Source organism: Streptomyces sp. NRRL F-5122 (assembly GCF_001507435.1).
In the GTDB taxonomy this organism is placed as follows: domain Bacteria; phylum Actinomycetota; class Actinomycetes; order Streptomycetales; family Streptomycetaceae; genus Streptomyces; species Streptomyces lannensis.
This window is the reverse complement of sequence record NZ_LMWH01000234.1, coordinates 1-56,286: the sequence shown is the minus strand read 5'-3', so window position 1 is coordinate 56,286 and position 56,286 is coordinate 1. Positions and strand designations below refer to the sequence as shown.

The 56,286-nt window shown below is 68.4% G+C and carries 53 protein-coding genes and 4 pseudogenes (1 of these 57 only partly in view); 26 read left to right on the top strand and 31 right to left on the bottom strand.

Going from position 1 to position 56,286, the window contains the following annotated elements; translation table 11 throughout:
- Window positions 1–1,559: the 5' portion of a GH92 family glycosyl hydrolase gene (locus ADL25_RS23990; protein ID WP_079050547.1), read on the bottom strand. It extends 802 nt beyond the left edge of the window; 1,559 of the gene's 2,361 nt are visible here — the first part of the coding sequence; the start codon lies at window positions 1,557–1,559; its stop codon lies beyond the left edge, outside the window.
- Window positions 1,560–2,018: 459 nt separating this feature from the next.
- On the opposite strand from ADL25_RS23990, the gene ADL25_RS23985 reads away from it, so the two are divergent.
- Entirely contained in the window at window positions 2,019–2,231 is a 213-nt protein-coding gene (locus tag ADL25_RS23985; protein WP_059129871.1) for a hypothetical protein, read from the top strand.
- 336 nt (window positions 2,232–2,567) lie between these two features.
- A complete protein-coding gene (locus ADL25_RS23980; RefSeq protein ID WP_107116690.1) occupies window positions 2,568–3,035 on the top strand; it encodes an SRPBCC family protein in 468 nt (155 codons plus the stop codon).
- Between the two features lie 441 nt (window positions 3,036–3,476).
- Here ADL25_RS23980 and ADL25_RS23975 read toward each other — a convergent pair whose 3' ends face one another.
- The 5 genes from ADL25_RS23975 to ADL25_RS23955 all read right to left on the bottom strand — a co-directional run bounded on the left by ADL25_RS23975 (window position 3,477) and on the right by ADL25_RS23955 (window position 8,863).
- The gene (locus ADL25_RS23975) at window positions 3,477–3,668 is read right to left on the bottom strand and encodes an antitoxin (protein WP_059129870.1); all 192 of its coding nucleotides are present in this window, start codon (window positions 3,666–3,668) and stop codon (window positions 3,477–3,479) included.
- 805 nt (window positions 3,669–4,473) lie between these two features.
- Entirely contained in the window at window positions 4,474–5,058 is a 585-nt protein-coding gene (locus ADL25_RS23970; RefSeq protein ID WP_059129869.1) for a hypothetical protein, read from the bottom strand.
- Window positions 5,059–5,062: 4 nt separating this feature from the next.
- Complete coding sequence (locus tag ADL25_RS23965; RefSeq protein ID WP_059129868.1) at window positions 5,063–6,601, bottom strand: substrate-binding and vWA domain-containing protein; 1,539 nt, start codon at window positions 6,599–6,601, stop codon at window positions 5,063–5,065.
- Entirely contained in the window at window positions 6,598–7,776 is a 1,179-nt protein-coding gene (locus ADL25_RS23960) for a toxic anion resistance protein (protein ID WP_059129867.1), read from the bottom strand. Before ADL25_RS23960 ends, ADL25_RS23965 begins: the two co-directional genes overlap by 4 nt.
- Before the next feature lie 13 nt (window positions 7,777–7,789).
- Complete coding sequence (locus tag ADL25_RS23955) at window positions 7,790–8,863, bottom strand: hypothetical protein (RefSeq protein WP_059129866.1); 1,074 nt, start codon at window positions 8,861–8,863, stop codon at window positions 7,790–7,792.
- Between the two features lie 286 nt (window positions 8,864–9,149).
- On the opposite strand from ADL25_RS23955, the gene ADL25_RS23950 reads away from it, so the two are divergent.
- The 3 genes from ADL25_RS23950 to ADL25_RS23940 all read left to right on the top strand — a co-directional run bounded on the left by ADL25_RS23950 (window position 9,150) and on the right by ADL25_RS23940 (window position 11,599).
- Window positions 9,150–9,752 carry a helix-turn-helix domain-containing protein gene (locus tag ADL25_RS23950; RefSeq protein ID WP_059129865.1) on the top strand — a complete coding sequence of 201 codons (603 nt, stop codon included), beginning with the start codon at window positions 9,150–9,152 and terminating at the stop codon, window positions 9,750–9,752.
- Window positions 9,749–11,077: an MFS transporter gene (locus ADL25_RS23945; RefSeq protein ID WP_059129864.1), complete on the top strand. Its 1,329-nt coding sequence runs from the start codon at window positions 9,749–9,751 to the stop codon at window positions 11,075–11,077. Before ADL25_RS23950 ends, ADL25_RS23945 begins: the two co-directional genes overlap by 4 nt.
- A 147-nt stretch (window positions 11,078–11,224) precedes the next feature.
- On the top strand, window positions 11,225–11,599 hold the full coding sequence (locus ADL25_RS23940) for a hypothetical protein (RefSeq protein WP_159044984.1): 375 nt from the start codon (window positions 11,225–11,227) through the stop codon (window positions 11,597–11,599).
- 124 nt (window positions 11,600–11,723) lie between these two features.
- On the opposite strand, the gene ADL25_RS23935 is transcribed toward ADL25_RS23940, so the two are convergent.
- Window positions 11,724–12,053 carry a hypothetical protein gene (locus ADL25_RS23935; protein WP_416070632.1) on the bottom strand — a complete coding sequence of 110 codons (330 nt, stop codon included), beginning with the start codon at window positions 12,051–12,053 and terminating at the stop codon, window positions 11,724–11,726.
- Window positions 12,054–12,163: 110 nt separating this feature from the next.
- A complete protein-coding gene (locus tag ADL25_RS23930) occupies window positions 12,164–12,718 on the bottom strand; it encodes a YbhB/YbcL family Raf kinase inhibitor-like protein (protein WP_059129862.1) in 555 nt (184 codons plus the stop codon).
- A 533-nt stretch (window positions 12,719–13,251) separates the two neighbouring features.
- Here ADL25_RS23930 and ADL25_RS23925 point away from each other — a divergent pair.
- A complete protein-coding gene (locus ADL25_RS23925) occupies window positions 13,252–14,262 on the top strand; it encodes an NAD(P)-dependent alcohol dehydrogenase (protein ID WP_199839202.1) in 1,011 nt (336 codons plus the stop codon).
- Window positions 14,263–14,309: 47 nt separating this feature from the next.
- Here ADL25_RS23925 and ADL25_RS23920 read toward each other — a convergent pair whose 3' ends face one another.
- On the bottom strand, window positions 14,310–15,470 hold the full coding sequence (locus tag ADL25_RS23920; protein WP_059129860.1) for a PP2C family protein-serine/threonine phosphatase: 1,161 nt from the start codon (window positions 15,468–15,470) through the stop codon (window positions 14,310–14,312).
- 402 nt (window positions 15,471–15,872) lie between these two features.
- On the bottom strand, window positions 15,873–16,688 hold the full coding sequence (locus ADL25_RS23915; RefSeq protein WP_059129859.1) for a helix-turn-helix transcriptional regulator: 816 nt from the start codon (window positions 16,686–16,688) through the stop codon (window positions 15,873–15,875).
- Between the two features lie 71 nt (window positions 16,689–16,759).
- On the opposite strand from ADL25_RS23915, the gene ADL25_RS23910 reads away from it, so the two are divergent.
- On the top strand, window positions 16,760–17,476 hold the full coding sequence (locus ADL25_RS23910) for an SDR family oxidoreductase (RefSeq protein ID WP_059129858.1): 717 nt from the start codon (window positions 16,760–16,762) through the stop codon (window positions 17,474–17,476).
- Window positions 17,477–17,556: 80 nt separating this feature from the next.
- Here the strand turns inward: ADL25_RS23910 and ADL25_RS23905 are convergent, their stop codons facing one another.
- Window positions 17,557–19,725: an FUSC family protein gene (locus ADL25_RS23905; RefSeq protein WP_059129857.1), complete on the bottom strand. Its 2,169-nt coding sequence runs from the start codon at window positions 19,723–19,725 to the stop codon at window positions 17,557–17,559.
- Between the two features lie 958 nt (window positions 19,726–20,683).
- Between ADL25_RS23905 and ADL25_RS23900 the strand changes: the two genes are divergently transcribed.
- Entirely contained in the window at window positions 20,684–22,573 is a 1,890-nt protein-coding gene (locus ADL25_RS23900; RefSeq protein ID WP_059129856.1) for a glycoside hydrolase family 15 protein, read from the top strand.
- Between the two features lie 207 nt (window positions 22,574–22,780).
- On the opposite strand, the gene ADL25_RS23895 is transcribed toward ADL25_RS23900, so the two are convergent.
- From ADL25_RS23895 to ADL25_RS23885, 3 genes are all read right to left on the bottom strand, one after another.
- Complete coding sequence (locus ADL25_RS23895; protein WP_059129855.1) at window positions 22,781–23,323, bottom strand: GNAT family N-acetyltransferase; 543 nt, start codon at window positions 23,321–23,323, stop codon at window positions 22,781–22,783.
- 202 nt (window positions 23,324–23,525) lie between these two features.
- A complete protein-coding gene (locus ADL25_RS23890; RefSeq protein WP_059129854.1) occupies window positions 23,526–23,879 on the bottom strand; it encodes a nuclear transport factor 2 family protein in 354 nt (117 codons plus the stop codon).
- 16 nt (window positions 23,880–23,895) lie between these two features.
- Window positions 23,896–24,891: a hypothetical protein gene (locus ADL25_RS23885; protein WP_059129853.1), complete on the bottom strand. Its 996-nt coding sequence runs from the start codon at window positions 24,889–24,891 to the stop codon at window positions 23,896–23,898.
- A gap of 427 nt (window positions 24,892–25,318) precedes the next feature.
- On the opposite strand from ADL25_RS23885, the gene ADL25_RS23880 reads away from it, so the two are divergent.
- From ADL25_RS23880 to ADL25_RS23860, 5 genes are all read left to right on the top strand, one after another.
- Complete coding sequence (locus ADL25_RS23880; RefSeq protein ID WP_059129852.1) at window positions 25,319–26,635, top strand: ThuA domain-containing protein; 1,317 nt, start codon at window positions 25,319–25,321, stop codon at window positions 26,633–26,635.
- Window positions 26,636–26,672: 37 nt separating this feature from the next.
- Window positions 26,673–27,449, top strand: a complete 777-nt coding sequence (locus ADL25_RS23875) for a polysaccharide lyase family 7 protein (protein ID WP_059129851.1) — start codon at window positions 26,673–26,675, stop codon at window positions 27,447–27,449.
- Window positions 27,450–27,611: 162 nt separating this feature from the next.
- Window positions 27,612–27,929 (top strand): hypothetical protein, encoded by a 318-nt coding sequence (locus tag ADL25_RS23870; protein ID WP_059129850.1) that lies wholly within the window; start codon window positions 27,612–27,614, stop codon window positions 27,927–27,929.
- A 177-nt stretch (window positions 27,930–28,106) separates the two neighbouring features.
- Window positions 28,107–28,871, top strand: a complete 765-nt coding sequence (locus tag ADL25_RS23865; protein ID WP_199839201.1) for a YoaK family protein — start codon at window positions 28,107–28,109, stop codon at window positions 28,869–28,871.
- A gap of 114 nt (window positions 28,872–28,985) precedes the next feature.
- On the top strand, window positions 28,986–30,500 hold the full coding sequence (locus ADL25_RS23860; RefSeq protein ID WP_079050546.1) for a glycoside hydrolase family 47 protein: 1,515 nt from the start codon (window positions 28,986–28,988) through the stop codon (window positions 30,498–30,500).
- A 28-nt stretch (window positions 30,501–30,528) separates the two neighbouring features.
- Here ADL25_RS23860 and ADL25_RS23855 read toward each other — a convergent pair whose 3' ends face one another.
- On the bottom strand, window positions 30,529–32,874 hold the full coding sequence (locus ADL25_RS23855) for a glycoside hydrolase family 65 protein (RefSeq protein ID WP_059129849.1): 2,346 nt from the start codon (window positions 32,872–32,874) through the stop codon (window positions 30,529–30,531).
- Window positions 32,871–33,614 (bottom strand): beta-phosphoglucomutase family hydrolase, encoded by a 744-nt coding sequence (locus tag ADL25_RS23850; protein ID WP_059129848.1) that lies wholly within the window; start codon window positions 33,612–33,614, stop codon window positions 32,871–32,873. Before ADL25_RS23850 ends, ADL25_RS23855 begins: the two co-directional genes overlap by 4 nt.
- A gap of 383 nt (window positions 33,615–33,997) precedes the next feature.
- On the opposite strand from ADL25_RS23850, the gene ADL25_RS23845 reads away from it, so the two are divergent.
- Both ADL25_RS23845 and ADL25_RS23840 read left to right on the top strand, forming a co-directional pair.
- Window positions 33,998–34,984, top strand: a complete 987-nt coding sequence (locus ADL25_RS23845; RefSeq protein WP_059129847.1) for an ATP-binding cassette domain-containing protein — start codon at window positions 33,998–34,000, stop codon at window positions 34,982–34,984.
- Window positions 34,981–35,832, top strand: coding sequence for an ABC transporter permease (locus ADL25_RS23840; protein WP_059129846.1), 852 nt, complete (start codon window positions 34,981–34,983; stop codon window positions 35,830–35,832). Before ADL25_RS23845 ends, ADL25_RS23840 begins: the two co-directional genes overlap by 4 nt.
- Window positions 35,833–35,947: 115 nt before the next feature.
- Here the strand turns inward: ADL25_RS23840 and ADL25_RS23835 are convergent, their stop codons facing one another.
- The 9 genes from ADL25_RS23835 to ADL25_RS49095 form a co-directional block, all read right to left on the bottom strand.
- Window positions 35,948–37,150 carry an MFS transporter gene (locus ADL25_RS23835; protein WP_420711359.1) on the bottom strand — a complete coding sequence of 401 codons (1,203 nt, stop codon included), beginning with the start codon at window positions 37,148–37,150 and terminating at the stop codon, window positions 35,948–35,950.
- A gap of 181 nt (window positions 37,151–37,331) precedes the next feature.
- The gene (locus ADL25_RS23830) at window positions 37,332–38,375 is read right to left on the bottom strand and encodes an alpha/beta fold hydrolase (protein WP_059129845.1); all 1,044 of its coding nucleotides are present in this window, start codon (window positions 38,373–38,375) and stop codon (window positions 37,332–37,334) included.
- 13 nt (window positions 38,376–38,388) lie between these two features.
- Window positions 38,389–39,645 (bottom strand): esterase/lipase family protein, encoded by a 1,257-nt coding sequence (locus tag ADL25_RS23825; protein WP_063805728.1) that lies wholly within the window; start codon window positions 39,643–39,645, stop codon window positions 38,389–38,391.
- 16 nt (window positions 39,646–39,661) lie between these two features.
- Window positions 39,662–40,504 (bottom strand): alpha/beta fold hydrolase, encoded by an 843-nt coding sequence (locus ADL25_RS23820; RefSeq protein ID WP_059129843.1) that lies wholly within the window; start codon window positions 40,502–40,504, stop codon window positions 39,662–39,664.
- Window positions 40,501–40,635, bottom strand: a complete 135-nt coding sequence (locus ADL25_RS51610; RefSeq protein WP_267889274.1) for a hypothetical protein — start codon at window positions 40,633–40,635, stop codon at window positions 40,501–40,503. The genes ADL25_RS23820 and ADL25_RS51610 overlap by 4 nt, the downstream gene beginning before the upstream one ends.
- A 139-nt stretch (window positions 40,636–40,774) precedes the next feature.
- Window positions 40,775–41,383, bottom strand: coding sequence for a TetR/AcrR family transcriptional regulator (locus tag ADL25_RS23815; protein ID WP_059129842.1), 609 nt, complete (start codon window positions 41,381–41,383; stop codon window positions 40,775–40,777).
- Entirely contained in the window at window positions 41,380–42,819 is a 1,440-nt protein-coding gene (locus ADL25_RS23810; protein ID WP_059129841.1) for a class I adenylate-forming enzyme family protein, read from the bottom strand. The genes ADL25_RS23815 and ADL25_RS23810 overlap by 4 nt, the downstream gene beginning before the upstream one ends.
- A gap of 434 nt (window positions 42,820–43,253) precedes the next feature.
- Window positions 43,254–43,565: a hypothetical protein gene (locus ADL25_RS50720; protein WP_234381016.1), complete on the bottom strand. Its 312-nt coding sequence runs from the start codon at window positions 43,563–43,565 to the stop codon at window positions 43,254–43,256.
- Window positions 43,566–43,595: 30 nt separating this feature from the next.
- Complete coding sequence (locus ADL25_RS49095) at window positions 43,596–43,751, bottom strand: hypothetical protein (protein WP_159044983.1); 156 nt, start codon at window positions 43,749–43,751, stop codon at window positions 43,596–43,598.
- Between the two features lie 110 nt (window positions 43,752–43,861).
- On the opposite strand from ADL25_RS49095, the gene ADL25_RS23800 reads away from it, so the two are divergent.
- From ADL25_RS23800 to ADL25_RS23785, 3 genes are all read left to right on the top strand, one after another.
- Window positions 43,862–44,248 carry a hypothetical protein gene (locus tag ADL25_RS23800; RefSeq protein ID WP_059129840.1) on the top strand — a complete coding sequence of 129 codons (387 nt, stop codon included), beginning with the start codon at window positions 43,862–43,864 and terminating at the stop codon, window positions 44,246–44,248.
- A gap of 221 nt (window positions 44,249–44,469) precedes the next feature.
- Window positions 44,470–44,652 carry a hypothetical protein gene (locus tag ADL25_RS23795; protein ID WP_181922946.1) on the top strand — a complete coding sequence of 61 codons (183 nt, stop codon included), beginning with the start codon at window positions 44,470–44,472 and terminating at the stop codon, window positions 44,650–44,652.
- Between the two features lie 540 nt (window positions 44,653–45,192).
- Complete coding sequence (locus ADL25_RS23785) at window positions 45,193–45,546, top strand: DUF6233 domain-containing protein (protein ID WP_059129838.1); 354 nt, start codon at window positions 45,193–45,195, stop codon at window positions 45,544–45,546.
- 254 nt (window positions 45,547–45,800) lie between these two features.
- Here the strand turns inward: ADL25_RS23785 and ADL25_RS50715 are convergent, their stop codons facing one another.
- The 4 genes and pseudogenes from ADL25_RS50715 to ADL25_RS23770 all read right to left on the bottom strand — a co-directional run bounded on the left by ADL25_RS50715 (window position 45,801) and on the right by ADL25_RS23770 (window position 49,154).
- Entirely contained in the window at window positions 45,801–46,016 is a 216-nt protein-coding gene (locus ADL25_RS50715; RefSeq protein ID WP_234381018.1) for a hypothetical protein, read from the bottom strand.
- Between the two features lie 146 nt (window positions 46,017–46,162).
- Window positions 46,163–46,618: pseudogene (locus tag ADL25_RS50710) on the bottom strand (ATP-dependent DNA ligase); the annotation flags it as partial.
- Between the two features lie 464 nt (window positions 46,619–47,082).
- Entirely contained in the window at window positions 47,083–47,979 is an 897-nt protein-coding gene (locus ADL25_RS23775; RefSeq protein WP_059129899.1) for an alpha/beta fold hydrolase, read from the bottom strand.
- A gap of 272 nt (window positions 47,980–48,251) precedes the next feature.
- Complete coding sequence (locus ADL25_RS23770) at window positions 48,252–49,154, bottom strand: LysR family transcriptional regulator (protein ID WP_063805726.1); 903 nt, start codon at window positions 49,152–49,154, stop codon at window positions 48,252–48,254.
- 167 nt (window positions 49,155–49,321) lie between these two features.
- Between ADL25_RS23770 and ADL25_RS23765 the strand changes: the two genes are divergently transcribed.
- The gene (locus ADL25_RS23765; protein ID WP_059129836.1) at window positions 49,322–50,809 is read left to right on the top strand and encodes an MFS transporter; all 1,488 of its coding nucleotides are present in this window, start codon (window positions 49,322–49,324) and stop codon (window positions 50,807–50,809) included.
- Window positions 50,810–51,116: 307 nt separating this feature from the next.
- Here the strand turns inward: ADL25_RS23765 and ADL25_RS46425 are convergent.
- Window positions 51,117–51,425, bottom strand: a pseudogene (locus tag ADL25_RS46425) (transposase); the annotation flags it as partial.
- Between the two features lie 238 nt (window positions 51,426–51,663).
- On the opposite strand from ADL25_RS46425, the gene ADL25_RS23760 reads away from it, so the two are divergent.
- Window positions 51,664–52,047 (top strand): hypothetical protein, encoded by a 384-nt coding sequence (locus tag ADL25_RS23760; RefSeq protein WP_234381015.1) that lies wholly within the window; start codon window positions 51,664–51,666, stop codon window positions 52,045–52,047.
- An 850-nt stretch (window positions 52,048–52,897) separates the two neighbouring features.
- Entirely contained in the window at window positions 52,898–53,197 is a 300-nt protein-coding gene (locus ADL25_RS23755) for a hypothetical protein (RefSeq protein ID WP_234381014.1), read from the top strand.
- Between the two features lie 72 nt (window positions 53,198–53,269).
- On the opposite strand, the pseudogene ADL25_RS23750 reads toward ADL25_RS23755, so the two are convergent.
- Window positions 53,270–53,374, bottom strand: a pseudogene (locus tag ADL25_RS23750) (AAA family ATPase); the annotation flags it as partial.
- A 107-nt stretch (window positions 53,375–53,481) separates the two neighbouring features.
- Between ADL25_RS23750 and ADL25_RS23745 the strand changes: the two are divergent.
- The 5 genes and pseudogenes from ADL25_RS23745 to ADL25_RS46415 form a co-directional block, all read left to right on the top strand.
- Entirely contained in the window at window positions 53,482–54,075 is a 594-nt protein-coding gene (locus tag ADL25_RS23745) for a hypothetical protein (protein WP_234381013.1), read from the top strand.
- A complete protein-coding gene (locus ADL25_RS52245; RefSeq protein WP_402523807.1) occupies window positions 54,018–54,176 on the top strand; it encodes a hypothetical protein in 159 nt (52 codons plus the stop codon). Before ADL25_RS23745 ends, ADL25_RS52245 begins: the two co-directional genes overlap by 58 nt.
- On the top strand, window positions 54,173–54,487 hold the full coding sequence (locus ADL25_RS23740) for a helix-turn-helix domain-containing protein (protein WP_059129834.1): 315 nt from the start codon (window positions 54,173–54,175) through the stop codon (window positions 54,485–54,487). Before ADL25_RS52245 ends, ADL25_RS23740 begins: the two co-directional genes overlap by 4 nt.
- A gap of 891 nt (window positions 54,488–55,378) precedes the next feature.
- Window positions 55,379–56,110 (top strand): hypothetical protein, encoded by a 732-nt coding sequence (locus ADL25_RS50705; protein WP_234381012.1) that lies wholly within the window; start codon window positions 55,379–55,381, stop codon window positions 56,108–56,110.
- Between the two features lie 72 nt (window positions 56,111–56,182).
- A pseudogene (locus tag ADL25_RS46415) lies at window positions 56,183–56,286 on the top strand (MerR family transcriptional regulator); the annotation flags it as partial.

Here is a 56,286-nt window from a genome sequence, read left to right as displayed (position 1 = left end):
GCGAGCGTAGCGGCCTTGTCCTGGTAGCCGAGCCCGTCGGCCATCGTGGACAGGGCGCAGTCGGCGAGTGCGTACTCGAGTGTCGCCGAACCCGCCTGGCGGCTGTCCCCGTACTTGTACCCGGGCAGGTTCTGGTACGCGACCCAGCCGTTCTGGACATACGTCGGGTTGCCGTCACGGCCGCGGAATATGGACTGGTCCGAGGGGACGTCGTTGACGTTCTTCCAGAGCGCGTCGAACAACTGCCGTGCGGTGACCTTGTCGAGCAGTCCCCGGTTGTAGATGTCGACGATCCACGGGGTGATCGGGTCGCCGCTCATCACGTTGGTCTCGCTGTTGCCCAGCGCCCAGCGCGGTAGCCAGCCACCGTCCTGATATATGTGCAGCACGGACTTGGCCATGTCGGCGGCCTTGTCCGGGTTCAGCAGGGCCACCAACTGGTTCTGCGAACGGTAGGTGTCCCAGAGCGAGAACATCTGGTAGTAGGTGGAGTCCGCGCGGTGCACCTGGTCGTCGAAGCCGCGGTAGCGCTTGTCGACGTCGGACCCGATCGACGGGTGCAGCAGCGAGTGGTAGAGCGCGCTGTAGTACGTGCGTTGATCGGCGGTGCTGCCGCCGGCCACACGCATGCGGTTCAGCTCGTCCTTCCAGGTGGCGTGCGCCGCGGTGCGGGCCTTGTCGAACGACTTCGGCTGCTCCGCCTTGCGGTTGAGGCGCGCGCCGTCGATCGAGGTGTAGGACAGACCCACCGAAGCACCGACCTGGTCGCCCTTGGCCGGGTCGAACGTCACCCAGGCACCCGCGCGCCTGGTGCCGCGTGAGGCGTCACGCTGGTTCGGGGTCAGCGTGCCGTCGCTCCATGTGCCGAAACTCGAGAACGTACGGTCGAACGTGGCACTGAAGAAGATCCGGTAGCGCTCCTTGCCGGTCTCACCGCAGAAGTTGCCGCCCTGGAGCCAGCCCTCGACGGTGTTGTCGCCGACGACGTGGACGTCACCGGCGTAGGTGCTGCCGTTGCTCTGCCCGACCTCGATGAGCACGTTCTCGCCGCCCGATCCGGCGGGGTAGGTGTAGCGGTGCTGGCCGGTCCGCTGCGTCGCGGTGAGCTCGGCCTGGATCCCGTTGTCGAGCTTCACACCGTAATAGCCCGGTGCGCGAGTCTCGTTGCCGTGGCTGAACTTCGCACCGTACTGAGCCGGGTCGGACGACGTGACCGCGCCCGTGGTCGGCATGAACCGGAAGTTGCCCATCGTCTGGCAGCCGACACCGGACAGGTGCGTGTGACTGAAGCCGAGGATGGTGTCCTGCTTGTAGTCGTACGACGCGTACTGGTTCAACTGTGTGTCGGGACTCAGCTGCACCATGCCGAACGGCACTGCGGCGCCCGGGAAGGTGGTTCCGTCACCGTTGTTGCCGATGGACGTGTCGACCAGCGTGGTGGGATCGTCGGCGAACCTCGGGCCCTGTGCCCTGGCGTTCGCGACGCCGGAGGTGGCGGAGGCGGCGACCACGGTGGTGGCGAGCAACAAGGCGGTGAACACGCGTTGCAACGCTCTCATCGCGTTCCTTTCTTGCGACAACGTTGTCAATCTCGCGCCCTCGATCTTTGTCCTTCGAGTGGTGTCCCGTCAATGCATCCTAGGTTGCGGCTGGTTCGCCCCAGTGCGATGCCAACTGCCGGGAATATGGGGTGACATGCGAGGCGCCAAATCGGTCGGAATGAGACGGTCGAGATGTGCGAGTGGGGCGTGCCGGGCTGGGGGAGGAGTGCCGGTCGAAGGCAGATCCTGTTGCAGCGGCGCCGATCGGATGCACTCGGGCGGAGGCGCGACTCCATGATCCAGTGCGGTGGCGGAGCCTGACCGGGGTGGTGCCAGCCCATTCCTGCGTGATGTGGCGGACGCGGCGCATCAGGGAGTTTCTCGGGCGTGCCCCTGCCCGGAGTCCGTCGGTCATGTCGCGGAGCGGAGGGGCGTCGTCGGTGTGCGTGAATCGAGCGCGAGCGCGAGGCTGGATGTGTGGCTGAACGTCGTGTGATCGTGTATCCACCCTCGGAGACGGGCGGCCGACGGGTGCGTGCGGACGGGGCCATCCTCGGCACCGCTTATTCGCTCCAGGAGCTGACGTTCTTCTTGCAGAACCAGGGCATCATGGATCAGGATGAGCAGTCCGTCAGGACATGTGACCTGATCGAGTGGCGCGGTGGTGGGCCGGACGTGTGGGAGCACTGAGCGCACCCGGGGGTCGGCGACGGGGGCTCCTCACCTCCCACGCCGAGGTGGTCGAGGCGGGGTCTCCTGGCCGGTCCCTCCTTCGATGAGGAGGAGCTCGAGCGGGCGTTCCGCGAAGCGTCGGCACATGGGTCTACTACTGGGCACTGCCCGCCTGCCGGTTGACGCCTCGGGCATCGGACAGCAGCCCGTTTTCAAGGTGCTCGACATGATGTGCGCGGCTAGGGTCGAAAGGCAGCTCAAACAGCCGTGCAGGCCATTCGTACCAGACGCTGCGGCCGTTCCACTCCGGCCCCGCACCGATGGGTGGCCTCTTCCTGAAGGAGCGTGGTCGGCGTGGCCCGGAATCGCCGTCTGATCCTGAGCTCGCCGTCCGAGGTCTGGAGCCTGCTCTCCGACGGTCATCGGTACAGCGAATGGGTAACGGGAAACCAGCAGGTTCTCGCGGCTGACCCGCACTGGCCGGACGTGGGCGCACACCTGCAACTCCGGGTCGGTGCCGGCCCCCTGGCTCTTGAGGACACCTGTGTCGTCCGGGTCTCCGTACCGGAACAACGTTTGGAGCTGGAAGCCAAGGCGGGCCCCTTCGGCGCGGCCCGCATCGCCATGAACCTGATCCCCTGGGGCGAGAACACCCTCTTGATCCTTGACTGGCACCCCCTGCGGGGACCGGGCACCAGGATGCACGGGGTCCCCGTGGACTACATCATGGCAATCCGCAACGGCATGATGCTGACGAAGCTCGCTCGGATCGCGGTGCGCGAGCATGGCAAGACGGACAGCGGTACCCCGGTGAAGCTGTGACGGGCATTCGAGCCGACAGCCCGGCGTACTCTGCCGTCCTCCACGTGCTTGCAGCCCCCCAGTGCGAGCAAGCAACGCCGCAGTGCGAGCAAGCAACGCCGCCCAGCGCAAGCAGCCGGTAGCGCGAGTAGGGCGTCCGCTGGAGCGGACGCCCTACTCGCTACAGCCCGATCACGTGACACCCGGCGGAGAACGTCCGCCCCACATACCACGGGCAATGCGGTACCGCACTCTGGGACGCAGTGGGTCCGCCGGGAGCGGCGACGGCATCGAGGTCGTCGGCGCATGATCCAGGGTCGTGCCGACCCGGCGCCGACCCGGGCTGCGATGAAGCCGGCAGTAGCTGTCACTGCAAGGATCTCGGAAGCCCAAGGGCATCGAAGCCGTAAGCCACGAGCGCGCTCTTCCGCTGCGACGGGCACCTGGTGACGACGTCCTGCGCTACCGCTGTGGCGGGTTGTCCCGACCTCGTTCGCCGAACTGGTCCCTCATCTTGTCCTGGGCCGTGTCGACCTGGCTCTGGTACTTGTTCTGGGTCCTTTCATCGACGTAGTCCCCCGCCTTGTCGATGGCCTGATCCGATTGAGCCTCGTGGCCCCGCAGCATCTGCTTGAGCTTGTCCATCACGGACATCGTGGTCCTCCTCGAAGCAGTGGTTCCGCGACCACTCCAGGATCACCCTCCATGGCGTGAGCTGCATCTGCTGCGTTCGTACCCCTGTGCCTTTCAAGGCCGGGATGCGGATCAGATCGGCATGAGGCCCCCGGAACGCCTCACGGTGTCGTAGCCGACTGCGGCCGCCCCGGACTCCTCTCCGCGGTTCGCTGCAGGCGATTCCGCTGAAGACTGCGTATGAGGGCGTACGAGACCTCCGGGCGAGCACGATCCGAGTCCGACAGACGGCCCGACGTCCTGCGGAGTTCCCTGACGGCGGCCTTGCCGGCAGATCAACGCTGCTGTGTTGCCACCCCGGCGAACAGAACGGTCGCCGCACCGAGGAGGAGCAGGTGAACGGACTCGGCGACCCAGAGCCGCAGGGCCATCAACCCGCCGCCCGCCACCATCGCGGCACTCGCGCTGATCCATGCCGCTCGGCGCGCGGCGACCGCCGTGCGTCTACCGACGTTTCCGAAATCCTCACCCGAGAACAGGACGGAGCCCCGTGCCAGAGGATGAACAGCCGTGACGCCGGAATGAGGACAATCGCGACCAAGAGATCCAACCACCACGTCGGCTGCCGCATGTCCCCACCATGCCGCTGCCGGGGCGGATGCAACTGAGTAGGCGTACTCATGTTGCGCCCCGACTCCGACTGACGTGCGGTACACGGATTTCCACCGCCGGGGTGCCGGCGGAGCCCACATCGGTGATGTCGCTCTTCAGCGGTCCACGAGAACAGCCGAGCGCGGCAGTGATGGGCGGAGCCCTCGGCGGCCTTCTAGTTGGAGCGGTCCTCCAGATAACGGGTGTGGATCTCCTGGCGCCGTGCCTCGGTTTCACGCAGGGCTGTGGCGAGTCGGCCCGCCTCGTCCTGGAGCAGGCCGAGCTGCCGGTCGAGATGGCGTTCCGGTGGTTCCTGCCCGGGTGCGAGACGGTTCCACCAGCGGGTGCGTACATAGGTGTCGACAGCTTCCGGTACGTCCTGCCGCACGACGCGGGAGAGCATGTGGACGCCCTCGGGGTCCTGCGCGAGGACCTCGGCGACCCAGCCCGGGTCGAGCAACGCGGCAATCAGCTCCGTCAGTTCTGTGAGCCTGCCCGAGGCGGCGGGCGGTAGCTCGACGTCGGAGAGGTACACACGCAGCTTCTCGAAGTCGGCGCGCAGTTCGTCCAGTTGAGCCGACGGATCGGGGAAGTCGGGTGGCGCCGGACGCTCCGGCGGCGCGATCAGGGCACCCGCACCGTAGAGGCCGGCGACCACGACGGGCCAGTACGCGCCCGCGACGCCGGTGAAGGTGAGCCCGAGGCCCACGATCCCACCGGCGCTCCCGAGGAGGTTCTTCCGGGATTCGACGTAGCGCATGAAACTATTGGTAGCCACGGATCTCCTCGAAGGCCCCGTCGAGCGAGCCCTTTTGGGCGTCGAAGAGACGGCCGCCGGTGAGTTCGGCGATGTGCTCCAGCTCCGTCTTGTCGGAGTCGCCGAACAGGATGGGGAAGACGGGGATGTCGCGCTGGTGGCCGCTGAGACCGCGATGGAAGCCGTCGAACTCGCCGGCCTTTGCCCCGCTGGTGTTCTCACCGTCGGTCATCAGCACGATCGACGTGAAGGTGTCACGGTCGTCACCGAGGTGCTCGTAGGCCTTCTCCAGCGATGTGTAGATCGCGGTGTTGCCACCGGCTTCGAGGGCTCGGGTGTCCGCGCGGATCGCGTCGAGGCCACGTTGAGGATCGGTGGGCTCGACGATATGGGTGCGCACACTCTTCACCTCCGAGCCGAACGGCATCAACGTGACCTCTTCACGGTCGCGGAAATCTCCCGTGAGGTCCAGAAGAGCCGTCTTGAGTCGTTCGAGGCGCTTGCCCTCCATCGAACCCGAGGTGTCCAGCACGTACACCGTGCGGGAGGGCCGGCGGAGCTTGTTCTCGTACGAGTCGAGGAGGCGGTCGGCGACGGAACGGGTGCCTGGGAAGGGGAGTTCGCGGCGCCGGCTCGTGTCGAGACCCGGGCCAGGCGCTACTGAGGCGACCACCGGGCGGCGGTGGGTGCGCTCGGTGATCAGCCGCTGCACGGCCGGGGTGCGCAGCGCCTCGGCGAGCCGGCGGACCTCGTCGCGTGTGTCGGGATCGGACGACGCCAGGGAGGAGAGCGGATAGTCGGCGGTGACGACGCCGTCGCGGGGGCGGATCACGGTCAGGCCCGGCATGCCCCTGAGGACGGACTCGTAGTTGAGCAGGGCGTCGACGTTGCCGCGGTGGGCATAGGCGGAGGCCAGCCAGCCGGACGACCCCGACGTCAGCTTCTGTCCCTTGAAGAACTCCTTCAGCTTCGGGGTGGCCTTCTCGACGTCCGCGTCGGTGAGGGCGGACTGGGCGCCGGACAGACCGGACGCCACGGAGATCAGAGTCGAGAAGCCCGAGTTGGAGCGGGCGGGATCGGTCATGCCGTACGTCAGCCTGCCGTCCTGCACGGCCTTCTCGATCTGCGACCATGTGACCTGATCGGGCTTCCAGTTGAGGGAGCGCACGGTCTGGGCACGGACACCGATGGCCACCGGGCTGAACATGACCGGTGTCTCGGAGACGACCTTCTTGGCGGCGTCGGGGCGCAGACGGAGATAGTCGTTGGAGGACAGCCAGAGGGCGTCGTATGCGCCGTCCGCCTTGCCCTTGGCGAGCAGGTCCACGGCATCGAGGGTGCCGATGTAGGTGGGGCGGACCGTGATACCGGTGCTCTTGCGGACCTGGTCGAGGACCGGGGCCATGTCGCTCAGTTCACTGGACGCGAGAACGCGGAGGGTGCCGGGCCGGGGCTGCGACCCGTCTTCCTCGGACTGCTGGTGTTGTGTGGTGCAGGCCGTCAGCAGGAGGGCGAGGCCGGCGATCAGGGCGAGGCGTCGTCTCACGCGAGGCCTCCCTCCAGGGCACCCTGCGACCGGCTCCGCTGCAGGTACGCACTCGCCTGCTGCAGTTCGGACGTCAGTGACTCCACGGTGACCGCCATCGTCTCGGTCGCCTGTGCCTTGTACGTGTCGATGGCGTCCAGGGTGCGATAGATCTGCTGGAAGGCCGAGCGGAGGGTCTCCGCGCCGACGGCCGGGTCCGCGGCGATGCGCTGGATCTCACCGCTCTGCGTGGCGAGCATCTCGGCGTTGCCGCGGATCAGATCCTCGGTCGTGCCGCGCAGGGCGTTGACCTGGTCGACGACCTTGCGTTGGTTGTCGAGGGCCGAGGCCAGCATCACGGAGATACGCAGGGCCGAGACGGTGGTGGTGGCCGCCCGGTCCACGCCCTTGATGAGCTCGTCGTTGTTGCGCCGTACGACGTCCATCGCGAGGTATCCCTGCGCGCACACGGCGAGCTGGGTCAGCAGGTCCTGGTGCTTCTGCCGGACGGGGAAGAGCACGTCCGCGCGGAGCGTGTCGGCCTGGGCCGGGTCGCTCGCCTCGACGCCGGAGATGTGCTGCTCGACCGCCGTGTCCAGGGCTTCGGTGAGCACGACGTACTCCTGGAGCTTGCCCATGGTCTCCCACAGGCGGACCCGCTCGGTCTGCAGGGCGGCGTTGTCGCGGCGCAGCTCGTCCTGACCGCCGCGCAGGGATCCCACGATCTTGTTCAGGGTTCCTTGCGCGGAGGCGTACTTGGCGACATGGTCGCGCAGCTTGTTGCCGCCGGGGAGCCGGGAGAGGAACTTGCGCCCCTTGCTCGCCGGCATGTCGCGCGGGTCCAGGTCCTCCACCACGCGGCGCAGCTCGACGAGCGAGCCGCCGACCCGGGACTGGGCGTCCTCCCCCTTTCCGGGCAGGCTGCGGACGGTACGCTCCAGCATGCGGTTGGACTGGGCCGAGGCTGCACGCATGTCGCTTGCGCCCAGGGTCGTGATCTCCCCGATCTTCCCCGCGAATTCGGGCGAGCGGGCGTCGAGCGAGGCGAGCCCCTCGACGTAGCCGGCGGCCTTCCTGGCCATGTCGTCGCGGACGGAGTCGTCCAGCGGTACGAGCCCGGCGGCCTTCTCCCGGGGCACGGGTGCCACCGGCTCGGGCGGGGTGAGGGTCAATGCCTCGTTGTCGGTGTTCGTCATATGTGGTTCCCCCCTAGTTCCGGGCCCGGCGCGCCATCTCGTGCAACACCGCGGAGGTGGGCACGGGCACCTGCCGGATGCCGGTCAGTTTCTGGTTGATGTACGAGGCGAACGGGGCCGTGGCCGCCGTGAATTCGGCGCTGTCGCCCTGCGGCCGGAACCCGTGCCGCACGGCGAGCTTGCGCAACGCGGGGTCGGTGCTGAGCAGTTCACCGAGGTCGCGGCCGGCCTGCGTGAGCGGTACGACCGTGTGGTCGCTGTTGGCCGTCGTGTCCGGGTAGAGGACGGTGAGGTCGTCCACGCCACGGCCGTCGTGGAGGAGGGCGGCCACCTGGGACTCGTACACGAGGACGAGCGGATTGCCGACACCGCTGACGAAGTCGCGGAACGCCGCGTCCGAGCTGGGCTGTTGAGCGCCTTGGACGCTGATCAGCTTGTGCATGAGGGGCGCCGTGCGGTCCACGTCGACCTTGCCGGCCGCCACGCGACCACCACCGGCCACGTAGCTCGCCGCGGCGAGATACAGAGCGCCCGAGTTGGAGGTCTCCGGGTCCGTGGTCGCGATGTACAGGGTCCCCGTCAACTCCGCGTGCGAGCGGGCGCCCTTGAGCTGCTGCCAGGTGCGGTCGTGGCGCGCCGCGTCGAGGTAGGCGGCCATGTGAAGGGTGCCGCGGTCATGGTCCAGGGTCGCGAGCCCGTTCGCGGCGAGCACCTGGGCGGAGCTGCGGTGCGCCACGACGACCAGCGGTGAGTAGAAGGGCCGCGGCAGGGGCTGCCGTGCGTGGTACTTGTCGGCCAGTGCGTCGGCCGGTGCCTGGCTGGAGGGGAAGGCGAAGTCGTACCCGTCCAGTTTGAGATCCTCCATGGCCCAGGAGCCGGAGGTCTCCGTCTTGACGGTGTAGCCCTTGGCGGCGAGGGCTTTCACCACGGCGGGATCGGCGAAGAAGTCGGCCTTCTCCGAACCGATCACCCCTCGCACGGTCTTCGTTGCCGTGCCCGTGTCCTTACCTTCACGGCCTGCTACGACGGCTGCCACCACACCGCCGATCAGCAGTACCGCGAGGACGATTCCTGCGATACGTCTCACGCCGGGGAGCGTGCTCTCGGAACCCAACGTTCCCCCCGTCAAAGGATGAACGCCGGGTGACAGACACATCCCGGTATGCAACGGGAACAGACGGTTCCGCCGGGGGGAGGGAACGGCGGGGCATCGGGATGCCCTCAGGGGCACTGCAGCGGCGCCCTGTTGGTCTTCTCAAGAGGGATCGGCGCAGCAACTGCCGTGGCTCGTGCACAAGTTCCTAGGACGTCATAAAGGTCGTCCGATGCACAGGAGTTGACTTCCCGATATTGTGAGAGAACACTCTCACATCATGGTGCAGGGAAATCGTCTGGGTGACATTGAGATCACCGATCCGAAAGCCATGCGGGCGCTGGCGCATCCGGTGCGGCTTGCGCTCCTCGAACGTCTGCAGCGGTACGGGCCCGCCACGGCCACGCAGTTGTCTCCGCACGTAGGTGCCACCCCGTCCGTGACGAGCTGGCACCTGCGCCATCTCGCGGGCTTCGGACTGGTCCGCGACGCCGAGGTGGGCGGGGACCGGCGGAAGCGGAGGTGGGAGGCCGTCGCACGGGGCTTTCGGGTCGAAGTGCCGGAAGGCGGCGAGGGGCAGTCGGCCGCGCATGCGCTCTCCCGGCAGATGTTCGCCGGTGCCGCCGGCCTCCCTCACCGGTGGCTGTCCGAAACCGAACCGGAACTCGAGCCGCAGTGGCGGAGGATCGCGGGCCTGGCCAACACCCGCGTGGTCGTGACCGCCGAGGAACTCGCGGCCATCGAGGACGCCATGGAAGCCGTCCTCGCCCCGTACGTCATGCGCGACCCGGCACAGCGACCGGACGGCAGCCGTGATGTGCGGCTGTTGCGGTATTTCCTGCCGGAGGCAGCAGCAGAGGAGCGGAGGGGAGACGCGGAGTGACCTCCACACCGGACACGGCACCCAAGGCATCCACGGCGCCCAGGGCATCCCTGTGGAGGGACCGGCGGTTCCTTCGCTTCTGGGCCGGACAGACGGTTTCGCAGTTCGGCGACCGAATCACCGAGCTCGCGCTGCCTCTGATCGCCGTGGCGGCGCTCAACGCCTCGGCCGGCCAGGTCGCATGGTTGACCGCGCTGATCTGGGCCCCGAATCTCCTTGCCATCGTGCTGGGCGCCTGGGTGGACCAGCGGCTCCACAAGCGACGCCTGCTGATTCTCGCCGATCTGGTGCGGGCGTGCGTGCTGCTCACGCTACCGGCCGCGTACCTCCTGGACGCGGTGACGCTCGGCCAGTTGTATGCGGTGGCAGTACTGACGGGCCTCGCCGGGGTGGTGTTCAACACCGCCTATCCCCCCTTCTTCGCCCACCTGGTGCCGCCGTCCTCCTACGTCGACGCCAACAGCAAGCTCAGCGCCGGCCGTTCGGCTTCCTTCGTCGGGGGACCCGCGCTCGGCGGTGCCCTCGTCCAGGCCTTCACCGCGCCCGTCGCCGTGATCGCGGACGCACTGTCCTTCCTGGCATCCGCGGCGCTGATCGGCACGGTACGGGTCGACGAACCGGTCCAAGGGAACCTCGGGCCGACGGCGGACTCACTGCTGCACCGCGCCCGAGACGGGCTGGTCTTCGTGGTCCGCCACCCGATACTCCGGGCAAGCCTGGGCTGTGCGACGACCGTCAACTTCTTCACCTTCCTCACGGGCACCGGTCTTGTCGTGCTGTTCGCCGACCGGGTGCTGGAGCTGTCCGCGGGGACCATCGGGCTGGCATTCGGCGTCGGGTCCATCGGGGCGCTGCTGGGCGCCGTGACCGCCCCGAGGATCTCGCTCCGGATCGGCGTGGGACGGAGCATCGCTGTCGGCGCGGTCCTGTTCCCCGCCCCCATCGCCATCATCGCCGCCGCCGGCGGTCCGACATGGGCAGCGGCAGGGACGCTGGCCGGAGCCGAGTTTCTCGTGGGGTTCGGCGTCATGCTCTTCGACGTCAACCTCAACTCCCTCCAGACCGCGGTGACCCCGGACGGGATGCGGAGCCGCGTGGCGGGTGCGTACAGCACCGTCAACTACGGCATACGCCCCCTCGGTGCCGTGGTCGGAGGCGTGCTCGCGAGCTTCTTCGGGTTGAGGGCGACGCTGGTCACGGCCGCCGTCGGAGGAGCACTGTCGGTGCTCTGGCTGCTGAACTCCCCGATACCGCGTATTCGGTCACTGGAACCCGGCGAACAACTCACCCTCCACGGCGGCGCCGAGAGGGCCGGTCGGTCATAATGCACGTGACGAGATGGTGCTCGTGACCAGAAACTTTCCCGGCTGGACGTAACGTCAGGGCGCAATGTGCCGTTGTTCGCAATGTTCGGCCCGATCGTGATCACGCTCCTCCTCATCGTTCTCGGGGCAGTTCCGTATGCCTTGTGGGTGACCTGGAGGAAGCCCTCCAGGCCGGCCCGCTGGGCTGTGATCGGGATCGCAGCAACGCTCGCCGCCTACGGCGCCGGAACCGTCTACGGGCTCGCCTTCACGAACCCGCTCGACATATGCGGGGACAAGACCGGCGACGGCGTGTACATGGATGCCCTCCGGGACTACAGCCTGACATCGGTGGACGTGCACAGCTTCCCCCCGTCCGTCACCTGCCACTGGACCGGCGACCACAGCACCGAAGTGGTGTGGCCGTGGGCGCCGCCCCTGCTGTACGCAGGGCTGGCCTGCTTCGTCGTCTGCTTCTCCCTCCTGCTCATCAACCGCCACAAGCGCCGCAGGACCCCCCACGACCAAGGGCTCGAGGCATAGACGGCTTCTCTCCATCGCAGCCGGGTCCGAGGCCGCCCTGAGACTGCCGAAGGGCTGGAGCCAGGTGTTGCCGTCTTCGGCACGTGGCGTCCACCTGGGGCGCGGCCGGCCAAGCGCCGACGGCTCAGATCGAGATGGCCATGAGCGTGGCGGTGGGGACCAATGCGCCGAGGACGCTGAGCAGCCAATAGTGGTGCGCCGCGAGCCGGGTCCGGCGTGCAAGGGGCCGGTTGGCCAGCCACCACAGAAGTGCACCCGCTCCGCCGACGGGTCCGAAGGCCACCAGACCCGCACCCAGGCCGTCGTTCTCGGTCGGCTCCCGCACCGTCACTCCAAGGCCCGCGAGCGGCCAGTTCGCCGCGATGTACCACGACATCCAGATCGGAATCACGCCGGGGATCCCAAGCAGCACGTTCAGGCCCAGGGCCGTGTGCCATCGTCCGGCCAACTCCACCCCTCCTCGTGATCACCCGTGGCAGACCGTACACCGCAGGTCGGCGTCACGACTTCGGACGGGTATTCACAGTGGCCCGGGAGCCGTCATCCTGCGGGCACCGGCGCAGCTCATGGCGCCGGGCCCACGTACCGTTCGTTCTGGGACCGTTCAAAGGTGCCGTACATGGTTGCTCTCGCAAGTGCATGGCTGAACAGGAGGAATTCGAGGTAAGCGGGGGTCGTTTCCCCGGACACCTCCAGTGCCTCCACGTCGAGGGCATGCACCACGAGGAAGTAACGGTCAGGGCCGTTGCCCGGCGGTGTCGCCGGACCGAGGTACCTTCTGCGGCCCGCGTCGTTGGCCCGCGTGACCGCGCCGCCGGGCAGATCCTTCCCGTCGCCCGCGCCGGCCGGAAGGTCGGTCACCGACGCGGGCAGGTTGGCCACCGCCCAATGCCAGAACCCGGAAGCAGTTGGGACGTCCGGGTCGAACATCGACACCGTGAAGCTCCGCGTCTCCTCCGGAAAGCCTGCCCAACTCAGTTGTGGCGAGATATCCGATCCCCCCGCCCCCAAGATGCCGCTCACCTGCTCTAGTTGCTCGCCGTTGGCCAGGGACGCCGATGTCACCGAGAAGGTCCTGATCGGCGGCATGAAGTCGTAGGGGGCATAGGGCTTGATCATGGCAGTCCTCGGGGAAGCGCCGGACCGGGTCGCTCTGTGTCAGGTTGCAGTTCGCTCCTGGGTGGCGTAGTCGAGATGCGTTGCGAGCCGTCCTGAACCCGCTCAGGCGCTGGAGGTCCTGCGCCGACCGGTCGGTCCGGCTCAATCCACCGTATGACCACTTGACAAAACCGGCAATTCACCCATCCTTCACGCTCACGCTCGACCCTCGGAGTGCAATGCCTCAACGGCGCTGGCATGCCATTCACGGCGGTTCGCGAGCTCGCCGCCCGATCGCTACCATCCGCCAAGGGCCACCGAAGCCGCTGCCGATCACCGGCACACCACCGGATGCGCTGCCGGTGGGGTCACGCGAACATGGTCATATCCGAAGCGGGCGAACTCGGTGACCGACACCGAACCCCGAGTCCTGCCCGCGCTGCACGGCCCTGGCCGCATTTCCGCTTACCGGCGAAAGCGAGGCACACGTCATGCAGATGAGAGCAGCCCGGATGCACGGATACCAGGAACCCCTTCGGATCGAAGAGGTCCCGGTGCCTGAGATCGGGCCGGACGAGATCCTCCTGAAGGTTGCCGCAGTGGGCATGTGCCGCAGCGACTACCAGCTCCTCGACGGCTACTTCAAGGGACCGTTCCCGGTGGATCTCCCCTATATCCCCGGTCATGAGGTCACAGGCCGAGTGGCGGACCTGGGCAGCGCCGTGCCGTCGGCAGTGGGCTACTCGGAGGGTGACATGGTCGTCGTCAACCCCAGCTGGGGAGACGGTACGTGCCGGCAGTGCCGCGAAGGGAACGAGCAACTGTGCAGTGGTAACGGCAGGTGGGTGGGCTTCGGCCCTCCAGGAGGTTTCGCCGAGTACATGGCCGTGGAGCACCGGCATGCGATCCGGGTCTCCGAGGAAGCGGCGAAGACTCCCGAGCTCCTTGCTCCGATGACAGACGCCGGCATGACCCCGTACCGAGGCATGAGGAAGCTGCGGGACGCAGGCAAGCTCGGACCCGACCGCACTGTGGCAGTCACGGGCATAGGCGGATTGGGAAGCTACGGGATCCAGTACGCGAAGCTGCTCGGAGGCGGTGCGACGGTGGTGGCGTTCGCGCGCACGGACAGCAAACTCGACGTAGCCACGGAGAACGGCGCGGACCACGGGATCAACGTCAGAGACAAGTCCATCGAGGTCATTCAGGACGAACTGGAACGCCTCATCGGCCGGCGGACGGTCGACGCCATCCTGGACTGCGTCGGCAGCGAGGCGTCCGTCTCCATGGGATTCGATCTGCTGGGTCCCGAGGGGGCACTTGCGGCGGTCGGCCTCATGAGCCACCGCGTCGAGCACCGGCAGTTCCCCTTCGTAGGCACGGAGTTGTCCTACCTCGGGTCCTTCTGGGGCAACCACCTGGACCTCGTCGAGGTGCTCTCACTGGCCGAGGCCGGACTCGTCAAACACAACGTCACCAAGGTCCGGCTCGAGGACATCAACGAAAATCTGGAAGCCCTGGGCCGCGGCGATGTCGTCGGTCGTCAGGTCATCGTCTTCGAGTGAGGGGGCGCGGCAGGGGCGGCGTATCGTCGCGGACGTCTCAGGCCCGTTCACAGGTGCACGATGACGAGGGCGGTGTCGTCGGTCACGCCTTCGGGCGGGAGCAGGTCGCTCAGCAGGGCGTCGGCGAGAGCCTCGGCGTCGGCGGCTCGCCGGTGGTGGGTCAGGCAGTCGGCGAGCCGTGCGACGCCGGTGTCGATGTCCTCGCGTCGGCGCTCGACCAAGCCGTCGGTGTACAGCGCGAGGAACGCGTCCTCGGTGAAGTTGATGGTGGCCTGTGGCCAGGCATCGTGTTCCAGGCGAGCACCGAGCGGAGGGTGGGTGGCCCGGTCGAGGAATTCCACGCTGCCGTCGCCGTGCAGGAGGGCCGGCGGCAGGTGCCCGGCACTGCTGTAGGTGATGTCGTGGGCGTCCCAGTCGACGAACGTGCAGGCCGCTGTGGCGTTCTCCGCACCGGCGACGGAGCGCGCGTACAGGTCGAGTACCTCCAAGGCCCGGGCGGGACCGGGGGCGACGCGGGAGGACGCGCTCAGTGCGCTGCGCAGTTGCCCCATGACACCGGCCGCGGACAGACCGTGTCCGACGACGTCGCCCACGGCGATGCCCAGGCGATCGCCGGGCAGGTCGACCAAGTCGTACCAGTCACCGCCCACGTCCAGTGCGCTGCCTGCGGGCCTGTAGCGCACGGCCACCGGATGGGGTCCAGTCGGCCGATGAGTGGGCAGCATGGCCTCCTGCAAACTCAGAGCGACCGCGCGGGCCTGGATCAACTCCGTGACTTCCTCGGCCCGGTGCAGCAGGAGCACCAACTGCCCATTGGAATCGAAGACGGGAATGTTGGTCATGCTCCAGTAGCGGGCGGCCAGTGTCTCCGGCCGGCCGCGAGCCTCCGACTGGCCCTCGTCCCTCACCGCGGGTCGGTACAGCCCCTCCGGCTCGAAGCGCTGCACCTCCATGGCGTCGCACTCGCCCGTGTCGGCGACCCGGCGCAGTGACGCCTGGAGGTTGCGTACCACCGTCGCGCCCGCGCTGTTCGGGCTGGAGGCGAAATCGTCGGGCAGGTAGCGGCCGATTTCCTGGTCACGAGCGCGGCCGAGTATCCGCAGCCATTCCCCGTTGACGTCCGCATAGATCAACTGCGGGGTGAGGAGGGCCACTGCCCCTGGCAGGGCCTGGAACACCGCCTTGTAGTCGATCTCCGGTTCCGCCATGTCTGTCTCGCCTCGACGAACGGACCTTTTTCTCATGCTAGGCGCGCCGAGCCGAAGCGGCAGCACTTCCCTTGCGGCCGGGCCTTCCGGGCCCCACTCATGCTCCGAGTGCCTGCGAGCTGGACCGGGGTCAGCCGCAATGTGCATCCCGCTCACTCGCTGGACTGTCACCTCAGCCGCAGCGCTGAGCGGACCGCTCCTGCTGGTGGATCGACATGACCCGCGCGTGACCGGGATCCGCACCTGCCGCAACGAACGGATCCGGCGGTGCCTCTCCCCGGCACGGCTGGATCCACTTGCCTCCCGCGACGTCAACTCCGCTACCGGGCGCGGCCGCGCGCCCGCTCTGCGCCCGGACGGGCGACGGCTGCGGAGACCGGGAGGTCCAGCCTCCCTGCTGTTTCAGGCCGCCTGCACGGCCAGACTCTGCAGGGTCCGCGCGGTCGGTGATCCGGGGTCGGCCGTGATCAGGACGACCTCCTGATCATCCTCGGGTACGAGCAGGACGTCGCAGTTCAACCGAAGGATGCCGGCCTTCGGGTGGTCCAGTGTCTTGGTGCGGTGCCCGGGTGCATGGACCGGTCGCGTCTCCCAGATCTCTCGGAACTCCTCGCTTCCCGCGTGCAGTTCGGCGAGCAGGGCGGTCAACTGCACGTCATGCGGGTAGCGGTCGGCGGCCCGTCGCAGCCGGGCCACCACGATGTGCCCGAACTCCTCGGCGCTGGAGCTCTCGTGCATCCGCCCTTGACCCAGGAATCGGCGCCGGGCCAGGTTTGTCGTCCCGCCTTTGAAGTCGCCGCCGAGCAGCGCCTGGGCCAAGGGGTTCCAGGCAACGACGTCGTACGCCGCGTCGGTGACGATGGCACCGGTGTCCGGCAGTCGCTCCAGCATCCGGATCACGTGTGGACGCACACCGCGTACGGCGCTGGGGCCGGGCGGCACGCTCGATCCCGCCAGACGGAACAGGTGGCTGCGCTCGGCCGGTGTCAGCCGCAGCGCCTGGGCGAGCGCGTCCAGGATCCGGGCCGACGGCCGCGGTCCGCGGGCCTGCTCCAGCCTCGTGTAGTAGTCGACCGACATATGGGCGAGTTCCGCCACCTCCTCACGGCGCAGGCCCGGAGTACGGCGGATGGTGCCGGTCGCCCGGAGGCCGAACTCGTGCGGTCGCAGTTCCGCACGGCGATCGCGCAGGAAGCGGGCCAGCTCCTGACGTGCCATGCCGTCTCCTCCCACTGCCTGGTACAGGCTGTCCCTGGCAGGGCGGCCAGAGCCAGGGAACCGTAGTCCCCATGAACGATCGCACAGCACTGGTCACAGGTGCCAACAAGGGCATCGGCAAGCAGATCGCCCGGCTGCTCGCCGCAGAGGGCCTCACGGTGTACGTGGGCTCCCGAGACGCCGGGCGCGGGCAGCAGGCCGTCGAGGAGATCGGCGCCGGCGCCCGCCCGCTGGTCCTCGACGTGCGGGACCCCGACGGCATCGTGAGGGCGGTGGCTCAGGTGGAGCGCCTGGACGTCCTGGTCAACAACGCCGGAGTCTCGGAGTCACTCGCCCTGCCTGCCGAAACCGACATCGAGGAGTTCCGGCGTACGTACGAGACCAACGTATTCGGGGTGGTGGCGGTGACCAACGCCTTCCTGCCCGCCCTGCGCCGGTCCCCGCGCCCGCGCATCGTCAACATCTCCAGCGGCACCGCATCCCTGACCTGGAGTACGAACCCCAACCCCCAGTTCACCCCTGGAAGCGGTGGCGCCGCCGCCTACCGGTCGTCCAAGGCCGCCCTCAACGCCCTGACCGTGCTCTACGCCCAGACGCTGGCCGAGGACGGCTTCAAGGTCAACGCACTCGCTCCCGGCCTGCGGGCCACCGACCTCAACCCTCGCGCCGCCGCTGCCGGCGGCGACCCGGCCGAGGCCGCGCAGGGGGCCGTCCGCCTGGCCCTGCTGCCGGACGACGGCCCCACCGGTGGCTTTTTCTCCTGGGACGGAACGCCCGTGCCCTGGTGAGCGGGCTGACACCCGGAAAGCGCCTCGCCGGGCAGGTCGACCGGCGCACGCGTTCCCGACCGCCAAAGGCACCTTCCGGATCATCCCCGCGGGCGCCTCGCGAGCTTCGGGGCCGCCGCGTGGTGGCCGTGGCGGTGGCCGGAGGCGACGGTTGCGGTGAGGGCCTCGAGGGCGTCGACGGTTGCGGAGCTCAGGGCGACGGCGCGGCTGGTCGAAGTGCTGATGGAGCCGTCGGCCGCCGTGGCCGGCGCGCCGGTGCCGACGTACGCCGTCGACAGACCGGAACGGGCGGTGCACGAGTCGAACACCGAGCGCAGCGCCCCCGGGGCCACCGTCTCGGCCCCGGCGGCGGCGCGAGCCAGGGCAGCGAGGTGTTCGTGCAGCGGGTCGGCCAGCTCGGTCAGCTCCGGCACCGTGTCCTGCGCAGTACACGGCAGATGTTCGCGCAACAGCGTGGCACACCCGGCGACCCTGGACACCTCCGTGGTGATCTGATCCATCTGGGCGGTCGACCAGGGGCCTCGGTGCTCGGCCGGCTCGGCGTGCGACTGCTTGGCCGCGGCATTGAGGTGCTCCCTGACCTGGCGTGATCGTGCCCGTAGCGTGTCGAGGGCCGCCGGATCGGCCGCTCCGACGTCTGCGTAGCCGGTCAGCAGCTGGGGGAGCAGTCGGTCCTGGACCCGCAGCCATTCCGCGAGCAGGCCCGGCAGCGTCCGGGTGGACCAGGTCGGCCACAGCAGGAAGATCAGTACGGCGAGTGCGGCGCCGACCACCGTGTCGGCGGCGCGCGCCCATGCCGTGGGCCCGGGCAGCCCGCCGACATGGTGGATCAGAAAGACGATCCAGCTGGTCAGCCACAGGTTGAGCATCAGCTGGCCGGTCCGCAGGGTCAGGAACGCGGCTGCGGCGAGCACCACCGCCACGACCGCGAGGCCGGTGGGGGACCAGTGCGGCAGGGACAGCACCCAGGCGAGGAGGCCGCCCAGCACCGCCCCGCTCGCCCGTCCCCAGCCGCGGGCGATGGTGTGCCCGTACTCGGGGAACAGCACCAGCATGGTGGTCAGCGCCACCCAGAAGCCGTGGGCGGAGATGCCCAGGCCGTGCCACCCGCCGATCGACCTGCCGATGATTTCCGCGACCACCACACCCACGGCCAGTCGCACCGCATGTCGGAAGATCGGCGACTGGGGATGCAACTGGGTTCGGATCCGTCGGGCGGTGTGTGCCACGGAGGGAGTTCCGGCGTACAGACCCGGCACTTCGGTGTGGGGTTCCAGGGCATCGCCGAGCCGGTCGTCGGCCGAGCGCCGTGCCAGCTGCACGGCCGACCGCAGCCGCGCGGTCAGATCACGGGGGCTGGGCGCGGTGGAGGCCTCCGCCCACGCGTCCAGCAGGGTCCAGACGTCCCCGGGTGAGCGATGCTCGCGGCCGGTGGCCACGGTACGGGAGATGTCGCCCAGTATCCGCGCGGCTGAGGCCCGCGCCTCCTGGTATCCGGCCTCCTCCGCGGGCACCCTCGGTCGTACGGTCTGGAGGGCGCGGCGGATACGTTCGGCCTCTCCCAGCAGCCCGAACATGGCTGCCGCCGCCGGTCGGCTGAACTGTGGCAGCAGGTCCAGGGACTGCCGGGCCGGGGTGAACGGAGCGTACGGAACCGGGGCGGCTGAGTCGGCCGCGCCCGAGGCGTCGGCGAGTGACGTGTACAGGGCCGCCAGGGTGCGGCGCTGGCCGGCGAACCGAGGACCGTACGGTGGGAGCAGCTGCGTCACCACGATGAATCCGGTCCCGGTCGCGATCCACCCGGCCATCAACAGACCGCCGCGCACGTCGGGGGCGAGATCAGCCGTGATCATCAACCCGATGACGGTGAGGCAGCCCCGGATGCCGGGCGCGATGCCCAACGTGCGCCAGAGGCCGGCTGCGAACGCCGCGACCGCGAGCAGCAGCAGGAACAGCCAGACGGTTCCGTGCACCAGGGCTCCCAGCACCGACATGGCGCTGAAGGACGCGGCCATTCCGAGCGCGTTCACCACACGGTGCCGCAGCGGGTTCAGCAGCGTGCCGATGCCGCAGATGAACGCACCGACGCTCGCCATCGCCCCGGCGACCGGGTCGTCCAACAGCAGGCCGAGGGCGGTGGCGAGCAGCACGCCGAGAACGGCCCGTGCGATCGCCACCGGAGCGGCAAACGCCCGCTGAACTCGCAGCCCCTCCCGGCCGGTCGTGATCAGCGACGACCACCAGTGCATGTCCGGGGCTCCTTACTTCATCGTGCGGCCGAAGGCGCGGGAGAGACCGAGCCGGCCGCAACGGCGCCGCCTCATGTCTCAGCCGGTAGCGACCGTCACCCGTGGTGCGATGGAGTCGGCACGGTCCCTCCTCCAGGCTGAGCGTTCGCGATCCTCCGATCGGCTCGCCCCGGCCGAGCGGTCCGTATGGATTGCCAAGGCGGACTGTGACCACTGTGATGTCGTCGGGGGCGGCGATGGGGCGTTCGGCGAGGGGTGCCGCCGCAGAGATGACTGAGGACACCGGCCGCTGGGTCAACCCGCCGGTGTCTTGGACCACCGTGACGGTCTAGCCGGGCCTCGTCAGGACGGCCTACGCGCCGTGCCCCACATGCGGGTCCGACGCCGTGTGTCGAACGGCAGACGGTCGCTACCCAGGTTACGCCGGGTCGGCGGGGCGGTCGCCGAGACCGCTGAGGCCGCGTTCACGCTCCAGCCGGCAACCAGCACGATCGACTCCCCGGACGTCGGAAGGCCGGCACCGCGCCTGGGCCGTTGTCCGATGCAGGGCTTGGGGTTCCAAGTGCCCGCTCAGGAGACGTTGTTCGCGGGCGCTGAAAGGCCGATCTGAGCCAGTTCTGGGGCGATATTCGTTCCCTGGGTCGGACATGGCGGTCAAGGAGAAACACCGGAAGTCGTCGGTCGTCTTGTTGCGCCCCGAATTCATGGGCCCATCGCGAAAAACCTCGTACAAGGGGCGGACCTCGAATTGAGCATGCGTGGAAATGGCTGTCATCGGTCCGCCCTCGGCGCCGGAGCGCCGAAATTATGCGGGATCTGTCTGTGGCATGCAATCTGGAGGGAGCGGAACCGCGCAGGCGTGAGCGGTTGAGCAGAGGGGGAGACGGCCGACGGCGAACGGCCGGCCATGGACCAGGGCTCGTTGGATGGTACGACCGGGCGAAGGGCATGAGACTCGATGGACGAATACCCGCCGATATCGGAACACGGGCTCATCGGTGATCTGCAGACGGCCGCGCTGGTCTCCACCGAAGGAACGATCGACTGGTTCTGCAGCCCACGGTACGACTCGCCCAGCATCTTCGGAGCGCTGCTCGATCGCAACAACGGTGGCCACTGTTCGATTCGGCCGCGGGTAGAGTCGTACGCCAAGCGCCAGCACTATGGCCCGGACACCTGCGTATTGGTCACCAGATTCCTCACCGAGCAAGGCGTGGGCGCGGTGATCGATTTCATGCCCCCGGCTTTGACGGGCAAGCCCACGAAGAATCACCGCCTGGTACGTCTGGTGCGGTGCGCGCGCGGCGACATCACGTTCGACATCGAGATCGCGCCCCGCTTCGACTACGCACGCGAACCACACGAGGTCACCGCGACCGCGGAGGGGTGGGAATTCGCCGGTAGGCATGAGCGTCTGGCGGTCCACGTCGTGGATTCACTCGGCAACCAGTGTGTGGGCGACGGGCGGATCCGCGAGGGCTCACTGCACCTGACCGCAAGACTGAGGGCCGGTACCTCCGGTGGGGTTCTGCTGGAGACCGCCCCGGACGGGCCGCCCCGCATCATCTCACCGGAAGAGTGCGACGGGCTGCTGGAAGACACGGTGAGGTATTGGCAGGACTGGCTGGCGCACTCTCGGTACACGGGTCGGTGGCGAGAGATGGTCAACCGTTCCGCGATGACACTCAAACTCATGACCTACGCCCCCTCCGGAGCCATGATCGCGGCCCCCACGACCAGCCTGCCGGAACAGATCGGCGGCGAGCGCAACTGGGACTACCGCTATGCCTGGGTCCGCGACACCACTTTGTCCCTGCATGCTCTGCTCGGGATGGGATTCACCGAGGAAGCTGCCGCATTCACGGACTGGATGGGTGATCGTGTCCGGGAGCAGGGCGGTGTGGGAGGGCATCCGCTGAAGGTCATGTACCGGGTGGACGGTTCAGGAAATCTGTGCGAGGAGTCGTTGGACCATTGGGAGGGGTACCGGGCCTCTGCTCCGGTGCGCATCGGTAATGGCGCCGCCGACCAGTTGCAACTCGACATCTACGGGTCCGTGTTGGACTGCCTCCAGCATGCCGACCAGCGTGGTCTGCAGACGAGTTTCGTCAACTGGCAGGCGCTGACGCGCATCGTGGACTGGGTGTGCGACAACTGGGAGCAGCCGGAGGCGGGAATATGGGAGACCCGCGGTGGAGACAAGGACTTCACTTACGGGCGGGTTGCGACATGGATCGCTCTGGACCGGGCCATCCGGATGGCAGCCGCGAGAGGCCGCCCGGCCGAGCTCGACCGATGGATCCGCCACCGTAATGCCGTCTACTTGCAGGTGATGGAGCGTGGCTGGAGTCCGGAGCGGGCCGCTTTCACGCAATACCTGGGCAGTGACGTCCTGGACTCCTCGCTTCTGGTCATGCCGGCGGTGGGGTTCATCGCTCCCCAGGACCCCCGCTGGACGTCCACGATGGAAGCGATAAAGAAGGATCTGGTGTCCGACAACCTCGTCTACCGTTACGATCCGGCCGCTTCCCCGGACGGGCTGCGTGGTTCCGAGGGCACCTTCTCGGCGTGCACCTTCTGGTATGTCGAAGCCCTGGCTCGGGCGGGTCGGGTGCGAGAAGCCCGGCTCGTACTGGAGAGGATGTTCACGTTCGCCAATCATCTCGGTCTGTACTCCGAGGAAATCGGGCTGACCGGCGAACAGCTGGGCAATTTCCCCCAGGCCTTGACCCACCTCACACTCATCAACGCCGCACTGACACTGGACGCGTACCTCGATGACGTGGGCGTGCCGGTCGTCCCCCGTACATCACGGTTCCCGGGGCCGTACTGGGTGTCCGCCCGGTGATCCCGGCCGACGCCGCCGTGGTTCCTCGAACCGCATTGGAGATCTGCCGTAGCCATCGGTCGGGGTGCGCGTTGCGTCCGGCGGCAACGGGAATGAGTTGGAGTGCGGTCACCGGCATCGTCACACTTTCGCACTGTGGTCGAAGGTGACTCGGTGGGCGGCACCCCCGTCCCACAGGACCCCGCTCACTGACCGGAAAGCAGGTGGTCAGGGGCGATCCAGACCCCACGTCTGCAGGGCGAAGGGCCGCCCCTTCTCCTCTCCCCTGATCAGCGGCACGTCGAGCAGTGTGAAGCCCGCCTTGACGGCGACGGCGACGCTGGCCGAGTTCTCCGCCTCCAGCTCCAGGATCACCTGCTTCGCAGCCAGCTCGTCGAAGGCGTACGCGGCCATCACCCGCACCGCCCGTACCGCCAGCCCCTGGCCGCGGTGGGCGGGCCCGACAGCATAGCCGAGCTCCGTACCCTCGGGGGCGCGCCGGAGCATCACCTCACCGAGGGGTGCGCCGCCGTCGACGGTGATGGCGAGCAGGATGGCCGTGCCCTCTGCCCGCAGCTGCCGGTCCCGGTCCAGCCGGGCGCGGCCGGCCGCTTCGTCGAAGGGCGAGACGATCGGTGTCCAGTAGGCGATGTCGGGGTGGTCGAACAGCTCCGGCATCGCGGCCAGGTCCGCCTCCGTCCAGTCACGGAGGACGAGACCCTCTCCCGAGAGTTCGATCCTCTCGGGAAAGGACGACGTGGTGCTGCTCATGGTGGGTGACCTCCCTGGCTTGTTTCAGGACGAGGCAGCATAACCGGGGCGGCAAAAGGCACAGCGACAATTTACGGTGGCGCTCCCGAGTACCGGCCGGCCCGGGAGCCGGCTTCTAGCAGACCGTCCTTGCCCGACACCCCGCCCACCGCACCTCAGCGGTTTGCCGAGGCCGTCGCACCGGGTCAGGACGTCGGACCGCTCATATCGCCGGACGGTAGAAGAACGTCCTCCGTTCACTGATGAGCCCATCGGTGATCCAATACCAGTCCGCGAACCTCTCCACGAGGCTGTCTCCCGAACGGGAAAGTCCGGAGAACTGCCCCCAGCAGCACGCCTGGTCCCCGCCACTGAGGCAGCCGTGGATCTCATGTCTGCCGTGCGCGACCACACGTTCGTTGCGGTAGAAGGTGGTCAGGGAGGAGATGCCGCAGATCGGCGGGTATCCGGGCCGCTCATAGCGGACGGACTCGGTGAACAGGTGGGGTAGGGCGTCCCAGTGCTCGTCGTCGATGACGGTGAACAGCCGCTGGACGAGGCGCTCGTGTCCGGCCATGTCGCTGTCTCGGGCCTCATGCCGCGGGAAGCTGGTCTTCGCGGGACCGGAGGTCCTGAGTGGTGAGGGAGCGGTGTCCACCACGCTGCAACTCCTTGAACCAGTCGATGAAGTGGTCCGTCACGTCGCCTTTGGTGTCCTCGACGATGGCGATCCCGGTGAGCTGGAAGTGCCCCGTCTCCGCCAGGGCGCCGACCTGGATGTGCTCGTTGACCTGCCAGATGATGGTGCCGCCGACACTGCCGTTGTTCTTGCGCTTCACCACCACGAAGGAGATGGGGTACTTGGCCTTCACGGCGTCCAGGGACGCCTCCTGGCCGGGGGCGTTGGCGGTGAGGCCGACGATCCGCCGGTAGTGCTCCAGGTAACTCGGCTCTATGGAGTCCGAGAGGAACAGCGACCGGTCGTCGAGGACGTCGAGGGAGGGGAGTTGAATGAGCCGGTGGTAGACGGCGCCGTGCAGGAGCCGGTTTTCGATGCGGCGCAGATACGCCTCCTGCAGTTCTTCGATCGCCGGGTCGGAGCCCTGCTGGAACACCTCGACGAACGAGTTCACAGCCAGGATCTCATCACCCTGACGTGCCTTCTCGACGACCTCGCCCGCCTTGCGGTACAGGGTCCTTGCCTGTTCGAGGTGTCTTGCCTCGGTGCCGCGGCGTGCCGGGTAGTAGCGGATCGACGCGCCCGTGCGATCCCGGAACTCGTCGAACGACTCCTCCATGCTGTCGCGCATGCGATGCAACTCTGCACGGGTGAGCTGTCCTTCGCGGGCCGTGTCGGACGACGTGCCCATGGTGGCGTAGACCAGGAAGGCGAGCAGGACCAGCACGCCGATGAGAAGGCCGGTCTGGGATGCACTGATGCCGTCGCCGAGCCAGTCCTGGAAGATGTTCAGTACAGCGGCGAACGGAATGGCCGCCAGGAACGTGGCGATCAGCCGGATCACACGGAGCCGTACGGTGCTGCCCTCTTGCTGACCGTCCGGAGACGAGTTCCCCCGTTGTGTGGCCATGGCGCATGGTTCCTCTCGTCAGGCGCTCTTGTGTCCTCATGGGTCGGTGTTTGAGGGGGTGGCAAAGTCAATGTCCTGTTTAGCAGTGTGCGTTCAGCACTGGGAAGTCCCGTACCTGGGCGGGTGGATGACCACATCCGGCTCAAGAGATGTCGTCATGACGGAGCCGTGCGTTCCTCTGGTCCGCGGCAGCGCGCAGACCCGTCGGCTCCGGGCGCGACGGATGGGTCCGCCCGGCATCCAGCTTCAAGGAGTGCGGGGTATCCGGTCGCGGTGCGCTTCATCGCTTCACCTCTTGACGCGACTGGTTCAGACCTTTAAGTTCACAGGTCACCAACGCTCCATGAATGCGCTCAACGTTCAGCCTGTTGAACTCAGCTCCACGGCTCCCCCCACCATCAGCCGTACGAGAAAGGCTGGAATCCCCATGGCCGTGCCACCCCCCACCTCACCTCGCAGCGCACGCGGACCAGTTGCGGTCACCCGCGCCGTGCTGCGGCTGGTCGTCCTGCTGGCAGCCCTGCTCGGTCTGTCCGGTCCGCCCGCGCAGGCGACGACACAAGCGTCCCCGTTCAAGGTTCTGGCTCTCTACAACGGCACATGGGACGCCGCGCACATCAGTTTCGTGCACGAGGCGAACGACTGGTTCCCCCGGCAGGCGGCGGCGAACGGATTCACCTACACCGCCAGCAACGACTGGAACCTCCTCGCCAACGGCGGGGTCAACGGTTACCAGGTGGTGCTCTTCCTCGACGACCTGCCGCAGACCGCTTCACAGCGAGCCGGCTTCGAGCAGTACATGCGCAACGGCGGGGCGTGGATGGGCTTCCATGTCTCGGCCTTCACCACCGACGCCTCGAGCTGGTCCTGGTACCACAACCAGTTCCTCGGCAGCGGAAACTTCAAGTCCAACACCTGGGGACCGACGACGGCCGTCCTGCGCGTCGAGGACCGCACCCACCCGTCGACCGTGAACCTGCCGTCCAGTTTCACCTCTTCGGTCAGCGAGTGGTACAGCTGGTCCAACGACCTGCGCCAGAACCCGGACATCAAGATCCTGGCCTCCGTCGACCCGAGCAGCTTCCCGCTCGGCACCGACCCCAACCAGACCTGGTACAGCGGCTATTACCCGATCCTGTGGACGAACACCAAGTACCGGATGCTGTACGCCAACTTCGGCCACAACGCGATGGACTACGACACCAACACCACCCTGTCGTCCACCTTCGCCAGCGCCACACAGAACCGGTTCGTGCTCGACGGGCTCAAGTGGCTCGGCGGAGCGGGCGACACCCAGCCGCCCTCCGATCCGATCTCGGGGACCGCTTGGTACACGGTGCGGAACACCGGGAACGGCACCTGCGTCGACACGCGTGCCGCGGCCACCGCGAACGGTACCGCCGTCCAGCAGTACGTGTGCAACAACACCGGGGCGCAGCAGTTCCAGTTCCAGGCCACCGACGGCGGGTACGTCCGTATCGCCGCCCGCGGCAACCCCCAGCAGGTCGTCGACGTCACCGACCGCTCCCAGGCGGACAACGCCCCACTGCAGCTGTGGTCCTACGGCGGCGGTCAGAACCAGCAGTGGCAGCCGGTCCAGGAGACGGGCGGGCGCTACCACTTCGTCGCCCGCCACAGCGGCAAGTGCATCAGCGCCGCCTCCACCGCGGGCAACAGCATCCAGCTCACCCAGCGAACCTGTGACGGATCCGGCGCGCAGAGCTTCCAGCTGACGGCGCAGTGAGCCCGCTGCGCTCTCCCCTCCTCGGAAGGCCCCCCACATGACCCGTTCCCAGTTCCTCGCGACGACCGTCGTCGCGGGTCTCGTCGGCACGCTGGCCGTGTTCGGCACCGGCAGCGCCAACGCCGCCAACCCGAAGGTGGCGCCCGGCGGGAACTTCGACCTGTCGATATGGCAGCTCCAGGAGCCGGTCGGTTCCCCCGGGTCCCCGACCACGATCCCCTCGTCCAGGCTCCAGGGAGCCAACGGGTACCAGGACGACTACTTCTACACCGACACCCGCGACGGCGCGATGACCTTCTGGGCGCCCGAGAAGGGCGTCACCACGCCCAACTCCAACTACGCCCGCTCCGAACTACGGGAGATGAACCGCGACGGCAGCGCCGCGAACTGGTCGCTCAGCGGCACGCACCGGATGAGCGCCACTCTGCGCGTGGTGTCCGTGACGTCCAACGTGTGCGTGGGGCAGATCCACCTGGGCACCGGGGGCTCATCTACCAAACCGCTGCTCGAGCTCTACTACCACTCCAACGGCGACATCGTGCTGGGCACCGAGAACTCCCCGTCCGGCGGTCAGACCCTGCACCCGGTGGGACACGTGTCCATCGGCAAGACATGGACCTACACCATCGGCGTCTCCGGCGGGAACACCATCGACCTGACGGTCAACGGCAGCACGACCCACTACGCCATCCCTTCGTCCTTCAAGCCGTACAAGCAGTACTTCAAGGCCGGTTCCTACAACCAGTCGTCCTCGGACAGCACCACCAAGGGGGCCCGGGTCGGCTTCTACGGTCTGACCGTCTCCCACAGCTGATCGGCCGCTCGCGGCGCGATCATCCGTCTCTCCTGTCCTCCGCGCAGCCTGTGGGGCGTTCGCGGCACCGCGGCGCCCCACACCGGATCACCGCACGCCGGGGAGGGGTGCCCTCGGCCGGGATCCGGGGTACCCGAGGTGACACCTCGACGAAGGAGCGACATGACCACGTACGTGATCACCGTGCCCGGCACCTTCACCGACTCGCTCGCGGCCGGGCGGCGAGCCGAGCTGGCACGAGCACTGCGTCCGGCCGATCCACGGCGGACCCAGCTGGGGAACGAAGAGGATCTGGACGTGTTGAGCGTCAATGAGGACAACACCTTCACCATTCGCCTCACCGTCGAGGCGGAGAGCGGCCCTCATGCGGAGGAGAACGCCCGGCACCTCGCCGACTCCGCCCTGCGCGCCGCAGGGCTGGACGAGAACAGCGCCCCCCTCGGTCCGGCGGTGATCACGGGAATCGACTCGGACATCTGAGGCATCCGCGGCTCAGGGCTGCCCCTCGCGCCCCGTACCGTGCGCGGAGGGCATGCCCGGAACATCGCGGTGAGGTGTCGAGCGGCGGCGAATTGCCCGGACCTGGCATCGGAAGGATCATGGAAGACCCCGCAGGGGTCGCTGAGGGATCCACCCGTGCCAGTGAGGAACGCGAAGATGCCCGACCCGACACCGCCGCGCACGCCGACGACGGCCGAGGAGCCGGAGCCGGGGTCGATGGAGCAGGCTCTGCCCACCTCCTTCAGCGTGCGACTCGGAGTGCTGCTGGCCGTGGTGGGCGGGTCGCTGGACGCGTACACGTTCGTCAGCCGGGACGGAGTGTTCGCCAACGCCCAGACCGGCAACATCGTTCTGCTGGGCGTCGAAGCCGCAAAGCGGCAGTGGTGGCAGGCCCTGCAGCACGTGCCGCCGGTTCTCGCCTTCCTTGTGGGCGTTGTCGTCGCCGAGTCCCTGCGGCGGCCGCGCGTGGTGGCGGTCGTACGCTGGCCCGCCCGCAGCGCCCTCGTCCTGGAGATCCTCGTGCTGATCGGCGTCGGGTTCATCCCGGGCCGCGCGCCGGACACCCTGGTGACCGTGCTGATCGCGTTTGTCGCATCGGTGCAGGTCACGAGCTTTCGCACACTGGTCGACACGGCGTACAACACCACGATGACCACGGGGAATCTGCGGACCGTGATGCAGAGCGCCTACCTCGCCGTCATGGAGCGGGACAGCGTGGCGGCGCACCGGGCGCGTCGGTTCGCGGCTGTGATCTGCGGGTTTCTCCTGGGAGCGGTGGGGGGCGCCTGGCTCACCGCGGTCCTCGGCACCCACGCCGTCTGGGTGATGTCCGTGCTCCTGGTCATGGGGCTGGCCCTGTTCCTTCATGACGAGCGGGTCCTGGCCCGCCGGGTCGCGGGGCGGGGGTGCCGCCATGCGTAACCGCACGTGCTTCTGCGTGGCTTATCAGCGGCGTGGCTGCCGCGGCTCGATGTGCGCGGGCCAACATAATGGGCCGTTCCGTCTGATCCACTACGGTCTGGAAGGCTTCGCACCATGACGCACCCCGGCCTGCCTCGTGTCAACGGTGTCGTACGTCGTGGTGTGCTGCGCGCCGTGTCGGCCGTCGGAGGGACCGCCGCCGTCGCCGCGCTGGGCTCGCCGTTGCGCGCCGGCAATGTCTCCGCACAGGTCTCAGGCGCGCGGCCGGGGACGCCGCCCGCCTCCCGGATCGGGCCCGCGGACCCGGAGAAGGCGCAGGAGATCCGGGCCGAGTTCCTGCACGCCTGGAACGGCTATCGCAAGTACGCCTGGGGGCACGACGAGGTGCTGCCCGTCTCGGGCGGCTACCGGGAGTTCTTCTCCGGCCGCCATCCCGTGGGCCTGTCCATCGTCGAAGCCCTCGACACACACTACGTGATGGGCCTGGACGACGAGGTCGACCGCTGCGTGCAGTGGATCCGGACCCGGCTGGACTTCGACCTGGACACCGACTTCCACGTCTTCGAAGCGATCATCCGCCTGGTGGGAGGGTTGCTCGCCGGCTACCTCGCCACCGATGACCGACAGCTGCTGGCGCTGTGCGTGGACCTGGCGGACCGGCTGCTGCCCGCCTTCACCAAGTCACCCACCGGCATGCCCTACCGGCGGGTCAATCTGCGCACCGGCGTCGTGTCGGGCTCCAGGGTGCCGCTCGCGGAGATCGGCACCAACATTCTGGAGCTCGGGGTCCTGTCACAGGTCACCGGCGACCCCCGATACTTCCGCGCGGCCAAGCGCGCACTCGCCGCCGTCGTGGAGCGCCGCTCCTCCCTCGATCTGGTCGGTACCACCATGGACGTGGAGACCGGCCGCTGGGTCGATCGCGCGGACATCGGTCCCAATCCGCCGGCGGACTCGTTCTACGAGTACCTGTGGGGTGGCTGGGCGATGTTCGGTGACAGCGACTGCCTGAACTGGTTCCGCGTCTTCGACGCCTCTCTCAGGAAGCACCTCGCGGAGAGGACGGGTGGTCTGCTCTGGTTCAAGCAGGTCGACTTCCGCACCGGAGCCCTGCTGGGGCGGCGCCAGTCCTGCCTCGCCGCCTGCGTCCTGTCGGTCGGCGGCGACGAGGCGCTGGCCGCCGACTACCACCGGTCCTGGACGGCGGTGCAGGAGAAGTACCTCGTGCTCCCCGAGGAGATCGACTACCGCCGCCTGAGCGTGCTGACGCCCGGCAACGCGCTGCGCCCGGAGTACGCCAACAGTGCGTTCGACCTGTACTGGCGGACCGGGGACCCCGTCTACCGGGCCGCCGCCTGGCGCTACTTCCAGAACCAGAAGACGTTCCAGCGGGTCCCAGGCGGCTACACCGTCGTGACGGACGTGACGAGGCGGCCCATGCCGAAGGGCGACTACTGTCCGGCGTACGTCTTCGCCGAGAACTTCAAGTGGCTCTACCTGACCTTCGCCGACGCCGAGCGCTTCGACTACGGCACCGGCTATCTCAGCACCGAAGCGAAGATCCTGCGCGGTCTGCGAGGCCGAGGCACCGCACCCACCGTCACCGGAAAGGCCGTACAGGACGCGTGAATTCCACACGCCCATCCGCGTTACCCGCTCACTTGGCGCGCTCGGGGCGGCGACCAGGGGGTTGTGAGGGTTCCGGTAAGGGGGCCGTCGCCTTGATCGGCCGGACCTGCGGGGCGTCGGGGGTGAGGTCCACCGACTCGCCGTGGTGAATGATCCGAAGGGATTCCCCGCCCACGAGGGTGTACGTGGTCTCGGACTTCGTGATCTCGACACGCAGGCACCGCCCGCGGACGTTGACGGAGAAGGCGAGCCGGTCGAGCGCCTCGGGCAGCCGGGGCGCGAAGTACAGGGACTCGTAGTGGTGGCGCATGCCACCGAAACCGGAGACCAGCGCGATCCAGGAACCCGCCAGTGAGGCGATGTGCAGTCCGTCGCGGGTGTTCTTCTCCAGGTCGTCCAGATCCATCAGCGCCGCCTCGCACAGGTAGTCGTAGGCCAGGCGCAGATGGCCCACCTCGGCGGCGATGACTGCCTGGACGCACGCAGACAGCGAGGAGTCCCGCACGGTCAGCGGCTCGTAGTAGGCGAAGTTCCGCGCTTTGTGGGCGTCGTCGAAGGCGTCGCCGCGCAGGTACATCGCCAGCACGAGGTCCGCTTGTTTGATCACTTGCTTGCGGTACAACGCGCTGTACGGATAGTGCAGCATGAGCGGGTAGTCCTCGGGGCGGGTGCGGGAGAAGTCCCACGCCTCGTGGCGGGTGAAACCCGCCGACTGCTCGTGGATGCCCAGTGCGCTGTTGTAGGGCACGGCCATGGCCTTGGCCGCTTCGCGCCAGGCGGCGATCTCCTCCACGTCCACGCCGAGTTCGTCGGCCTTCTCGGGATGACGTTCGGCGGAGTCGGCGGCGGCCTGCAGGTTGGCCTGGGCCATGAGGTTGGTGAACGTGTTGTCGTCCGACAGCGCGCTGTACTCGTCGGGGCCGGTGACGCCGTCGATGTGGAAGTGCCCCTGGGAGTCGTGATAGCCGAGGCCTGTCCACAGCCTGGCGGTCTCCACCAGCAGTTCCACGCCTGTCTCGCGCTCGAAGTCCCGGTCGCCGGAGACCGCGACATAGCGCAGCACGGCATGGGCGATGTCGGCGTTGATATGGACGGCAGCGGCTCCGGCCAGCCAGTAGCCGGAGCACTCCGCCCCGTCGATGGTGCGCCAGGGGAAGGCGGCGCCCGGCAGTCCCAGCTGGCGGGCCCGGGCACGGGCCGTGGGCAGGGTGTCCTGGCGCCACTGCAGCGCCGCCGTGGCGCTGCGGGGGTGTGTGAAGGTGAGCACGGGGAGGACGAAGGTCTCCGTGTCCCAGAAGGAGTGCCCGTCGTATCCCGAACCGGTCAGGCCCTTGGCCGGGATGGCCCGTTGCTCGGCCCGGGCGGCCGCCTGCAGGACGTGGAAGAGTGCGAATCGGACGGCCTGCTGGATCTGCGGGTCGCCGTCGACCTCGACATCGGCGTGCTCCCAGAACTCGTCGAGAAAGGCGCGCTGCTGGTCGAGCAGGCCCTGCCAGCCGACGCTGCGGGCGCCGGCGAGCGCGGCTTCCACCTGGTCCCGCAGCGAGGGCATCGAGCGGATCTGGGACCAGCCGTAGGAGACCATCTTCTCCAGCCGGAGCGTCTCTCCGGGCTTGAGGTCGGTGATGATGGTGAACCGGGCGACGTCGTCGGAGCTTTCGCCGGCCGACTCGATGGGCTCCGGGCCCAGGACGTTGTGGTCGGCGGCCGCGGCGACGCGCAGACCGCTGCGTTCGGTCTGGTGGATCAGGCGCAGCCGTGCGCCGTTGTTGTAGTGCTCCTCGCCCCGGAGAGGGGATTCGAGGGCTGCTGCGACCCGTGGATCGCCCTCCGGGTGCGGCAAGGGCTCGTTCGCCACGAGTTCCGACTGGACGACGAGGCGGACCTCCTCGTCCAGTGGCTCCACCTCGTAGGCGATGGCGGCGACGGCGCGATGGGTGAAGGAGACCAGGCGGGAGGAGCGCAGGCGGATCCTCTTGCCTGCGGGCGAGGCCCACTCGCACACCCGGTGCAGGACCCCCGCTCGCAGGTCGAGCATGCGTTCGTGTGAGAGCAGTCGGCCGTAGCGCAGGTCGAACTGTTCGTCGTCGACCAGGAGCCGGACGAGCTTGCCGTCGGTGACGTTGATGACCGTCTGACCGGACTCGGGGTAGCCGTATCCGGCTTCGGCGTAGGGGAGGGGATGCACCTCGTGGACGCCGTTGAGGTAGCAGCCGGGCAGTCCGTGTGGCTCACCCTCCTCGAGGTTGCCCCGCCAGCCGATGTGTCCGTTGGACAGGGCGAACACGGATTCGCTCTGGGCCAGGACGTCCCAGTGCAGGCCGGTCTCACGTACGCACCAGGGCTCGACGCTGTAGGCCGGATGGCTGATCACGGGCGCTCCTCGAGCAGTTCGGCCAGGTCGTCGACCACGGTGTCGGCGCCGTGTCGGCGCAGGGCGTCCGCCTGGCCGACTCGGTCGACGCCCACGACATAGGCGAAGTGGCCCGCCCGTCCGGCGTCCATGCCGGCCAGGGCGTCCTCGAAGACGGCCGCGGCGGCCGGTTCGACGCCGAGATCGTGGGCGGCGGCCAGGAAGGTGTCCGGATGCGGCTTGCCGGGGAGCCTGCGCTCGACGGCGACCACTCCGTCGATCCGGACGTCGAACCGGTCCTCGATGCCCACCGACACGAGGATGTCGCGGCAGTTGGCGCTGGAGGAGACGACGGCCGTGGCGAGACCGGCCGCGCGGACCGCTTCCACGTAGCGGACGGAGCCCGGGTAGGCCTCGACACCCTGTGTGTGGATCTTCTCCAGCAGCAGGCCGTTCTTGCGAGAGCCCAGACCGTGCACGGTGTCCCGTTCCGGAGGGTCGTCTTCCGTCCCTTCGGGGAGTTCGATCCCCCGCGAGGCCAGGAAGGACCGGACCCCGTCGGCGCGTGGCCGCCCGTCGACGTATTCGTCGTAGTCGGCGACCGGATCGAACGGCCGGAATCCCGGGCCTTCCCGGCGCCGGAGGAAGTCATCGAAGGTCTCCTGCCAGGCGGCGGCGTGCACCACTGCTGTCTTGGTCAACACCCCGTCCAGGTCGAACAGGCATGCGCGCACGGTGTCTGGAAGGCCCAGGTTTTTCATGTTTTATGGTTGCCCGCTCCGCTGCTGCTCCATTCCCGCCGGTCGTCCGGCAGGACGGTCGCTGCGGCCGGTTCATGGCCCCTTCCCGGCGGCCGTAGAGGTGCCTACGGCGATCGATCGCGCGCAGGTGCGGGTCCGCCGGACGGGCCGATCGGGTGAGGCGGTGGCCGCGCACTCGATTCCGCGAACGCGCCGACGTGGCCCTCGCAGGCATCCCGGAAGCGCCGCGGGAGCGTGTGTGCGCAGCGGTTCGCTCCGGTGCGACAAGCGCCGGTCGTCACCCGTTCGGCCGGGCCGTCGAAAAAACCTGTGCGACGGCGATGAGTTTGGGCGAAGGTAAAGGTCTCCCCATGCGTAGCCCAAGCGCGCGGAAGGACTCAAGCATGAGCACGCAGGCATCCGGCCTGGCGGTGGAGACCGCAGGCCTGGTGAAGACGTTCGGTGAGACCAGAGCCGTGGACGGAGTGGACCTCGCGGTCCCCGCCGGCACGGTCTACGGAGTCCTCGGCCCCAACGGGGCGGGCAAGACCACCACGGTCAAGATGCTCGCCACTCTCCTCAGGCCGGACGGCGGTGAAGCGCACGTCTTCGGCCATGACGTCGTGCGCGAGGCCGACGAGGTACGCGGCCGGGTGAGCCTCACGGGGCAGTACGCGTCGGTGGACGAGGACCTCACCGGCACCGAGAACCTGGTCCTGCTGGGCCGCCTTCTCGGGCACGGTAAGAAGGCCGCACGACATCGTGCGGGTCAGCTGCTGGAGACCTTCGGGCTCACGGACGCGGCCGCGAAACAGGTCAAACACTACTCGGGCGGCATGCGACGCCGCATCGACATCGCCGCGTCCATTCTGAGCACGCCCGATCTCCTCTTCCTGGACGAGCCGACGACGGGTCTCGACCCACGGAGCCGCAACCAGGTCTGGGACATCGTGCGCGCGGTCGTCGCCCAGGGCACGACCGTGCTGCTCACCACTCAGTACCTGGACGAGGCCGATCAGTTGGCGTCGCGGATCGCCGTCATCGACAAGGGCAGGGTCATCGCCGAGGGCACCAAGGGCGAACTGAAGGCGTCCGTGGGAGCCGGATCCGTACATCTGCGGCTGCGGGACCCGGACCAGCGCGCCGAGGCGCACCAGGTGCTGAGGACGGCGCTGGCGGCCGAGGTGCAACTGGAGCCCGACCCGGTGGCGCTGACCGCCCGCCTGGCCGCGGAGCCAGGCGACGGCGCCGCCGACCGAGCCGCCCGAGCCCTGGCGGAACTGTCCAGGGCAGGGATCACCGTCGACAACTTCTCCCTGGGGCAGCCCAGCCTGGACGAGGTGTTCCTCGCCCTGACCGGGCACGACACAAAGGACGAGGTGGCGGCATGACCACGGTCACGAGCACCGAAGACGGCAAGGAACTCGCCCCGGTCAGGACGGAGTCGCTGGCCGCCCTCCTGGTCACCAGGGAGCGGCCCCCGCGGCCCAGTTCCCTGTCGACATCGCTGACGTTCGGATGGCGCGCGATCCTCAAGATCAAGCACGTGCCCGAACAGCTCTTCGACGTCACCGCGTTCCCCATCATGAACCTGCTGATGTTCACCTACCTCTTCGGCGGTGCGCTGGCAGGGTCGCCCAGCGAGTACATCCAGTTCGTACTGCCGGGCATCCTGGTGATGTCGGTCGTGATGATCACGATGTACACGGGAGTCTCCGTGAACATCGACATCGAGAAGGGTGTCTTCGACCGATTCCGCTCACTGCCGATCTGGCGGCCGTCGGCAATGGTCGGCTATCTGCTCGGCGACGCCCTGCGCTACACGATCGCGTCCGCCGTCATGCTCACCGTCGGTCTGGCCCTCGGCTACCGACCCGGCGGCGGCATCGGGGGCGTGCTCGCCGGGATCGCCCTGCTGCTCGTCTTCTCCTTTGCCTTCTCCTGGATCTGGACCATGTTCGGGCTGATGCTGCGAACCGAGAAGTCGGTGATGAGCGTGAGCATGATGGTGATCTTCCCGCTCACCTTCCTGTCCAACGTCTTCGTCGACCCCAGGACCATGCCGGGCTGGCTGCAGGCCTTCGTCAACAACAGCCCGATCACCCATCTGGCGGCCGCAGTGCGCGGGCTGATGGCGGGGGACTGGCCGGCCGGCGAAGTCGCCTGGTCGCTGGGGTGGGCGGGGCTGTTCCTGCTGGTCTTCGGTCCGGTGACGATGCGGCTGTACAACCGCAAGTAGGCGGTCCCTCGACCGGATTCGCGGCGGCCGTCGCGGGCTGGGCATCGGGGGCGTGGGTGGCGCGCTGCGGCATGCACCCAGAAGGGTTGCACCCGGTGCCAGGACGTCGTCACGCTCACACGACTGCGGGCGGCCGCCGCCACAAGTGGGCGCCCACCGCGGCGACGAGCAGGATCACGCACCCCGCGAGCACCAGGCCGGCGTCCGCCACTCCCAACGCCTTGGTCAGAGCACCGACTCCGACCACGGGAAGTGAGATCCCCACATAGGCGACGACGAAGAACGCGGAGATGGTGGCACCACGATGCATGTCCGGGGCCGCGGAGCTCACCGCGGTCAGGCCCGCCCGGAACGCCATGCCCTGTCCCACGCCCGCGATCACGGCCCCCACGACGAGCACCGGCAATGACTGCGACAGGAGGGAGGCTCCTACCAGGAAAAGGCCTACGACGAGGATGAGGCATCCCAACGGAAGGGCGTTACGGGTGCCCACGCTTGTCATGAGCAGTTGTCCGCTCGTGGAGGCGCAGAACAGGGAGAAGACGACGGCCCCGACCACCGCCAGATTGTGTTCGCCGAGTGTCTTGGCGAGGAAGTCGGGGGCGACCGCCGTGAACAGGCCGAGCACCGCGAAGCCGGCGAAGGCCGAGAGAGCACAGGACGCGAACACGCCACGCACCTCGGGCGGGATCTTCACGCCCTGTGGCCGCAGCGGGGGCCGGGGGCCGCTGTGGTGCACCGTCTCCGGGAGCAGTCGGGTCATCGCGAACGCCACCGCCAGCAGCGCCAGGTGGACGGCGAAGGGCAACGTGAGCGGCCAGGGGGTGTACTCGGCGAGGATGCCGGCGACCAGGGGGCCGAGGCCGAGGCCGCCCATGTTGGCGGCCGTAGCCGCGAATCCGGCGCGGGCCCGCCGTTCCTCGGGAGCGAGTTCGAGGACGGCGGCGGTGCCGGTGCCGCTGAACAGGCCCGCGGAGAAACCGGACAGGACGCGGCCGACGTACAGCAGTGGCAGACCGGTCTCGAACAGGAAGCACACCGCGCTCAGCGCAGACAGGCCGATCGCGAGGAAGAGGACCGGGCGTCGCCCCACCACGTCGGAGAGGTTTCCGGCGATCAGCAGGGCGCTGATCACGCCCAGCGCGTAGACGGCGAACACAACGGTCACGATCAGTTCGGAGAATCCGAGCTCTTCGCGGTACAAGCCGTACAGCGGTGTCGGCAGGGTGGTGCCCATCATGCCCACCGCGAAGACGGCCGCCGCTGCCACGTACCCGGGCCGGGGGGCTCGTGACCGGTGTGGGGTGTCACGAGTGATCACGTCTCATCTCACCACAGCTGTCCGTTGCGGTGCGGCAGGCGAGGTCGCCGGAACGGCCGTGCCCCTGTCCGGTGAGGGACCGGGGCACGGCCTATTCCGTTGTGTCGCACCCACATCGCCGGCGGTGGCCTTTGAGTCGGCGTGCGGCGGCCGCCCTCCTGAACGCGGTACGGGTGCGTCAGCCGGCCGAGTCGAGATGCTCGACGAGTGCGGCGCGGAAGGCGTCGGGCTGGTCCAGATGCGGTCCGTGGCCGGAGTCGGGGATCACCACTTCACGGTAGTTGCCGTAGGTGTCGAGGACCGCTCGGGTCTGCGACACCATCGGCTGCGGCGGGAACACCTCCGCACCCGGCCAGCCCGGCACCGCACCGATCGACCCCAGATAGGCAAGGTCGTACAGCGAGGTGTCCGAGACGATGACGTCGTCGGCGCCTCGAAGCCAGAGCACGGGCGGCTTGGGGTCGACCGAGGACAGATCGGGGATCCGGAAGTGGACCGGCGCCATGGTGTTCAGCACGCCCCGGTCTCCGGGTGCGATGCCGGGCCATGCCTCCGTGGTGGCGACGGTGCCCGGGTAGTGGTCGTCCCCGGTACGTGTGGACAACATGGAGGCGACCAGCGTGTCCAGATGCTCCGGTACGAACGGCGGTTTGACGTAGTGCGCGAGCAGGACCTGGCGCGGGGACAGAGCGGACTCCTCACCGGTGTCGCCGGCGGCGAGCCGCTGTATGAAGTCCGGGTTGGCACCGCCCGCGCCGGAGCCCGCGCCGCTCGGATGGCTCAGAGCGCCCTCGATGCCGCGGGTGCCGCCGAAACCGAACGGCGAGACCGGGTTCACCAGGGTCAGTGAGGCGATCGCCGTCGGCTCGTCCAGCAGGTACTGCAGCAGCACACCACCGCCCATGCTCCAGCCGACCAGGTGAGCGGGGGCGATGTCCATGGCGGACACCAGCGCGGCGAGGTCGTCCGCGTAGTCGGACAGTCCCCGGGTGGCGTCCACCGGTTCGGGGTCGGTGGCGCCGAAGCCGCGCAGATCCACCGCCAGCGGGCGGAAGCCGTCCGGCAGGGCGAGCATCGTCGTCTGCCAGAACAGGCTCGAGGACACATTGCCGTGGACGAACACGACCGGTGTACCGGTTCGTCCGTCCACCTCCAGCACATTGACGGTCAGTCTCTTGGTGGTGATCCGGCGTGCGCTGACGCCGGGCAGCAGGGTGGTCATTCTGGTTCCTCTCTCAGCCGAGCCAGCTTGCGACCTGTGACTCGACGGCGGGGTACCAGCCGAGTTCGAGATGGTTGGCGCCGGCCACCAGTGCGGTGCCGGCCACCGTGCCGATGCCTGTCCTGGACAGCGCGCTGCTTTGGAACACCACTCCGTCGCTGGGTCCGCGGTTCTCGTTGTAGATACCGACGACCGTGGGGGATCCCCCGGCCAGCAGATACGTCTGCACCGATGCCGGAACTCCCGCCTGCTGGATCCGCGAGATCAGCGAGCCGGCGTCGATCGCGGCCTGGATGCCGGGACCGGCGGTGTAGAAGCCCTGGCCGCCGTAGTACGTGGTGTACCAGTCCTGTTGGGTCTGGTCGATGCCGTAGGTGCCGTCGAAGCGTGCCAGCATCTGCCGCTGCCCCGGATAGCAGTCGTACCCTCCGCTCGGCACGAACGAGAACTCCGGATGGTGGGCGTAGACGCCGTAGCACGTCATGTACGCGTGCGGTGCGGGGGAGTTGACACTGCCGCCGCACTCCGGCCAGATCGAGAGGTCGTGCGCCCAGCCGTGTGCGAAGGGGTAGTCGTAGCCTGCGTTGGGGCCGCCGAGCGTGATGAGCTTGCGTACGTCACCGGCGTAGGCGCGGCCCCAGCTGGGCTTGACCGACGACACGTACATCCGCGCGGACATCTCGCCCTTGCTCCAGCCGACAAGATCGACGCTGGACACGCCCAGTTTGGCCTTGATGATTGCGACCGCGTCGCCGACCTCCTGGGCCTGCATCAGGTTGTCGCCCTCCTTGTGCGCGAACCCGATGGCGAACACCCGGTACCCGGCGTGGGAGAGGTACTGCACCATTCCGGTGCTCGGGCAGCTCAGGGCACCGCAGCCGAAACCGCCGGACTCGCCGGGATCGGCCCATGCCCGGTCCGGGTTGTCGTTGGCGCCGTGCACCAGCAGGACGGGTGTGGCCTTCGGGTTCGTGTTCCAGCCGGGCGCGTGGTAGAGCAGGAATCTCCCGGAGAACGGTCGTTTGACGTTGCCGAAGTACGTCAGACGCTGTCCGTCCTGGTCACCGCGACCGTCCGGCGGGTAGCTCTCCTGAGTGAAGCCGGGCGTGGTGTCCAGGTACCGCTCCACGGTGGACCAGCCGTTGGCGACACTGGAGTAGGTGGCCTCCAGGGAGAGGTAGGAGGGTACCGCCGCGTGGGCGGGGGCCGGTGCCACCAGCGCGCCGAGTACCGCCGCGACCATGACCATCCATAAGCGACGCATACGCATGGAGATGCCTTTCTGGCTACAGGGTTTCGGCGACCGAGGCGGCGCCGTGCGTACCGAGCAGGATCGTGTAGTGGTTGCTGCCGTCGACGGTGCGCACCGGCATCCGGGCTGCGATGGGCGCCGGGTCCTGGTAGAGGCCCGGCAGGGCACCCAGCATCCCGAACTCGGCGCGCAGGAACTGCACTTCGTGCCGCAGCCGGGCCCATGCTCCGGCAGCGGCGCCACCGGTGTACAGGTCGACCGAGTCGTCCCTGACCGCGTCGGCCGAGGCCTTGCTGCGCAGTTCGCCCGGGTCGCCCGTCAGGTCGTAGTCCACGTAGGCCTCCACGGCCGGTGACCAGTCGGCGAACGCCGGGTGCGCGCGCCAGTGGTCGCGGTAGGCCTCGCGGTCGTTGAAGCGCATGGTCAGCCGTGCGGCGGCGGGACCGATGACGGCGGCGAGCTGCTCCTCGGGCGTCTCGCCCGGCGGTAGCGGCAGCGGCGGGCCGCCGTCCACGAGAATCAGCCGCTGCACCCGTTGCGGATGGCGGTCGGCGAGCACCAGAGCGACGAAGCCCCCCATCGAGTGCCCGGCGACCACCGCGTCGGCGCATCCCAGGGCATCCAGTACGGCCGCACAGTCGTCGGCGTGCCGCGCCATCCCGTACGGGCCGGGCAACGCGCTGCTGTCACCCCGTCCTCGGAGGTCCGGCGCGATCAGCAGGGTGTCCTCGGGTAGTCGCTCGGCCACGAGCCGCCAGGCCTGGTGCGAGGAGGTGACGCCATGGACGGCCAGCACGGCCCGGCTGCCGCTGCCCCACAGCCCGACGGTCAGCTCACCGTCCGTCATGGGCACGGACATCCGCCGATACGCGGTCATCGGGCACTCCCGTCGCCGCTCAGGTAAGCGGTGCCGCTGATGTGCGCGGCGTCCGGGCAGCGCGGGCGCAGAGCCGCCGGGGAGACCTCGGGCCGGTCGCCGAAGCTCCAACTGCTGGGATCGGTTCGCATGTTCAACTCCACGATCTTCGATGATGGGCCGCAGGGTGGGAGACCTCGGACGGCGCGCGACCTCGATCGGTGCCGCACGGTGCATATGGGCCATGCCGGTCAGGCAGTGAGAGGTCTCGTGCGGTCCCCTCCGGCGCCCTCACTCCTGGACTCCGAGGATCCGTGCCACGACCGAGGCCGTGTCGGCCAGTACGTTCTCGGGCACCGGCTCGTTGTCGTGCCAGAGCACCCATCGCATGCCGACCATCTCGCCGAGACCCATCAGTGCCCAGGCCATCAATTCCGGTTCGCCGGGCGGGATCTCACCCGAGTCCATCGCGGCGCGCAACCGCTTGGTGTACCCGGAGACGATCCGGTCGTAGTGCTGACGAAGCTGGTGAGGTGCCACGAACTCTGCCTGCCGCATGATCCGGTAGAGCCCGGGGTGATCGGCGACGAACGCGAAGTAGGCGGCGAACCCGGCTCGTTCGGCGGCGAGCCGCGAGCCGCCCGACTCGGACGCCGTGGTCATCGCCTGTCGTACCCGGCGGTTGAGGTCGTCGACCAGTTCCTCGAACAGCTCCCGCTTGCCGGGGAAGTAGATGTAGAACGTTCCCTGCGCGACCCCGGCCGCCTCCGTGATTTTCACGATCGACGCGTCGTGGTATCCCAGTTCCACGAACACCGTCTCGGCCGCGTCGAGGATGCGCTGGCGCGTGCGGTTGCCCTTCGCGCCGAGCCGGCGGCTGCGGTCGGCCGTGGTGCTCATCGTGCCTCCCTGGCCATCTTGCGCAGCACGTCCCGGCGCACCTTGCCGAGGCCGGTGGTAGGCAGGCTCTCCACCACGGACACCCGGGCGGGCACCTTGAAACCGGCCAGGCGCTCCCTGCACCAGGCCCGCAGGCCCTCCTCGTCGACCGTGGACCGTGCCACCACGAACGCGACGCCGACCTCGCCCCATCGCTCGTCCGGTATGCCCACGACCGTGGCGTCGACCACCGCCGGGTGCGTGTGCAGGGCACGTTCCACCTCGGCGGGCGTCACGTTCTCCCCGCCGGAGATGTAACCGTCGTCCAGTCTGCCCACGATGCGGTACCAGCCGCGTTCGTCGCGCTCGGCCAGGTCGCCGGTGTGCAGCCAGCCGTGATGCGGCGGTCCTCCCCAGTAGCCGCCGAACACGGCCGGTCCCCGTACCAGAAGCTCTCCCGTGCCGGGTCCGGCGGCCACGCCCGCGAGCGCGACCTCGACGCCCGGGTAAGGCACGCCCGTCCACCCCGCCGACGCCTTCACGGATCCGGGGGGTACGCACAGCACGTTGGGTCCCGCCTCGGTCAGCCCGTAGCCCTGGCACAGCGGCACACCGCGCTCCCACCAGACACGCGCGAGCGGCCCGGGCAGCGCCGCACCACCACAGACGGCGAGCCGGAGCGACGACAGATCGGTCGCGCCGAAGCAGGCGCTGTCGGCCATCATGCGGTACATCGTGGGCACTGCCATCGTCACGGTGGCATCTGCGAGTCGGCGCAGCGCCCGGTCCGCGTCGAACTCCGGCTCCACGATCAATGTGGCGCCCCGCGCCAGCGCGAGCAGCGGCAGCACGGTCCAGCCACCCGTGTGGTGCTGCGGCAGCAGCTGCACCACCACGTCGTCCGGCCCGAGCGCGGCCACTCCGTCGAGTGCTTCGCCGGTGGCGACGCACATGCGGTGGCTGAGCGGCACGCCCCGCGGCCTGCCGCTCGACCCGGAGGTGTGGATCAGGAGGACAGCCGCTTCCGGATCGACGTCGCCGGATCCCGCTGCGGCACCACGGGGCTGAACCAGCGGCGACAGGACCGGCCGATGTGCGCACCGGCGCACGGCGTCGGCCGCGAGGTCGCCATACCCTGCGTCGTGCAACAGCAGTGCGGGCGTCGCATCGGCGACCAGCGCGGCCAGCTCCGGTGGGCGCAGCCGGTACGACAGCGGCATGAGCACCCGGCCGGCATGGGCGCAGCCGTACAGCAGGGCGATCTGCTCGATCGACGACCGGCACAGCGTGGCAACGCGGTCACCCGGCCGGGTCCGCTCTCGCAACCACCCCGCCCAGGCGTCGGCGTGGGCGTCCAGCTCACGGTAGCTGACCGACTCGTCGCCGCAACGCACCGCGGTGCGCCCGGAGTCGCCTTGGTGCCGCAACTGGGCCGAGAGGTCGGACAGGTGGGACATGCACGCCCCCGGGAGCGGAAGTGGGAAGTGAATCACCTGTCATATTTGGGCCGTTGCCCGGGCGCGTCAAGGGGGAGGCGTACTTCTCATGCGCCGAGTCTGTTGATGTCCCGGCTGTAGAGAATCCGGCTGTCGGTGGTACCCGGACGGGTGAGGGCGAGCATGGCCCGGCCGAGATGATCGGTGGTCGTGGTGTGGCCCGGGGCGACACGGCGCAGAAGCGGGTAGAGCCAGGACGTGAGGGCGTAACCGAGGCGGTAGGCGCGGGTCCTGGAGACCGGCTCCGTGCATGGGCTGGATGTACCCCGGACGGAACATGTAGGCGTTCATCGGCAGGGCGAGCAGCGCGTTCTCGGTGCGTTCCTTGACGCGGGCCCACATGGTGCGGCCGCTCTCGCTGCTGTCGGTGCCCTCGCCGGAGACGTAGGTGAAGGTCAGTCCGGGGTTGTTCGCGGAAGGGTCGCGGCGAGGGTGAAGTCGTGGGTGATGCGGGTGTACGCGGCTTCGCTGCGGCCGGCGGAGGAGATGCCCAGGCAGTAGAAGCAGGCGTCCAGCCCGGTCAGTTGCTCCGTGCGGGCGGACAGGTCGGTGAAGTCGTGATGGACGATCTCCTGCAGTTTGGGGTGGGTGATGCCGAGCGGACTGCGGACCACCACCAGGACACGAGTGACCGAGGGGTCCAGCAGGCAGGCACGCAGCACGCCGTGTCCGACCATGCCGGACGCACCGAATACGACGACGTTCACAGGAGGCTCCGATGCAGAGGGAGTCGGGAGTCAGGCCCGCAGGATCGCGGTGGCCGTGGCGACGATGGTGGCGCGGCGGCGTTCACGGTCGATGTCCGAGCCCACGGCGGGGATGAGCGGGGTGTTGCTCAGGGACAGCAGAATCATCAGATCGCGCAGTTCCTCGGCGGGTAGCGCCGTGGTCACCAGGCCCTCTCAACGACGCACAGTTCGCCGGAGGCGCGGTCAACTTCAAAGTCGCTCGGTTCACGGGCAGTGAAGTGGATCTATCCGGCGCGGCGTTCTCTGGCTGCACAGTGGACTTCTCCTCCGACCACTTCGCCGCCGGAACCGTTGCCTTCGTCAGCAGCCAGTTCTCCGGCGGCGCTGTCGCCTTCAACCGCGCCGGGTTCCGGGGCGGCACGGTCGACTACTCCAGCGCCGTCTCCTCCGGCAGCACGGTGTCCTTCGAGAGTGGTCGATTCTCCGACGGCACGGTCGACTTCGCGGGTGCCCGGTTCGGCAGCGGCTTGGTCGACTTCAGCATGGCGCGGTTCTCCGGCGCAGCGATTGACTTCGACAGTGCTCAGTTCTCCGGCGCAGCAGTCAGCTTCGGCACTGTCAGCGGCGAGGCACCACCTGGCCTGGTTCCGGCGAGCGGGGCGCCTCTTCCTGCTGGCCTGACCCTGCCACCCCACTGGTGAGCCATGTCGTGCCATGCCTACCATCTGGCGCCCACAGGTACCGGCACGACTGTGACGCCGGAGAACCCCTAGCGGGCCGTCAGGGGCTTGTGGTGCGTCAGGGGGAGAGGTGGGGCGGCTTTTCGTCGGCGCGGCCCCCAGCTCCGAGGGTCCGCCGCAGTGCCGGATCCGTTGCTGGGTGGGCGCCGAGCACGGCCCGGGACGAGTACGGGCGTCCGACCGTGGGGCCGTGGACTGAGCAGCAGACCGAGGTGTACGAGGAGGCGTGGCGCGTCTGGCGTGGCCGCGCGGCCGACGTTCAGTTGGCGATCACCAAGTACGCCAAGGACGAGGACCCCGCCCGAAACGACGTCGAGGCAGACGTGAAGAAGCAGGCGCGGCATCCGGAGTTGGCGTCGGCCTGATCTACGGCGCGGTGCTGGCCTCTCGTTTCGACCAGGCGGCCAGCTCCTCGTTTGTCTCGGTGTCGACGAGACGGATGCGTGCCCCGTCTCGGCTGCTCTGCTGGTGCACGAGACCGGCGAACTTGCGGCGCGCGGTCGATTCCTTGGCCCACCAGCCCTACGCGGCCGGCTCGTCTTCTGTGCTGAGGGTGAGGCGGTACCGGCCGGCGTCATCCATGAACGGCACCCGTTCTGACGAGCACGGTAGGCGCGGCCGGTTCGGACAGTACGCCCGGCGTGTGGCCTCGGCAGAACCGACCAACCGGGGGCCGCTTCCCGTGTCGGCCACCCGGGCGCTGTGGCAGGTGACGCCGCAGATCACGCATCCGGCCAGGAGCGCGAGGTGGTCCCGCATCTCCTTCCATGAGGGGGAAGGCGGCGCGGGTTCGAGCCGGTCGGTGTCGACGCCGTGATGCCGTAGGAGTTCGTCCACGTCCATGGCGCCCGCCCTTCCGTGGTCCTGACGTGGCAGGGGAAAGCCTACGCCGTAATATCGAACACGTGAACGACTCCGCACCGTCCAAGCTTGATCTACTGCACTTCGCGCGCCGTGTCGTCGTCCAACAGGCAACGGCGGCCATTGCACAGATCGACGCCTGGATCGCGCAGGAAGAGGCACGCGAGGTGCGGCAGCAGCAGGCCGACGAGATGCGACCGCCTCCGCCTGAGTGGGTGGTCGAGCGCGGCCTGCAGAAGACGAATCTGGTCGCCGTACATGCGGGCGACTGCTGGACCGTACGGAAGAGCAGCCGATGCATCGGGGTATCGCAGGCGCAGGCTATCGACGCGTTGCGGCAGCAGGTACCGGCATGCTGGCACTGCCGACCGGACACGGAGCTCGGCTTCCTGGAGTAGCGCATTGGGCGGACAGTTCGCGGATTCACGCCCCCCTCCCTAATGACTCGCGCCGTGCGCGGCGAAGGGAGTCCGTGCAGGCCGTGACTACGGCCCGCGCCGCTGGGGCCCAGCCGTGTGTGACCTCGTACCACCAGCGTCGTTGGACCTGGTGGCGTGCCTGGTCGCGTCCCCCTCCCTGTGTGGACCGGCGTATCCGCTCGAGGGATCCCGTTTCCTTGCGCGCGGGATCCCTCGAGCGCACCGCGACGGCGTCACCGAGCTCGTACCACGGTCAGCACCGCGTGTCGGGTACTCCCCGCCAGCACCTTGACGACCGGACCGTCCCCAGAGAGCATCTGGTACACCTCACCCTCGATCCTGCGGCTGCGCCCGATCGTGCTCGAGCTGGCCAGCTGCTCGTCGATCTGAGTGGCGAGGACGCTCGTGAGTCGCTGCGACAGGGCGATGCGGCCATCGGGCAAGCGCACGGCGAGGTGGTGAGGGCGGGCAGGCGGCCGGCGAACCCCACTACCGTGCCGTCGAGGGTGTCTGCGTGCCGCTGCCTCCGCCAGATGCGCCGATTGCCGCGGTACGGGCTGCTCTCGTGCTTCCAGATCAGGCCCTCGATGCCCTGATCCCGCAAGACCTCGTACCAGAGGTCTGCGACGTCCCTGTCATCAGTCGCCGGTACGGCCTGCAAGGGCGGGCCCAGGTCCTCCAGGAGCTCGAGCAGAAGCTCGCGTCTGCGGAGCCAGGGCAAGTTGCGGACATCTCCGTGGTCTGGATGCTGCAGGAGGTCGAACGCGGCGTACGAGGCGGGGCGGTACTGAGCGAGCACTCGAGCGCGGCCCGGACGCGATGCGTTGCGGGCCTGCACGGCAGCGAAATCGGTGCGGCCACCGACGTACACCACCGCCTCCCCGTCCAGGACCGTGGCAGGGCGGAGCTGCATGGCGGGCACGGCCAGATCCATCCACTGGCTCGTGACCTCGCGGCCGGCCCGAGTATGCAGGCGCACCGCGTCGGGCAAGCGCCAGATGGCCACCCGGTGACCGTCGAATTTTGGCTCCGCCCACCACCCCTCCCCCATGGGCGGGGAAGTCACCGGCTGGGCCAAGGCCAGCGACGCGGGGTACTCCACACCCCCACCTTGCGCCCGCTTCATCGATCCCGCGCGGCGACACCACCATGCTTCCCACCAGTACCAATGCCGTGATGCTTTTGGTGATCTTCGCTCGGTCGAGTGAAGATCACCAACAGCATCCATTCCGTGACGGTCAGGATCGTGGTTGGAGTTCTGCAGGCCCGAAGGCCAGCACCTGATCCCGGGACGGCCGCTCTCCAGCGCATTCCGTACCGCCTTCAATGCCCCGGTGAGGCCCCGACGACCGCTCGTTCAGGGAGCGCTGGTGCTTGCCGTACACGCCTCCTGCCCGCTTGCGGCAGTCCGGGTACCGGTCTGGACGTGAGCAGTGAACACCGCCTCATCGACCGGCTGCTGGTTATCCTGGGCCTGCCCGCGCCCGGGGTTGCCGCACGAGGCCTTGCCGAACCTCAGTCGCCTGCGAAGAAGTCGAGGTAGGCCTGGGCCAGGGTGGTCGGGTTCTCGAGCGCGATGTTGTGTCCGGATGCGGGGATGGTGACGCCGCGGACGTCGCGGGCCACTTGCGCGAGCTGTCTGGATACTTCGTCGCCGAGATAGTTCTGAGCGCCGACGGCCAGGACCGGGCAACTGATCGGGTCGGCGTAATGCGGGCGGTTCTGTTCGGCGTCGGTCTGGCGGGCTCGGTACATCTCCAGGATGGCCTTGGTGCCGCCCGGCTGCTCGGCAGAGTGCACGATGTCGTCGATGTCCTCCTCGGTCAGAGCGCTGGGGTCCCACATCTGACGTCTGGCGTAGTACGTCCAGAAAGGCCGTTCCCGTCCGGCCAGCAGCAGTTCGGGCATGTGCGGCAGGCTGAAGAAGCTGAAGTGCCAGCCGGTGCGGCCGTCGTCGGCGGCGAGTGAGGGGTCTTGCTCGCCGCCCGGCAGTCCAGGGCCGGCCGGCAATCCCGGCAGGAGCGTTTCCTGGAAGACCAGTTGGTGCACCCGGGGCCGGTGGAAGGCGGCAACGGCGTAGGCGATGGCCGCCCCCCAGTCCTCGCCGACGACGCGGAACTGGTCGAAGCCCAGGTGGGTGGCCAGTTCGACGACATCGTCGGCCATGGTGGCGGTGTCGTAGCCGGTCAGGGGACGCTGGGAGCCGCCGGCGCCTCGGTTGTCGACCGCGATGACGGTGTAGTGCGGGGTCAGCAGGGGCACGACGTGGCGCCAGTACGACATGGTCTTCGGTACGCCGTGCACCAGGAACACCGGCTCGCCGACGCCGCCGATCGCGTAGTGGATCTCCACACCGTTGACTTTGGGCTTTCCGTGTGTGAGCCGGACTCCGGCGTGGTCAGTGAGGTTCATCGCGGCGACCGCCTTCTTTTCTTCGGCTGTGCGGGCGCCGACCGAGTGGCGGATCTTCCGGGGCGGCATCTCTGTTCTGCCGTTGGCCCGGCGTCCACGGTCGGCGTGGCAGTTTCACCCGGTACAACCGCGCCTTCGTTGCCGCTGATGTCGCCTGCGTCGCACCTGTCTCAGATGGAGCCCATCTGACGATCAGATGGTCGCGGCATGGGTGCACCGGCGGCCGCGCCACTTCTGGGTCCACAGGGCTGCGTTGGCCAACAGGCGCCGGGTCAACTGTCCGCGGGGTGAATACGCAGCAGCTGATCGGCGAACTGCCGAGCTGCCGGGCTGGTCTCGCCCGCCGAGGGCAGCATCAGGTAGATGTGCCTTTCCAGATGCACGCCCTTGACCGCGATCAGCCGCAGAACGCTGTCCGGTGCGGTCAGCACCGGGTACTGCAGGCCGACTGGAGCGAAGCCGATACCGACGCCTGCGCTGACCAGTTCGAGGAACAGTTCCCAGTCGCCGACCTCACAGACGACGCGGCGCTGTATTCCTTCGCCGGTGAACGCGGCGTCGCTCAACAGGCGGGCCGTCCACCCCGGGGGTACCTCGACGAACCGCTCGTCGGCCAGTTGTCCGATGTTGACCTCGGTGCGCTCCGCCAGGCGATGATCGGCGCGGCAGACGAGGTGCAGCGGCTCTCGCGCCAGGCGGGTCATCCGGATGCCCGGGACCTGGCTGACCGCGGGTCCGATCACGCAATCCAGTTCTCCGGCCCCGAGCATCGACATCATCGTCAGCGCGGGCGCGTAGTGCAGGCGCAGGTCGATGCCGGGATGGTCGCGAGTGAACTCGCCGAGATAGGAAGCGAACGGCACCAGATGCTGAGCGGAGAGCGAGACGCCGAGGCGCAGTGTGCCGATGAGCACGTCACGGGTGTGATGTACGGCCTCTTCCGCCTGCGCGGCGCTGGTCACGGTCCGGCGGGCCGGGCCCACCAGAGCCTCGCCGGCCGCAGTGAGCCGGACGGGCCTGGTCCCGCGGACGTAGAGGGCCGTACCGAGTTCGCGTTCGAGGGCCTGGAGCGAGTTCGACAGGCCTGACTGCACGATGAGTTCGCGCTTGGCGGCGCGAGTGACGCTGCGTTCCTCGACCAACGCCAGGAAGTGACGTAGCTGTCTGAGTTCCATCGGCCACCGCCTCTAGGACTGAATTGCAGCACATCTGGACAGTTCCATCTGCCAGACAGATGCAGTCTATCTGTGCGCGCTGCCGCCGGACCGCCATCGAAGTTCCGGCGGGCGTGGTTGACGCCGACGAACCAGTAAGGAACACCGCCAGGACAGGGGATTCGCCCATGGCAGACCACCCGAAGAATGACGCCACGCCTCGGCACGCTGCGAGCGGCTCACAACGGACCGCGTTTGTCGTCTCGCTGATCTGCACCGCCCAGTTCGTGCTGCAACTGGACTTCAGCATCGTGAACGTGGCGCTGCCGTCGATCCAGCGGGAGCTGGGCATGCCTGCAGCGGAGTTGCAGTGGATCGTCACCGGGTACGCGCTTGCGTTCGGATCGCTGCTGCTTGCGGGTGGCCGCCTGGCGGACCTGCTCGGCAGGCGGCAGGTGCTGGCCCTGGGCCTGGCCCTGTTCGGGATCGCGTCGCTGGCCTGCGGGCTCGCCCAGTGGCCGATCATGCTGATCATCGCCCGGATCGTGCAGGGCGCGGCCGGGGCGATGGCCTCCCCGGCCGCGCTGTCGCTGCTGACGACGACCAATGCAGAAGGGGCCGCCCGTAACCGGGCGCTGGCGATGTGGCAAGCCACCACCGCGGCGGGCGCGACCGCCGGGATCGTGGCCGGCGGCCTGCTCACCCAGTACCTCGGCTGGCGGGCGGTGTTCCTGATCAACCCGCCGGTCATCGCCATCATGCTCGCGCTGGTACCGCGACTGCCGGCCGCGAAGGGGTTCGGCAGTCGCGGCACCATCGATGTGCGCGGGGCACTGCTGGTGACCACCGGCATCGCCGCGCTGATCTTCGGGCTCGGCAGCGGGCAGCAGCACGGCTTCACCGCGCCCGACACCCTCGTCACTCTCGCCCTGGCCGTGTTTCTGACCACGGGATTTGTGTTCGCGGAGAAGCGGTCCGCGGCACCCATGCTGCCGCTGTCGATCCTGGCGGAGCCGGCCCGGCGGGCCGCGATCGCGGCAATGCTGCTGATCGGCGCCATCCTGGCCGGCTACGTCTACTTCGCCTCGCTCTACCTGCAGAAGGTGCTGGGGTTCAGCCCGGTGGCGACCGGCCTGGCGCTGGTCCCGTCGACCGCCACCGTCGTGCTCGTCTCCACCCTCGGCACCCGTCGCCTGCTGGCCCGGTTCAGCATCAGGGGCCTCCTGCTTGCCGGGCTGGCCAGTATGGGCGCCGGACAGCTGTGGCTTGCCCAGATCACCGCCGGGGCCAGCTACCCGGCAGCGGTGCTGCCCGGCCTGGTGCTGACCGCGGCCGGGGTCGGGCTCGCCCTGCCGGCCGCGTCGATCGCGATCACCAGCGGAGTCCGGGCCGGCGACCAGGGACTGGCCGGGGCTCTGTTCACCACCAGCCAGCAGACCGGCGCCGCGGTCGGCCTCGCGATTCTCGCCACCGCCGCTGCGGCCACCTCTGGCCACAGCAGCTCTCTGGTGGACGGCTACCGCCTGTCGTTCCTCATCGCGACCGGTCTCGCAGTCCTCGCCGCGATCATCGTCGCGCTCCAGCTCAGCTTGAAACCCCACCGCGTTGAAACCGAGCACCAGCACGCCGACGGACCGCCCGCCGCGCCGACCGAGGCACAGCTCGACACGAAGTGACAGGTGCAACGGCAGCCTGACCGGCAGCGTCTGCCCGGCGAGATGTTCGCGGGGCCAGGGGCGTGTCATCGATTCGGAGTGCGACGCAGGCTCGGCTGTGGGTGAGGGATCCGTCATCAAGGTCGACGCGCCACACACCTCGTCTCCGCGAACAGTCGCATCACCGAGGTTGGTGCCATCTGGCAGCCTGTCTTCGCCGACAGAGGTGATCTGGCCGGCCCGCTCGGATGTCCGCCGGACCGAATGGAAGACCCGAATGGACAATTCAACGCCAGCGGTGACCGACCGGGCACCGATATCCGACAGCTCACAGCATCCGCCGGATGCAGCTATAACGCCGTCTTTGAGCACCACGAACTGTTCGTGAAGGAACTGAGGGTGGTAGTGCCGTGAGGTGGTTGAACGCGTTGATGAGTTCGTGCCGCCAGGGCCAGGTCGCGGCGATCCGGAGGCGAAGGCGACGGCTGCCGCGAGTGATGCGGGAGGTTGCGTGCAGCAGCCGGTAGCGCAACTTCTTTGGCTCGGCGGTGGCCAACTCTCCTTGCCGCAGCAGGGTCTGGGTCCAGGCGAGCAGGTCGGTGGCGGCGAGGGACAGCTCCAGCCATGCTTGGTTGAGGGGGAGGTGACGGGAGATCCTCATCAGGTCGATTACGGGGCCACTGTCACCCAGAGGACTCCCTGAGTCACGCTGGTGCTCTGGCCGCTGGGGTCCGTCCTAATCCGGCTTCGTTCGTCGCTGTTGGTGTCAGTCGTTGGTGTCAGACATCAAAGGCCCCCTTGCCGCTGAGCCAGCCAGCGGTGAAGCAGGGGTCGACCAACCTGCTGTTGCGTCGGTGCCAGCCGAGGAGGAACCCGTGGGATTTTCAGGCCACCTGGTCTTTGCCCGTAGCAGGCGTCCGTTGCTGCAAGCTCCCGTGTTCGAAAGCATCGATCAGGAGCTGAAGGACACCGTGCATGCGTGGCGGCCACGACCGGGCGGCTGGCAGACCCTCCAGTTCGATCACGGACTATGGGAAGACGACTATCTGTCCGCCCTGGTCGAATGGACCGGCACTCCGGCCTGTGTCGCCGACGTCTCTGATAGCGACCTCGCCCTCGTGACTGGGCTGGGAACCAACGGGCAGCGTTGGCAGGCATGGCTCGACCTGGACAACGCTGCGGCACTCCTCGTCGAGGAACCAGAGGACCTGGACGACGTGAGCCTGTGGGTGGCACACCGGAGTTCAACAAAGCCGTGAGGCGCAAGCGCTCGGGGCTCGACGTGGAAGTTCCGTCCGCCGCGGAAGGAGCCCTCGCTTGGGCCGCATCGGCTGGCATCTCAGCCACAGCGCAGCAGCGCCGGATTGAGGAGTTGCGGAGCTCACGGGAGACCTTTGCCGAGGACCTCTTCAGCGTGCTGCTGGACGAGTTGGGTTTCCCCAGGCCGCACAGCACTCGTCAGCATCATAAGAAGCGGCTTCTAGTCCACCACCCACCCCGGCTCCCATCCCGTACGCCGTCGACCCACACACCGTGAAGCGGGCGTGGTTCCTGGCGTCCAGGTGGAGCGCGCCACTGCACGAATATCCCACAGCTACGCCTCTCACAGGCTGCTTTACGATCTATAGGAGCTTCCAAGCGCCAGGGGCCGCGTCTGCTCGGTTCTGCCTGGGTCGATGGCGGACGGGATGGGAGCTCCCCGCCCACGCCACTACGGACCCGCAGTCGGAAGCGGCGCCCCCTCCGATGAAGCCGAACTGGACGAGCCGGAGCTTTACGTCGACTTGGAGTTGGAGGACAGGGAGGCGCAGATCCGCGGCCTACTCCGCGGCCACCTTCTGCGGGCGCAGCACTGCACCAGGCTCCTCGACCACGAGGCCGATGAGCGGGGTCATGGCTGGCGCCCCTTTGGCTTCGTTCACTTCAAAGGACAGCGTTTGTTCGGCAGTCTGGGAGGCGGTTGGCGGTCCTCATGCCCGCCGGTGTTCACGAGAAATGACGGCACTCGACCTTCGCGGCGCCTGCTACTCAGTGGCAATCCAATCGCAAGATGTTGCTGGCTTCAGGGATGATCGCAGAAGAGTTTGAGCATGGTGGAGGGGCGACAGCATGGCGATCAGTGGGCTGCATCCGGAGAGGACGGCTCGGCTTGAGGCGCTCGTCAACGAGTGTCGGCCGCTGCTGACCGGTGACGGCGGGATGGCTGCTGTGCAGCAGCTACTGACTGAGCGTCGAGTCGAGGTGCTCGATGCGGTGGTGATCACGCGCGAGTTGCTTGGGGCGGGTCCCAAAGCCCTAGGCGAGGCGAAGACGATCGTCCTGACGAGTCCAGGTAGGGGGCGTGAGCTGCCAGTGCACGATCAGTTCATGGATGCCGTCGAGCAGAACGACGACCACGCTGAACAATGAGGCAGATCCCTCGTTCATTGAGTCGTCAGTCCGCCGCCGGGACGACGGACTCTGAAAGCGGACGAGCGCAGGTCAGCTGGCTTTGGCCGACTCCTCGGCTCGGGCTCGGGTGCTGGCGAGGCGGTAGGAGTCGGTGCCGGTCTCGATGATGGTGCCGTTGAAGGTGAGGCGGTCGACCGTATCCATCTTCTGCGGTCCTCGTTGGTCTTCACGGTGGCGCTCAGAATTTCCAGGTGCTGCCTTGATCGTTCAGGTGCGAGGAAGGTGTGCCGGTGACATCCCAGTTGCGGGTGATCGAGGGCGGTGCCGTCCTTCTGGAGCCAGTGACTGTCGATCCGTGGGAGTTCCAGGCCGAATGCGTCGAGGCGTTCGTCGCCTCGTGGCGGGCCCGCGGGTTCAGCCCGGTGACGGTCGAGAACGACATTGGTCTGCTGGAGCGAACGCTCACTGCGCTGGGCTGGCCCGCGTGGGATGTCACCCCGGAGGACATCGACCACGTCGTCGGCGACTTGGCCCTCGCCGGGCGGGCGGCATCGACCCGGCGCGAGTATGCGCAGATCTTCAAGGGCTTCCACCGGTTCCTGCAGGTCCGCAAGGCCGTTGAGATTGAAGCGGGGTTCGGCGTCCGTCTGGTCTGCCCGGTGGACGAGTTCAACGCTGCGCGGCATGTCGGGGACGATTCCCCGGCTCAGCTGCCGCCGCCGACGCCGGAACGGGTGGCGGAGTTCTTCGACTTCCTCAAGTCCCGGATCGCCACCGCTCGTAAATACGGGCCTGCGGCCTGCGGCGGGCCTGCGCGACCCACAACTACGAACGCGGCGTGGACCTCGTGGCGATCCAGCAACTCCTCGGTCACTGGACGGTCAGCTCAACCATGAGATACGTCCGGCCGTCCGCGACGTGCATCGAGGACGCCTATCGCCGCGCGGTGACCACCACGCTGGGCGAACTCACCGTCGAGGAGGGCAACCCCGCATGAAGATCCGATGGCGCCTGCGCATGGCCGCCGCCCAGCGTGAGGTGTGGACCGGCACCCAGCTCCGGCGGCTTCTGGCCGAACGCGCCGGTCTGCAGATGTCCTCCGCCTCGGTGTCCGCGCTGTTCACCAAGGAGCCCTCACAGGTGAAGATGTCCACCTTGATCGCGTTGTGCACCGCGCTGGAATGCACTCCCAACGACCTGTTCGAGGTCGACACCACTTCCGCCGAGCGTCCTGCCGCGCCACCCCGGCCAGTCGCTGACCTGCCCCAAGCGGCCTCTGCCCGCGGCCGTTCGATGCCGCCGCTCTGACTCGGGCGACAACGTGGGCGTCAGACAGAGCGACTGCATCGGCTGCGGAGCCCCGGTCGGCTTCATCGCCCGCCAGTACTGCTGCCGCTGCACAGCCCGGCAGAAAGAGACCGCAGCCAGGGCCACTTGCCCCCGCTGCGGCCAGCAGCGCGTCCTCCAGGAGGACACCGGCCGGTGCATCACCTGCTCACGCGTGTGCACTTCCTGTGGTCACCCAGTGAGAGACAAGACATCAACGTTGTGCCGTGACTGCAAGCGCAAGACGGAACGCGACGCGGCCAAGACGCCTTGTCCTCGATGCGATCGGCCCGGCTATCTGCGCGAGGACACCGGCTGGTGCGGCCATTGCTCGCGTCCTCTCCAGACCAAACAGCCGCCCCGGACCTGCCGCTAATGCGGCCGGGTGCGGCGCCATGCCGGGCTGGGACTGTGCTCAGCCTGCTGGCAGCGTCACCCCGACCGGCCCTTCGTCCGGGTCGAGACCGAACTCGGACAACCTCCGGACTGGCCGCGGGACTTCACCACCGATCTCACCGCCAGGCACTGCGTCAGTCGCGCCTGCACGATGATCACTGCCCTGGGGCGACTCCTCCTGGATGACCAGCCCAACCACCCGCAGGCTCTGCTTGAACGCTCTCGTCGTTCCGGACGCTCGATGGGCTCCCTCGCCCGCGCGCTGGAGACCTTCTTCACCGGTCACGGCATGGCCATGGCAACGGATCAGGCCGAGCGGCTCGCGGCAGGCCGCCGACAGCATCGTATCGATGCCGTCCCCGAGAGTCTGCGGCCATCGGTGGAGGCGTTCGCCGCCTTCATGATGCACTCGGTGAGAGGGCCCGCCGGGCCGGAACAACTCGCAGCGATGCGACCGTCGAGGCGGCCCTGGCCATCATGCGTGACCTCGCCCGCTTCCTCGCCAGCGGACGCGGCAAGCGGGACTGGGCGCTGACCGACGTCTACGATGTCGAAGCCGTCCTCGTCGGCTCGCCCAAGGCACGCAAGCGTCGGCTGGTCGTGCTCGGGCAGTTCTTCCGTTTCGCGCGTTCTCGGAGAATCGTGCTCGTCGATCCCTCTCACGCTCTGACCGCCCGAGGTCCCAGCGGCTTCACCGGAGCGACGCTGACACTGGACCAGCAACGCGTTTTGTTCCGCCGCTGGACCACCGGTCCAGCCGTCCACCCGCACGAGGCCCTGCTGGGCATGCTCGCGCTGTTGCACGGCGCCTCAAGTCGCGAGGTCAAGATGCTGCAGGCCTCTGACCTCGACCCTCATGCCCGGACCACCCGGCTCGGCGACCGCCCGCATCCGGTCGCCCTGGATCCGGCGTCCTGGGCAGTGCTGGAACGCTGTCTGGCTCACCGCGAGGCCCAGCGGACCGAAAATCCCCACGTGATGGTCACCCGTCAGACGAAGCCCGGCCGGGGACCGGCGTCCACCGCCTATGTCAGCCACGTCCTCGATGCCTGCGGCTTCCCGCCCCGCATGATCCGCTGCACTCGACTGCTCGACCTGGTCAGCACCATGGATCCCAAACTCGTCGCCGTAGCCTTCGGCATGGACCCCGAAGGCACCCTGATCTATCTCGCAGACCACGTCGATGCGGGCCGTTTGCCGGAGCGGTGAAGACCGGGCATTGGTGGTAACTGAAGCCGCAGGACGCCAGGGGCCCGATCTTCGAAGATCGTGATCAGCCAGTCGAACTACCAGCTGCGCATCGCCGCCCGCGCCCGCGAACTCGTCGACCAGGGCACCCCCATCGAGGCCGCCTGCCGCATCGTCATCCTCGAAGACCAGCTCGA

What these genes read in the sequence shown, in the direction of transcription:
- ADL25_RS23975 (WP_059129870.1), bottom strand. Translation starts at nt 3,668, where the DNA reads ATGTCCGTGATGGACAAGCTCAAGCAGATGCTGCGGGGCCACGAGGCT.
- ADL25_RS23970 (WP_059129869.1), bottom strand. Translation starts at nt 5,058, where the DNA reads ATGCGCTACGTCGAATCCCGGAAGAACCTCCTCGGGAGCGCCGGTGGG.
- ADL25_RS23960 (WP_059129867.1), bottom strand. Translation starts at nt 7,776, where the DNA reads ATGACGAACACCGACAACGAGGCATTGACCCTCACCCCGCCCGAGCCG.
- ADL25_RS23950 (WP_059129865.1), top strand. Translation starts at nt 9,150, where the DNA reads ATGGTGCAGGGAAATCGTCTGGGTGACATTGAGATCACCGATCCGAAA.
- ADL25_RS23930 (WP_059129862.1), bottom strand. Translation starts at nt 12,718, where the DNA reads ATGATCAAGCCCTATGCCCCCTACGACTTCATGCCGCCGATCAGGACC.
- ADL25_RS23920 (WP_059129860.1), bottom strand. Translation starts at nt 15,470, where the DNA reads ATGGCGGAACCGGAGATCGACTACAAGGCGGTGTTCCAGGCCCTGCCA.
- ADL25_RS23915 (WP_059129859.1), bottom strand. Translation starts at nt 16,688, where the DNA reads ATGGCACGTCAGGAGCTGGCCCGCTTCCTGCGCGATCGCCGTGCGGAA.
- ADL25_RS23910 (WP_059129858.1), top strand. Translation starts at nt 16,760, where the DNA reads ATGAACGATCGCACAGCACTGGTCACAGGTGCCAACAAGGGCATCGGC.
- ADL25_RS23905 (WP_059129857.1), bottom strand. Translation starts at nt 19,725, where the DNA reads ATGCACTGGTGGTCGTCGCTGATCACGACCGGCCGGGAGGGGCTGCGA.
- ADL25_RS23900 (WP_059129856.1), top strand. Translation starts at nt 20,684, where the DNA reads ATGGACGAATACCCGCCGATATCGGAACACGGGCTCATCGGTGATCTG.
- ADL25_RS23895 (WP_059129855.1), bottom strand. Translation starts at nt 23,323, where the DNA reads ATGAGCAGCACCACGTCGTCCTTTCCCGAGAGGATCGAACTCTCGGGA.
- ADL25_RS23890 (WP_059129854.1), bottom strand. Translation starts at nt 23,879, where the DNA reads ATGGCCGGACACGAGCGCCTCGTCCAGCGGCTGTTCACCGTCATCGAC.
- ADL25_RS23885 (WP_059129853.1), bottom strand. Translation starts at nt 24,891, where the DNA reads ATGGCCACACAACGGGGGAACTCGTCTCCGGACGGTCAGCAAGAGGGC.
- ADL25_RS23880 (WP_059129852.1), top strand. Translation starts at nt 25,319, where the DNA reads ATGGCCGTGCCACCCCCCACCTCACCTCGCAGCGCACGCGGACCAGTT.
- ADL25_RS23875 (WP_059129851.1), top strand. Translation starts at nt 26,673, where the DNA reads ATGACCCGTTCCCAGTTCCTCGCGACGACCGTCGTCGCGGGTCTCGTC.
- ADL25_RS23870 (WP_059129850.1), top strand. Translation starts at nt 27,612, where the DNA reads ATGACCACGTACGTGATCACCGTGCCCGGCACCTTCACCGACTCGCTC.
- ADL25_RS23865 (WP_199839201.1), top strand. Translation starts at nt 28,107, where the DNA reads ATGCCCGACCCGACACCGCCGCGCACGCCGACGACGGCCGAGGAGCCG.
- ADL25_RS23860 (WP_079050546.1), top strand. Translation starts at nt 28,986, where the DNA reads ATGACGCACCCCGGCCTGCCTCGTGTCAACGGTGTCGTACGTCGTGGT.
- ADL25_RS23850 (WP_059129848.1), bottom strand. Translation starts at nt 33,614, where the DNA reads ATGAAAAACCTGGGCCTTCCAGACACCGTGCGCGCATGCCTGTTCGAC.
- ADL25_RS23845 (WP_059129847.1), top strand. Translation starts at nt 33,998, where the DNA reads ATGAGCACGCAGGCATCCGGCCTGGCGGTGGAGACCGCAGGCCTGGTG.
- ADL25_RS23840 (WP_059129846.1), top strand. Translation starts at nt 34,981, where the DNA reads ATGACCACGGTCACGAGCACCGAAGACGGCAAGGAACTCGCCCCGGTC.
- ADL25_RS23830 (WP_059129845.1), bottom strand. Translation starts at nt 38,375, where the DNA reads ATGACCACCCTGCTGCCCGGCGTCAGCGCACGCCGGATCACCACCAAG.
- ADL25_RS23825 (WP_063805728.1), bottom strand. Translation starts at nt 39,645, where the DNA reads ATGCGTATGCGTCGCTTATGGATGGTCATGGTCGCGGCGGTACTCGGC.
- ADL25_RS23820 (WP_059129843.1), bottom strand. Translation starts at nt 40,504, where the DNA reads ATGACCGCGTATCGGCGGATGTCCGTGCCCATGACGGACGGTGAGCTG.
- ADL25_RS51610 (WP_267889274.1), bottom strand. Translation starts at nt 40,635, where the DNA reads ATGCGAACCGATCCCAGCAGTTGGAGCTTCGGCGACCGGCCCGAGGTC.
- ADL25_RS23815 (WP_059129842.1), bottom strand. Translation starts at nt 41,383, where the DNA reads ATGAGCACCACGGCCGACCGCAGCCGCCGGCTCGGCGCGAAGGGCAAC.
- ADL25_RS23810 (WP_059129841.1), bottom strand. Translation starts at nt 42,819, where the DNA reads ATGTCCCACCTGTCCGACCTCTCGGCCCAGTTGCGGCACCAAGGCGAC.
- ADL25_RS23775 (WP_059129899.1), bottom strand. Translation starts at nt 47,979, where the DNA reads ATGAACCTCACTGACCACGCCGGAGTCCGGCTCACACACGGAAAGCCC.
- ADL25_RS23770 (WP_063805726.1), bottom strand. Translation starts at nt 49,154, where the DNA reads ATGGAACTCAGACAGCTACGTCACTTCCTGGCGTTGGTCGAGGAACGC.
- ADL25_RS23765 (WP_059129836.1), top strand. Translation starts at nt 49,322, where the DNA reads ATGGCAGACCACCCGAAGAATGACGCCACGCCTCGGCACGCTGCGAGC.
- ADL25_RS23755 (WP_234381014.1), top strand. Translation starts at nt 52,898, where the DNA reads ATGGCGATCAGTGGGCTGCATCCGGAGAGGACGGCTCGGCTTGAGGCG.
- ADL25_RS23740 (WP_059129834.1), top strand. Translation starts at nt 54,173, where the DNA reads ATGAAGATCCGATGGCGCCTGCGCATGGCCGCCGCCCAGCGTGAGGTG.
- ADL25_RS50705 (WP_234381012.1), top strand. Translation starts at nt 55,379, where the DNA reads ATGCGTGACCTCGCCCGCTTCCTCGCCAGCGGACGCGGCAAGCGGGAC.